The 56,891-nt window shown below is 61.1% G+C and carries 51 protein-coding genes (1 of these 51 running past the window's edge); 23 read left to right on the plus strand and 28 right to left on the minus strand.

Annotation, left to right across the window (positions count from 1 at the left end):
• The first annotated feature begins 173 nt into the window (after positions 1-173).
• From V3W39_RS26500 to V3W39_RS26510, 3 genes are read left to right on the plus strand one after another with little or no spacing between them, the layout of a single operon-like run.
• The gene (locus tag V3W39_RS26500) at positions 174-434 is read left to right on the plus strand and encodes a PAAR domain-containing protein (protein WP_177047689.1); all 261 of its coding nucleotides are present in this window, start codon (positions 174-176) and stop codon (positions 432-434) included.
• Positions 435-437: 3 nt separating this feature from the next.
• The gene (locus tag V3W39_RS26505; RefSeq protein WP_330213671.1) at positions 438-1,598 is read left to right on the plus strand and encodes a hypothetical protein; all 1,161 of its coding nucleotides are present in this window, start codon (positions 438-440) and stop codon (positions 1,596-1,598) included.
• A complete protein-coding gene (locus tag V3W39_RS26510) occupies positions 1,595-4,891 on the plus strand; it encodes an ImcF-related family protein (protein ID WP_330213672.1) in 3,297 nt (1,098 codons plus the stop codon). The genes V3W39_RS26505 and V3W39_RS26510 overlap by 4 nt, the downstream gene beginning before the upstream one ends.
• Here the strand turns inward: V3W39_RS26510 and V3W39_RS26515 are convergent.
• Complete coding sequence (locus V3W39_RS26515; RefSeq protein WP_330213673.1) at positions 4,866-5,852, minus strand: DUF1853 family protein; 987 nt, start codon at positions 5,850-5,852, stop codon at positions 4,866-4,868. The genes V3W39_RS26510 and V3W39_RS26515 overlap by 26 nt on opposite strands.
• A gap of 143 nt (positions 5,853-5,995) precedes the next feature.
• Between V3W39_RS26515 and V3W39_RS26520 the strand changes: the two genes are divergently transcribed.
• The 6 genes from V3W39_RS26520 to pepN are packed head-to-tail and all read left to right on the plus strand — an operon-like array spanning position 5,996 to position 12,503.
• The gene (locus V3W39_RS26520; protein ID WP_010210870.1) at positions 5,996-6,886 is read left to right on the plus strand and encodes an NAD(+) kinase; all 891 of its coding nucleotides are present in this window, start codon (positions 5,996-5,998) and stop codon (positions 6,884-6,886) included.
• A complete protein-coding gene (locus V3W39_RS26525; protein WP_177047834.1) occupies positions 6,883-7,857 on the plus strand; it encodes a metallophosphoesterase in 975 nt (324 codons plus the stop codon). Before V3W39_RS26520 ends, V3W39_RS26525 begins: the two co-directional genes overlap by 4 nt.
• Positions 7,854-8,729 (plus strand): rhomboid family intramembrane serine protease, encoded by an 876-nt coding sequence (locus tag V3W39_RS26530; protein WP_177079583.1) that lies wholly within the window; start codon positions 7,854-7,856, stop codon positions 8,727-8,729. Before V3W39_RS26525 ends, V3W39_RS26530 begins: the two co-directional genes overlap by 4 nt.
• A 15-nt stretch (positions 8,730-8,744) precedes the next feature.
• Complete coding sequence (locus tag V3W39_RS26535) at positions 8,745-9,005, plus strand: YeaC family protein (RefSeq protein ID WP_003217900.1); 261 nt, start codon at positions 8,745-8,747, stop codon at positions 9,003-9,005.
• Positions 9,002-9,832 carry a DUF2797 domain-containing protein gene (locus V3W39_RS26540; RefSeq protein ID WP_330213674.1) on the plus strand — a complete coding sequence of 277 codons (831 nt, stop codon included), beginning with the start codon at positions 9,002-9,004 and terminating at the stop codon, positions 9,830-9,832. The genes V3W39_RS26535 and V3W39_RS26540 overlap by 4 nt, the downstream gene beginning before the upstream one ends.
• A 13-nt stretch (positions 9,833-9,845) precedes the next feature.
• Entirely contained in the window at positions 9,846-12,503 is a 2,658-nt protein-coding gene (pepN, locus tag V3W39_RS26545; protein ID WP_330213675.1) for an aminopeptidase N, read from the plus strand.
• Positions 12,504-12,640: 137 nt separating this feature from the next.
• On the opposite strand, the gene V3W39_RS26550 is transcribed toward pepN, so the two are convergent.
• Positions 12,641-13,696, minus strand: a complete 1,056-nt coding sequence (locus V3W39_RS26550; RefSeq protein ID WP_177047705.1) for an aldo/keto reductase — start codon at positions 13,694-13,696, stop codon at positions 12,641-12,643.
• Between the two features lie 181 nt (positions 13,697-13,877).
• On the opposite strand from V3W39_RS26550, the gene V3W39_RS26555 reads away from it, so the two are divergent.
• The 4 genes from V3W39_RS26555 to V3W39_RS26570 all read left to right on the plus strand — a co-directional run bounded on the left by V3W39_RS26555 (position 13,878) and on the right by V3W39_RS26570 (position 16,727).
• Positions 13,878-14,594 carry a helix-turn-helix transcriptional regulator gene (locus tag V3W39_RS26555; RefSeq protein WP_177047707.1) on the plus strand — a complete coding sequence of 239 codons (717 nt, stop codon included), beginning with the start codon at positions 13,878-13,880 and terminating at the stop codon, positions 14,592-14,594.
• Between the two features lie 52 nt (positions 14,595-14,646).
• On the plus strand, positions 14,647-14,988 hold the full coding sequence (locus tag V3W39_RS26560) for a nuclear transport factor 2 family protein (protein ID WP_177047709.1): 342 nt from the start codon (positions 14,647-14,649) through the stop codon (positions 14,986-14,988).
• A gap of 22 nt (positions 14,989-15,010) precedes the next feature.
• Positions 15,011-16,144 (plus strand): cell division protein ZapE, encoded by a 1,134-nt coding sequence (gene zapE / locus V3W39_RS26565; RefSeq protein ID WP_177079587.1) that lies wholly within the window; start codon positions 15,011-15,013, stop codon positions 16,142-16,144.
• A gap of 91 nt (positions 16,145-16,235) precedes the next feature.
• Positions 16,236-16,727, plus strand: coding sequence for a GNAT family N-acetyltransferase (locus tag V3W39_RS26570; protein ID WP_177047713.1), 492 nt, complete (start codon positions 16,236-16,238; stop codon positions 16,725-16,727).
• A 100-nt stretch (positions 16,728-16,827) separates the two neighbouring features.
• On the opposite strand, the gene V3W39_RS26575 is transcribed toward V3W39_RS26570, so the two are convergent.
• The 4 genes from V3W39_RS26575 to V3W39_RS26590 all read right to left on the minus strand — a co-directional run bounded on the left by V3W39_RS26575 (position 16,828) and on the right by V3W39_RS26590 (position 21,658).
• A complete protein-coding gene (locus V3W39_RS26575) occupies positions 16,828-17,043 on the minus strand; it encodes a hypothetical protein (RefSeq protein WP_177047715.1) in 216 nt (71 codons plus the stop codon).
• Between the two features lie 152 nt (positions 17,044-17,195).
• Positions 17,196-19,433, minus strand: coding sequence for a TonB-dependent siderophore receptor (locus V3W39_RS26580; protein WP_177079590.1), 2,238 nt, complete (start codon positions 19,431-19,433; stop codon positions 17,196-17,198).
• Positions 19,434-19,588: 155 nt separating this feature from the next.
• Positions 19,589-21,328 (minus strand): phosphoethanolamine transferase CptA, encoded by a 1,740-nt coding sequence (locus V3W39_RS26585; protein WP_177047719.1) that lies wholly within the window; start codon positions 21,326-21,328, stop codon positions 19,589-19,591.
• A 153-nt stretch (positions 21,329-21,481) separates the two neighbouring features.
• Positions 21,482-21,658 carry a DUF6026 family protein gene (locus V3W39_RS26590; protein ID WP_256348195.1) on the minus strand — a complete coding sequence of 59 codons (177 nt, stop codon included), beginning with the start codon at positions 21,656-21,658 and terminating at the stop codon, positions 21,482-21,484.
• 244 nt (positions 21,659-21,902) lie between these two features.
• Here V3W39_RS26590 and gnd point away from each other — a divergent pair, with 244 nt between their 5' ends.
• Genes gnd through V3W39_RS26605 form a run of 3 tightly spaced genes read left to right on the plus strand, consistent with a single transcriptional unit; the run spans position 21,903 to position 25,251 of the window.
• Positions 21,903-22,910 (plus strand): phosphogluconate dehydrogenase (NAD(+)-dependent, decarboxylating), encoded by a 1,008-nt coding sequence (gnd, locus tag V3W39_RS26595; RefSeq protein WP_294734059.1) that lies wholly within the window; start codon positions 21,903-21,905, stop codon positions 22,908-22,910.
• Positions 22,907-24,430, plus strand: coding sequence for a glucose-6-phosphate dehydrogenase (zwf, locus tag V3W39_RS26600; RefSeq protein ID WP_177079593.1), 1,524 nt, complete (start codon positions 22,907-22,909; stop codon positions 24,428-24,430). Before gnd ends, zwf begins: the two co-directional genes overlap by 4 nt.
• Entirely contained in the window at positions 24,427-25,251 is an 825-nt protein-coding gene (locus V3W39_RS26605; RefSeq protein ID WP_330213676.1) for an HAD family hydrolase, read from the plus strand. The genes zwf and V3W39_RS26605 overlap by 4 nt, the downstream gene beginning before the upstream one ends.
• 137 nt (positions 25,252-25,388) lie before the next feature.
• Here the strand turns inward: V3W39_RS26605 and V3W39_RS26610 are convergent, their stop codons facing one another.
• Positions 25,389-25,649: a hypothetical protein gene (locus V3W39_RS26610; RefSeq protein WP_177047729.1), complete on the minus strand. Its 261-nt coding sequence runs from the start codon at positions 25,647-25,649 to the stop codon at positions 25,389-25,391.
• A 341-nt stretch (positions 25,650-25,990) separates the two neighbouring features.
• On the opposite strand from V3W39_RS26610, the gene V3W39_RS26615 reads away from it, so the two are divergent.
• Complete coding sequence (locus V3W39_RS26615; RefSeq protein WP_259198334.1) at positions 25,991-27,319, plus strand: sigma-54 dependent transcriptional regulator; 1,329 nt, start codon at positions 25,991-25,993, stop codon at positions 27,317-27,319.
• A 65-nt stretch (positions 27,320-27,384) separates the two neighbouring features.
• Here the strand turns inward: V3W39_RS26615 and V3W39_RS26620 are convergent, their stop codons facing one another.
• The 7 genes from V3W39_RS26620 to V3W39_RS26650 form a co-directional block, all read right to left on the minus strand.
• Positions 27,385-28,698: a hypothetical protein gene (locus tag V3W39_RS26620; protein ID WP_294733985.1), complete on the minus strand. Its 1,314-nt coding sequence runs from the start codon at positions 28,696-28,698 to the stop codon at positions 27,385-27,387.
• 49 nt (positions 28,699-28,747) lie between these two features.
• Entirely contained in the window at positions 28,748-29,494 is a 747-nt protein-coding gene (locus tag V3W39_RS26625) for a hypothetical protein (RefSeq protein WP_177079596.1), read from the minus strand.
• Between the two features lie 37 nt (positions 29,495-29,531).
• On the minus strand, positions 29,532-30,212 hold the full coding sequence (locus tag V3W39_RS26630; RefSeq protein WP_177047744.1) for a C39 family peptidase: 681 nt from the start codon (positions 30,210-30,212) through the stop codon (positions 29,532-29,534).
• A 61-nt stretch (positions 30,213-30,273) separates the two neighbouring features.
• The gene (locus V3W39_RS26635; protein ID WP_177047836.1) at positions 30,274-30,984 is read right to left on the minus strand and encodes a hypothetical protein; all 711 of its coding nucleotides are present in this window, start codon (positions 30,982-30,984) and stop codon (positions 30,274-30,276) included.
• A 79-nt stretch (positions 30,985-31,063) separates the two neighbouring features.
• Positions 31,064-31,621, minus strand: a complete 558-nt coding sequence (locus V3W39_RS26640) for an adhesin (RefSeq protein ID WP_177115903.1) — start codon at positions 31,619-31,621, stop codon at positions 31,064-31,066.
• 1 nt (position 31,622) lies between these two features.
• Positions 31,623-32,069: a hypothetical protein gene (locus tag V3W39_RS26645; protein WP_177047747.1), complete on the minus strand. Its 447-nt coding sequence runs from the start codon at positions 32,067-32,069 to the stop codon at positions 31,623-31,625.
• A gap of 320 nt (positions 32,070-32,389) precedes the next feature.
• Complete coding sequence (locus V3W39_RS26650) at positions 32,390-33,385, minus strand: FecR family protein (protein WP_330213677.1); 996 nt, start codon at positions 33,383-33,385, stop codon at positions 32,390-32,392.
• A 151-nt stretch (positions 33,386-33,536) separates the two neighbouring features.
• On the opposite strand from V3W39_RS26650, the gene V3W39_RS26655 reads away from it, so the two are divergent.
• Positions 33,537-33,806 (plus strand): PepSY domain-containing protein, encoded by a 270-nt coding sequence (locus V3W39_RS26655; RefSeq protein ID WP_010172920.1) that lies wholly within the window; start codon positions 33,537-33,539, stop codon positions 33,804-33,806.
• 58 nt (positions 33,807-33,864) lie between these two features.
• Here the strand turns inward: V3W39_RS26655 and V3W39_RS26660 are convergent, their stop codons facing one another.
• Positions 33,865-38,955, minus strand: coding sequence for a hypothetical protein (locus tag V3W39_RS26660; RefSeq protein ID WP_330213678.1), 5,091 nt, complete (start codon positions 38,953-38,955; stop codon positions 33,865-33,867).
• Positions 38,956-39,127: 172 nt separating this feature from the next.
• On the opposite strand from V3W39_RS26660, the gene V3W39_RS26665 reads away from it, so the two are divergent.
• Positions 39,128-40,165 (plus strand): Ldh family oxidoreductase, encoded by a 1,038-nt coding sequence (locus tag V3W39_RS26665; protein WP_177079601.1) that lies wholly within the window; start codon positions 39,128-39,130, stop codon positions 40,163-40,165.
• A gap of 40 nt (positions 40,166-40,205) precedes the next feature.
• On the opposite strand, the gene V3W39_RS26670 is transcribed toward V3W39_RS26665, so the two are convergent.
• Positions 40,206-40,526, minus strand: coding sequence for a DUF883 family protein (locus V3W39_RS26670; protein WP_010172915.1), 321 nt, complete (start codon positions 40,524-40,526; stop codon positions 40,206-40,208).
• Between the two features lie 164 nt (positions 40,527-40,690).
• Between V3W39_RS26670 and V3W39_RS26675 the strand changes: the two genes are divergently transcribed.
• Entirely contained in the window at positions 40,691-40,942 is a 252-nt protein-coding gene (locus V3W39_RS26675) for a hypothetical protein (protein WP_003217960.1), read from the plus strand.
• On the opposite strand, the gene V3W39_RS26680 is transcribed toward V3W39_RS26675, so the two are convergent.
• The 3 genes from V3W39_RS26680 to V3W39_RS26690 all read right to left on the minus strand — a co-directional run bounded on the left by V3W39_RS26680 (position 40,917) and on the right by V3W39_RS26690 (position 44,626).
• Positions 40,917-41,834, minus strand: coding sequence for a LysR family transcriptional regulator (locus V3W39_RS26680; RefSeq protein ID WP_259198354.1), 918 nt, complete (start codon positions 41,832-41,834; stop codon positions 40,917-40,919). The genes V3W39_RS26675 and V3W39_RS26680 overlap by 26 nt on opposite strands.
• A 46-nt stretch (positions 41,835-41,880) precedes the next feature.
• A complete protein-coding gene (locus V3W39_RS26685; RefSeq protein WP_294734002.1) occupies positions 41,881-43,170 on the minus strand; it encodes an MFS transporter in 1,290 nt (429 codons plus the stop codon).
• 67 nt (positions 43,171-43,237) lie between these two features.
• Complete coding sequence (locus tag V3W39_RS26690; RefSeq protein ID WP_330213679.1) at positions 43,238-44,626, minus strand: M20 family metallopeptidase; 1,389 nt, start codon at positions 44,624-44,626, stop codon at positions 43,238-43,240.
• Between the two features lie 118 nt (positions 44,627-44,744).
• On the opposite strand from V3W39_RS26690, the gene V3W39_RS26695 reads away from it, so the two are divergent.
• Together V3W39_RS26695 and V3W39_RS26700 are read left to right on the plus strand one after the other, a co-directional pair.
• Positions 44,745-45,629 (plus strand): LysR family transcriptional regulator, encoded by an 885-nt coding sequence (locus tag V3W39_RS26695; protein ID WP_177079605.1) that lies wholly within the window; start codon positions 44,745-44,747, stop codon positions 45,627-45,629.
• 109 nt (positions 45,630-45,738) lie between these two features.
• Positions 45,739-46,665 carry a carbon-nitrogen hydrolase family protein gene (locus tag V3W39_RS26700; protein ID WP_330213680.1) on the plus strand — a complete coding sequence of 309 codons (927 nt, stop codon included), beginning with the start codon at positions 45,739-45,741 and terminating at the stop codon, positions 46,663-46,665.
• 240 nt (positions 46,666-46,905) lie between these two features.
• Here V3W39_RS26700 and V3W39_RS26705 read toward each other — a convergent pair whose 3' ends face one another.
• From V3W39_RS26705 to V3W39_RS26715, 3 genes are read right to left on the minus strand one after another with little or no spacing between them, the layout of a single operon-like run.
• Positions 46,906-47,466 carry a GNAT family N-acetyltransferase gene (locus tag V3W39_RS26705; RefSeq protein ID WP_177047765.1) on the minus strand — a complete coding sequence of 187 codons (561 nt, stop codon included), beginning with the start codon at positions 47,464-47,466 and terminating at the stop codon, positions 46,906-46,908.
• Positions 47,467-47,470: 4 nt separating this feature from the next.
• A complete protein-coding gene (locus V3W39_RS26710; RefSeq protein WP_177079608.1) occupies positions 47,471-47,932 on the minus strand; it encodes an LEA type 2 family protein in 462 nt (153 codons plus the stop codon).
• A 13-nt stretch (positions 47,933-47,945) separates the two neighbouring features.
• Complete coding sequence (locus V3W39_RS26715; protein WP_177115896.1) at positions 47,946-49,373, minus strand: nucleobase:cation symporter-2 family protein; 1,428 nt, start codon at positions 49,371-49,373, stop codon at positions 47,946-47,948.
• 235 nt (positions 49,374-49,608) lie between these two features.
• Here V3W39_RS26715 and V3W39_RS26720 point away from each other — a divergent pair, with 235 nt between their 5' ends.
• Positions 49,609-51,234 carry a methyl-accepting chemotaxis protein gene (locus tag V3W39_RS26720; protein WP_177115895.1) on the plus strand — a complete coding sequence of 542 codons (1,626 nt, stop codon included), beginning with the start codon at positions 49,609-49,611 and terminating at the stop codon, positions 51,232-51,234.
• A gap of 109 nt (positions 51,235-51,343) precedes the next feature.
• Here the strand turns inward: V3W39_RS26720 and V3W39_RS26725 are convergent, their stop codons facing one another.
• The 6 genes from V3W39_RS26725 to V3W39_RS26750 form a co-directional block, all read right to left on the minus strand.
• Entirely contained in the window at positions 51,344-52,321 is a 978-nt protein-coding gene (locus V3W39_RS26725; RefSeq protein ID WP_330213681.1) for an NAD(P)-dependent oxidoreductase, read from the minus strand.
• A complete protein-coding gene (locus tag V3W39_RS26730) occupies positions 52,321-53,616 on the minus strand; it encodes an MFS transporter (RefSeq protein WP_010165554.1) in 1,296 nt (431 codons plus the stop codon). Before V3W39_RS26730 ends, V3W39_RS26725 begins: the two co-directional genes overlap by 1 nt.
• A gap of 54 nt (positions 53,617-53,670) precedes the next feature.
• Positions 53,671-54,615 carry a sugar kinase gene (locus V3W39_RS26735; RefSeq protein WP_177047775.1) on the minus strand — a complete coding sequence of 315 codons (945 nt, stop codon included), beginning with the start codon at positions 54,613-54,615 and terminating at the stop codon, positions 53,671-53,673.
• A complete protein-coding gene (locus V3W39_RS26740) occupies positions 54,608-55,390 on the minus strand; it encodes a sugar phosphate isomerase/epimerase family protein (RefSeq protein WP_177047777.1) in 783 nt (260 codons plus the stop codon). Before V3W39_RS26740 ends, V3W39_RS26735 begins: the two co-directional genes overlap by 8 nt.
• Before the next feature lie 89 nt (positions 55,391-55,479).
• A complete protein-coding gene (locus tag V3W39_RS26745) occupies positions 55,480-56,544 on the minus strand; it encodes a LacI family DNA-binding transcriptional regulator (protein WP_310503557.1) in 1,065 nt (354 codons plus the stop codon).
• A 110-nt stretch (positions 56,545-56,654) separates the two neighbouring features.
• Positions 56,655-56,891 carry the 3' end of a LysE family translocator gene (locus tag V3W39_RS26750; RefSeq protein ID WP_177047779.1) on the minus strand. Its footprint extends 363 nt past the window's final position, so 237 of the gene's 600 nt are visible here — the last part of the coding sequence; its start codon lies off the right edge, out of view — the gene reads right to left on this strand; it ends in the stop codon at positions 56,655-56,657.

The following is a 56,891-nucleotide window of genomic DNA, read 5'->3' on the forward strand; positions in this document are numbered from 1 at the left end:
CAGGCGCAAAAATGAACATGGTTCTTCCCTTCGGATTCATCACTCTATTTACCGGGGTCACGTCACCCGTCTGGCTGCGCGGTACAAGGCTGTTCGCCCCCGTCACCGTGCTTCTTCCCTACGACCCTTACAGCCAGTCATTGGCCCAGTCTTAACCATTGGAATTAATTCGTATGTCCCAAGAATTTGTTTTGCTGGGTGATAAAACCACCCACGACGGCGAAGTGATCTCGGCGTCTTCCACTATGTTCGTAAATGGCAGGCTCGTGGCTTTAGTCGGTGACGAAGTCAGTTGCCCCCTGCATGGGCGTAACGCGATTACCGAGGGTACCGATCAATGGTCTGAAAACGGTCGGGCGATGGTGGTCAACGGCTGTCACAGCGAGTGCGGTTGCCAGGTGATTTCCAGTGCTTCCGATTGCAGGGTGGATTGAGCCATGGGCTGGGATCGTCAGGCACCCGATAGGGGGGAAGTTCCGGCACCGATTGTGGTGGGCCGTTGGATATTGGCGGCGGTCGTGGCGGTGCTGGCCAGTGTGCTGCTGTTCTTGCTGTACGCCTCTGAGCGCGTGCCGCCGCTGCACGCCGTGAACATCTGGGCGGTGTCCGGCTCACCCTTGCTGATCTGGCTCCTCGCGTTTGGCGCGCGCGCTTACTTCTACGGTAGTGCGCTGAGTCATCAGCAGTTTCTTGAGGAGGAGGCACTGGTTGCGCAACAGGCCTGGCAGGGCTGGGCGCAACGGTATATGGCGGTGTGCGGCAGTTGCGTGCTGCTGCCGGATCAGGTGTCTGCCAGCGCGCTGGCGCAAGGCGCTGTCAGCTTTCCAAACCGTAGCGGGCAAGCAAGGCGCATTACGGCATTGTTGATCCCGCATGTGCGTGCGCTAACGGGGTTGCAGTTGCTGCTTCAGGCGCTGGACGCGACATTGCTGGCTCTGCCTGCGGGTCGGGCGCTGCACGTCACCTTGTTGAGTGATGTCGAGCCCATGCATCACTTGGCGCTGCGCGATGCCTGGAAGCAGAGCTGGGTGGCCGTGATGGGCACGCCCATACCGGAAAAACTCACCGTGACTGATGAACTGCCCTACCAGTGGATTGACGACATATTGAAGACGGCCAGCCCGGCCCTTCAGTTGATCCTGGTGTTGCAGGTACGCGGCGAGGTGGCGTATTCCGATGGATTGGCGGCTTTGCTTTTGTGTCCGGACAGGCTGGCATCTGAGTGGGAGCTGCCTGTGCAGGGAAGGTTGTTGCGACCGATGCCGTTGGACACCACCCAGTTAAAGAACGAACTGACGCTGTTCATGCAAACCCAGCCCATCGCGCGTCAGGCCTCAAGCGTGTTGGCGGACGACGCAGACTGGCATCCATTGACCGGCGATGTCGCGGCTATCAGCGGCCATTGCGGCGCATCACTGACGGCTGGGCAACTATGGATTCAGGAATACCTCTGGGGACGCTCGGGACCTTTCAGCCACTGGCTGGTGGCAGCCCTTGGGATTGAAGTCGCCCGACATCAGCAACGGCCTTTGCTGTTGCTGACTCGGGACGAAACGCGGCATTGGATCAGCACCGTTACCACTGGAGAGTTGGCATGAAGCAGGGAAGCAATTCGTGGCGCCTGATTGGCACGTCGGTATGGGCCGTTGCATTGACCTCGGTGTTAGGTTGGGTGATCTGGAGGTATGGTCAGGAGGTGGGATTACTGGAGCCAGGGCAAAGGATTTCTGTTTTCTTGCTGATCATTCTTATGGCTGCGGTCGGGCTTTTTGCACCACGTCTGTTGATACAGCTCAAGCGACTCAACCATCGTGATCAGGGCCAGGTGGATAAGGTCTATCCTCAACCGGACGCGCCTTTGACGCCATCGCATAAGCCGGCTTTTAAGCTCGATGAGCTTATCTGTTCGCTTCACGTGAAATACGGCTTCTTCTGGCGCCTTAAGGTGCGTTTTTTTATCGTCTTCGGCGAGCCTGAACAGATTACCGCCATCGCCCCCAGCCTGACCCAGGACCACTGGCTGGAAGGACAAAACACCGTCCTGTTGTGGGGCGGCAGCGTGCATACCAAACTGGATGAGTCATTGCTGGCGCAGTGGCGTGCACTGAGCCGCTGGCGCGCCCTGGACGGTGTCGTCTGGGCGCTCAGCAGCGATCAAAGCGCTGACGATGCTGCGATGGCCGCCGGTGTTCGCTACTTGCGGTACCTGTCCGCTGGGCTGCGCTGGCAACTCCCGCTCCATCTTTGGCAGGTCTGCGACAGCCAATGGCCGCAAGCCAAACGTCAGGTCGACGCTGTCGGCTGCCAGCTGCCGCAAAAACTCACCGCCGCCGCCCTCGAAACCCGTCTCGCCGCCCTCATCGAGCCCCTGCGCAACGCGGGCTGGGCCCAGATGAAAATCAACAACGCCCACGACTTCCTCCTGCGTCTGGCCCGCGATCTGGGGGCCGAAGGCATTTCCCGCTGGTGTCAGGCGCTCGCACCGTTATTCGGTCAGTTCGCCCGTGGTGTGCCCCTGCGTGGCTTGTGGTTCAGTCTGCCGGTGGAGCGCATTTCCAAGGATCATTTCTGGCCCATCGACCCGGCCTGGGAAGGCGTTCTGCGGGACAAACCCTCTATCAGCCGCGTCGGCTGGAGCACCCCGCGTATCGGCTACGCCCTGGCCATGAGCCTGGCGCTGGTGTGGGCCGCCGGCCTGCTGCTGTCCTACGCCAGCAACCGGGCCCTGATCAGCCACGTGCAAACCTCGCTGACTGCGTTGCAGCACTCCAGACAAGGCGACGAACAGTTCCGGGCCTTGCACGAGCTGACCCGCGAACTCGGTCGGCTGGACTACCGCGCCGAACACGGTACGCCCTGGCACCAACGTTTTGGCCTGAACCAGAACCAGGCCCTGCTCGACACCCTGTGGCCGCGCTATGTCGACGCCAACCACCGCCTGATGCGCGATCCGGCTGCGGCTAACCTGCAACGCCAACTCATGGCTTTGATCCAGCTTGCGCCGGACAGTCCCGAGCGCGCCAGCGAGGCCCGGGTCGCCTACGGCCAGCTCAAGGCCTACCTGATGCTGGCGCATCCGGAAAAAACCGACGCCGAATTCCTCGCTAAAACCCTCAATGACGCCGAACCGTTGCGTCCCGGCGTCTCCCCCGGCTTGTGGCAAACCCTGTCGCCCGATCTCTGGCAGTTCTACAGCGAGCAACTGTCCGCGCATCCCGAGTGGCGCATCCCGGCCGACCCGCAGCTGATCGCCCAGGCCCGGCAAGTTCTCCTCGGCCAACTCGGCCAGCGCAATGCCGAAGCCAGCCTGTACCAACAGGTGCTCGACGCCTCCATCAATCACTCACCCGCCCTGGAGCTGCGCCAAATGGTCGGTGCCACCGACGCCCAGGCGTTGTTTTCCAGCGATGCCCGCGTACCCGGGGTGTTCACCCGACAAGCCTGGGAGGGCCAGGTGAGCCGGGCCATCGACGACATTGCCGAAGCCCGTCGCGAACAAATCGACTGGGTTCTAAGCGACCAGCTCAGTGATATCGCCAGCGACCTGACGCCGGCCATGCTGAAAAAACGCCTCACCGAGCGCTACTTCGACGACTACGCCAGCGCCTGGCTGGACTTCCTCAACAGCCTGCGCTGGCATCCCTCAGACAGCCTGCCCGATGTCATCGACCAATTGACCCTGATGAGCGACGCCCGCCAATCGCCGTTGATCGCACTGATGAACACCGTGGCCTACCAGGGCCAGGCCGGCACCCGTGGCCAAGGGCTGAAAGACACGTTGGTGAAATCCGCCCAGCAACTGATTGGCCAGGACAAGGTGGAGATGATCGACCCACCACTGCAGACCGGCCCGTTGGAGGCGACGTTTGGCCCGCTGCTCTCCCTGATGAGCCAAGAGAAGAGCCTCAACCTGCACACCTTCCTCACCCAGGTCACCCGTGCCCGTCTGAAGCTGCAACAAATCAGCCACGCACCTGATCCGCAGGGCATGACCCAAGCCTTGGCGCAAAGCGTGTTCCAGGGCAAGAGCATCGACCTGACTGACACCCAATCCTACGGCAGCCTGATCGCCGCCAGCCTCGGCGCCGAGTGGTCAGGTTTGGGTGAAACGCTGTTCGTGCAGCCCCTGGATCACGCTTGGCAGCGCGTGCTGCAACCCTCAGCCGCGAGCCTCAATCGCCAGTGGCAGCGTGCGATTGTCACGCCTTGGCACAGCGCTTTCGCCAGCCGCTACCCGTTTGCCGCCACCGCCAGCGACGCCTCGTTACCGATGCTCGGCCAAATGATCCGCGCCGACTCGGGGCGCATCGAACAGTTTCTCCAGAGCCAACTGGGCGGCGTGTTGCGTAAGGAGGGCAACCGCTGGGTGGCCGACCGGCACAGCCAGGGCCTGCGCTTCAATCCGCAGTTTCTCGCGGCTATCAACCAACTGAGCGACCTTGCCGATGTGCTCTACACCGACGGTGGCATGGGCCTGAGTTTCGAACTCCAGGGCAAGGCTGCCCGAGACATCGTGCAAACCACCTTCATCCTCAACGGCGAACGGCACCACTACTTCAACCAGCAAGAAAGTTGGCAACGCTTCAACTGGCCCGGGCGCAGCGACTATCCGGGAGCGAGCCTGACCTGGACCAGCGTGCACACCGGAGAACGTTTGTTCGGTGACTACCAGGGCACCTGGGGCTTGATTCGCCTGCTGGAAAAAGCCCGGCTTACCGCACTGGACGATGGCGATAGCCGCTACCGCATGGTGCTCAAGGCGCCGGACGGCCTGGATCTGACCTGGCACCTGCGCACAGAACTGGACGCCGGACCGCTGGCGTTGTTGAAATTGCGGGGTTTTACGTTGCCGGCGCAGATTTTTCTTACGGGGGAGCGGAGTGAAGGATGAACCCCGGGGATGTGATCTTCCCGGGTACGTTTGGCCACAGGTCCGCCACCAGGAATAGCCGTTCAGCTTCTTCCCACTCGCCCTCGCTGTTTTCCACCAGGCGCACCAGCAATTGTGCAGGTGCCATGGGGTCCAGTTCGGTCAGCCAGTGTTGCATCCGGGCCGCATCCCAGGCTTCGTCCGCCGCGTAGTGCGCCGGCGCCAGCCATGCGTGGCGGGGCAGCGGTTGCCAACGACCGGCGGGACTCTGCTCGATAAACCTCGACCAATCGCGCTGATGCAGCCAGCGCCCGTTCAGGTGCTGCGGATGTGCGCCCACCGGCGCGTGCGCCAGGCCAGGCCAGGGGTAGAGCAAATACCCGCCCAGCCATAGATGCGCATCAAAGGCCTGGATATCCAGGGCCGCCAGCACTTCCCGGCTCTCCGGCCGGGCGGAGATCGGCAATTGATGCTGGGCCAGATGGGCCAGCTTGCGGTCCAACCGGTCATGGCAGCCGGGGCCGAGCCATTGCGCCGTGTCCTGGCCGTCGCCGTCCTGGGGCCCCAGGTAAAGTTTGATCGCCAGTTCCAAGTGGTGCACGCCATCGCGGTCACGCAGCAGCATGTCCAGTTCGCCCAGGGTATGCCCGGCCTGGCGGATCGGCAGGTTGGCTGCCAGCAATTCCACGCCCGGCGCGTGTTGCACCGCAAACTGCCACAGCCGTTCGTAATACAGGCCCAATCGTCGGGTGCGCGCCTGGCTCAGCCAGTGCAGCAAGGCGCTGCTGTCCTGGTCCAGTTGCCGCAGCCAGTGCTCCAGCCTATGCGGGGCCTGCACCCAGTCGCTGCCGGTCAGCGGGTGACGCTGCGGCCACGGCGTCTGCGCGAGCATCGGCGGGGCGAGCACCACCCACGCGAGGTCGCGCACCTCGGGGTGACGCAGTTGGCGGGGCAGGTGCTGCAGATCAGGGAACAGGGTCATGGTCCGAGCATAGCCTTTTACGGCCGGGAAGGGGGCTGAGAACCGTTGTCGTCTGGGGTTTGCGGCGACAAAGGATTTTGTGTAACGCCGGCTTTCGCCCATAATCGTTCTTTTTTGCAGAACCCGAACCCCGCAGGAGCCCCATGGAGCAATTTCGCAATATCGGCATTATCGGTCGCCTGGGCAGTACCCAGGTGTTGGACACCGTCCGCCGGCTGAAAAAGTTTCTGCTCGAGCGCCACCTGCATGTGATCCTCGAAGACACCATCGCTGAAATCCTCCCGGGCCATGGCCTGCAAACCTCGTCGCGCAAGATGCTCGGCGAAGTCTGCGACATGGTGATCGTGGTGGGCGGCGACGGCAGCCTGCTGGGCGCCGCCCGTGCGCTGGCGCGGCATAACGTGCCGGTGCTGGGGATCAACCGCGGGAGCCTGGGGTTCCTCACCGATATTCGCCCCGACGACCTGGAAGTCGAAGTGGCCAAGGTGCTGGACGGCCACTACCTGGTGGAAAACCGCTTCCTGCTGCAAGCCGAAGTGCGCCGCCACGGCGAAGCCATCGGCCAGGGCGACGCCCTCAACGACGTGGTGCTGCACCCCGGCAAGTCGACCCGGATGATCGAGTTCGAGTTGTACATCGACGGCCAGTTCGTGTGCAGCCAGAAGGCCGACGGCCTGATCGTCGCTACGCCCACCGGTTCGACGGCCTACGCGCTGTCTGCCGGCGGCCCGATCATGCATCCCAAGCTGGATGCCATTGTGATCGTACCGATGTACCCCCATATGTTGTCCAGCAGACCGATTGTGGTCGACGGCAACAGTGAGCTGAAAATCGTGGTGTCCAAAGACATGCAGATCTACCCGCAAGTCTCCTGCGACGGGCAGAACCATTTTACCTGCGCCCCCGGTGACACCATCACCGTGAGCAAAAAGGCACAGAAGTTGCGGTTGATCCACCCGCTGGACCACAACTACTACGAAGTGTGCCGCACCAAGCTGGGCTGGGGCAGCCGCTTGGGGGGTGGAGGCGACTGATGCTCGATCCCGCGCGTAGCTACGACCTGATTGGTGACGTGCACGGTTGCGCTCATACCCTTGAGCACTTGCTTGAGCAACTGGGTTACCACAAGCAGGGCGGCACCTGGCGCCATCCGTCGCGAATGGCCGTGTTCCTCGGCGATATCATCGACCGTGGCCCGCGCATTCGCGAGGCGCTGCATATCGTCCACGACATGACCGAGGCCGGCCAGGCGCTGTGCATCATGGGCAACCATGAGTTCAATGCGTTGGGCTGGAGCACGCCGGCGACTCCGGGCAGCGGCAAGCAGTTTGTGCGCGAACACACGCCACGCCATGCGCGATTGATCCACGAAACCCTGACCCAGTTCGAACAGCATCCGGCGGACTGGCACGATTTCCTCGGCTGGTTCTACGACATGCCGCTGTTTGTCGATGCCGGGCGATTCCGCGTGGTGCACGCCTGCTGGGACAACGGCTTTATCGAACCCCTGCGCGCGCATTTCCCGGACGGCTGCATCGACCAGCACTTCCTGCAAGCCGCCGCCGTGCCCGGCAGTTTTGCCAGCAATGCCTTCGACCGCCTGTTGCGCGGCACCGATATGCGCCTGCCGGACGGCATGACCCTGACCGGTGGCGACGGCCTGACGCGCTCGTTTTTCCGTACAAAATTCTGGGAAGACGACCCCAAGACCTACGGCGACATCGTGTTCCAGCCCGATGCGCTGCCAGAACCGGTGGCCGCCACGCCACTGTCGTCCACTGAAAAGAATTCCCTGCTGCGCTACGGCGTCGATGAGCCGTTGCTGTTCGTCGGCCACTACTGGCGCAGCGGCAAACCGGCGCCGATCCGCCCGAACCTGGCTTGCCTGGACTACAGCGCGGTGCTGTACGGCAAGCTGGTGGCCTACCGGCTGGATCAGGAAACCCGCCTGGACCCACGTAAATTTGTTTGGGTCGATGTCGAGCGCCCTGAGGTTATTTCATGAGTACCGTGGCTGTTTTACGTTTGCCGCTGGCGGTGGACTTGAGTGGTTTCGTCAAGCTGCTGCAACGCATGCAAGTGCCCCATCGCGTCAGCGAAGAGGCCGGGGAGCAGGTGTTGTGGGTACCCGACTCCATCAGTGATGACGTGAAGGTCTTGTACCAGCGTTTCCCGGCCGGCGACCCGGACCAGCAACTGGATATTCCGGTGCAGGAAACGTCGACCAGGCGTCCGGGTTTTGTCCAGCAGTTGCGCCACAGCCCGGTGACCGGACTTATCCTGCTGCTGAGCATCATCGTCGCCGCCGTCACGCTGCTGGGGGACAACCTGCAAGCCATGAGCTGGCTGACTTTCCTGCCGTTCAGCGTGGTGGGCGAGTACATCCGTTTCACCCCGTTGGCCGACAGCCTGGCCTCGGGGCAGTGGTGGCGGTTGGTCACGCCGATGCTGATCCACTTCGGCATCCTGCACCTGGCCATGAACGGCATGTGGTACTGGGAACTGGGGCGGCGCATTGAGCTGCGCCAGGGCAGCATCAACCTGCTGGGCCTGACGCTGTTGTTCAGCCTGGTGTCGAACTACGCTCAATACTATTTTGGCGGCCCCGGCCTGTTTGGCGGGTTGTCCGGCGTGCTGTACGGCTTGCTCGGGCATTGCTGGATCTATCAACTGTTGTCGCCTAATCCGGCGTATCGCCTGCCTCGCGGGGTGTTGGTGATGATGCTGGTGTGGCTGGTGCTGTGCCTGTCGGGCCTGGTCTCGATGATCGGCTTCGGCGAAATCGCCAATGCGGCCCACGTGGGCGGCCTGGTAATCGGGTGTCTGACCGGTTTGCTGGGTGGCTTGTACAGCCGCCGCAAAATGTCTCCTATTTAGTTAAGGAAGAGTCTTATGTCCTCTTTTGTCGAAATGATCGAAAACATCACCCCGGACATCTACGAGAGCCTCAAGCTCGCCGTGGAAATCGGCAAATGGTCCGATGGCCGCAAGCTCACCGCCGAGCAGCGTGAACTGTCGTTGCAGGCGGTCATCGCCTGGGAACTGCAGAACCTGCCGGAAGACCAGCGCACCGGCTACATGGGCCCGCAGGAATGCGCCTCGAAGTCGGCGCCGGTGCCGAACATCCTGTTCAAGTCGGATGCCATCCATTGATTGAGATTGGCCGTGGTGCAGTCAGCAAAATGTCGGCGCAGTTGGGTGAGCCGACCGTTCAATACGCGTTTCGCCTCGGCGATACCGAGGTGCCGGTCAACCCGTTGATCGGCACCACCGTGCGCCTGGAATACCTCGGTGCGATCCATTGCACCCATTGCGGTCGCAAGACCAAGACCAGTTTCAGCCAGGGTTACTGCTACCCGTGCATGACCAAACTGGCCCAGTGCGACCTGTGCATCATGAGCCCCGAGCGCTGCCATTACGACGCCGGCACCTGCCGCGATCCGGCCTGGGGTGAAAAATTCTGCATGACCGACCACGTGGTGTACCTGGCGAACTCGTCGGGGATCAAGGTCGGCATCACCCGCGCCAGCCAGCTGCCAACCCGCTGGCTGGACCAGGGTGCCAGCCAGGCGCTGCCGATCATGCGCGTTGCCACGCGCCAGCAGTCGGGCTTCGTCGAAGACCTGTTCCGCAGCCAGGTGGCCGACAAGACCAACTGGCGCGCGCTGCTCAAGGGCGACGCCCAGGCGGTGGATCTTGCGCAGGTGCGCGACGAACTGTTCGCCAGCTGTGCCGAAGGCTTGCTCGGTTTGCAGGAACGCTTTGGCCTGCAGGCCATCCAACCGGTGAGCGACATCGAACCGATCGAAATCCGCTACCCGATCGAGCAGTATCCGACCAAGATCGTCAGCTTCAACCTGGACAAGAACCCGATTGCCGAAGGCACGCTGATGGGGATCAAGGGCCAATACCTGATCTTCGATACCGGCGTGATCAACATTCGTAAATACACGGCCTACCAGCTCGCCGTGCATCAGTAGAAGGACGACAGACATGCGCACCGAACAGCCGAAGATGATTTACCTGAAGGACTATCAGGCGCCGGACTACCTGATCGACGAGACGCACCTGACCTTCGAGTTGTTCGAGGACCACAGCCTGGTCCACGCGCAACTGGTGATGCGCCGCAACCCCGAGCGTGGCGCCGGCTTGCCGCCATTGGTGCTGGACGGGCAACAGCTTGAGCTGTTGAGCGTGAACCTGGCCGACCAGGAACTGACCGACGCGGACTACCAGTTGAGCGACAGCCACCTGACCGTGCACCCCACCAGCGCGACCTTCACCCTCGACACCACGGTGAAGATCCACCCGGAAACCAACACCGCCCTGGAAGGCCTGTACAAATCCAGCGGCATGTTCTGCACCCAGTGCGAGGCCGAAGGCTTCCGCAAGATCACCTATTACCTCGACCGCCCGGACGTGATGAGCGTGTTCACCACCACGGTGATCGCCGAACAGCACAGCTACCCGGTGCTGCTGTCCAACGGTAACCCGATTGCTTCCGGCCCCGGCGAAGACGGCCGGCACTGGGCGACCTGGGAAGACCCGTTCAAGAAACCGGCGTACCTGTTCGCACTGGTGGCCGGTGATTTGTGGTGTGTGGAAGACACCTTCACCACCCTGACCGAGCGCACCGTGGCGCTGCGTATCTATGTCGAGCCGGAAAACATCGACAAGTGCCAGCACGCCATGAACAGCCTGAAGAAGTCCATGCGCTGGGACGAAGAAGCCTATGGCCGTGAATACGACCTCGACATTTTCATGATCGTGGCGGTCAACGACTTCAACATGGGCGCCATGGAGAACAAGGGCCTCAATATCTTCAACTCCAGCGCCGTGCTGGCCCGCGCCGAAACTGCTACCGACGCTGCGCACCAGCGTGTGGAGGCGATTGTCGCCCACGAATACTTCCACAACTGGTCGGGCAACCGCGTGACCTGCCGCGACTGGTTCCAGCTGTCGCTGAAGGAAGGCTTCACGGTGTTCCGTGACTCGCAATTCTCTGCCGACATGAACTCTGCGACGGTCAAGCGTATCCAGGACGTGGCCTACCTGCGCACTCACCAGTTCGCCGAAGACGCAGGCCCCATGGCTCACGCCGTGCGTCCAGATGGCTTTATCGAAATCTCCAACTTCTACACCCTGACTGTGTACGAAAAGGGCTCGGAAGTCGTCCGCATGATCCAGACCTTGCTCGGCGCCGAAGGCTTCCGCAAGGGCAGCGACCTGTACTTCGAACGCCACGACGGCCAGGCCGTGACCTGCGATGACTTTATCAAGGCCATGGAAGACGCCAACGGTGCCGACCTGACCCAGTTCAAACGCTGGTACAGCCAGGCCGGCACGCCACGCCTGGCGGTGAGCGAGTCCTACGACGCGGCGGCAAAAACCTACAGCCTGACCTTCCGTCAAAGCTGCCCGCAAACCCCGGATAAGGTGGAAAAGCTGCCGTTCGTGATTCCGGTCGAACTGGGCCTGCTGGACGGGAAGGGCGCGGGCATCGCCTTGCGCCTGGCCGGTGAAGCCGCTGCGGGCGCCACGTCCCGGGTGATCTCGGTGACCGAAGCCGAACAGACGTTCACCTTTGTCGATATCGCCGAACATCCGCTGCCTTCGTTGCTGCGTGGCTTCTCGGCGCCGGTGAAGCTGAGCTTCCCGTACAACCGCGACCAACTGATGTTCCTCATGCAGCACGACAGCGATGGGTTCAATCGCTGGGACGCCGGCCAGCAACTGTCGGTGCAAGTGTTGCAGGAGCTGATCGGCCAACATCAGCAAGGCAAGGCGCTGGTGCTGGATCAACGCCTGATCACTGCACTGCGCAGCGTATTGAGCGATGAAAGCCTGGACCAGGCGATGGTTGCCGAGATGCTGTCGCTGCCGAGTGAAGCCTACCTGACCGAAATCAGCGAAGTGGCGGATGTCGACGCCATCCACGCGGCCCGCGAGTTTGCCCGCAAGCAACTGGCCGAGCACCTGTTCGAAGGCCTGTGGTTGCGCTACCAGGCCAATCGCGACCTGTCGAAGAAAACCCCGTACGTGGCCGAGGCGGAACACTTTGCCCGTCGCGCCTTGCAGAACATCGCACTGTCGTACCTGATGCTCAGTGGCAAGCCTGAAGTGCTGGCGGCGACCCTTGAGCAGTTCGATGCCTGCGACAACATGACCGAGCGCCTGACGGCCCTGGCGGTGTTGGTCAACTCGCCGTTCGAAGAAGAGAAGGCCAAGGCCCTGGCGGTGTTCGCCGAGAACTTCAAGGACAACCCGCTGGTCATGGACCAGTGGTTCAGCGTGCAGGCCGGCAGCGGTTTGCCGGGTGCGCTGGAGCGGGTCAAGACGTTGATGCAGCACCCGGCGTTCAATATCAAGAACCCGAACAAGGTGCGAGCGCTGGTCGGCGCGTTTGCCGGGCAGAACCTGATCAACTTCCACGCAGCAGACGGCTCGGGTTATCGCTTCCTGGCGGACCTGGTGATCCAGTTGAACGGCTTCAACCCGCAGATTGCTTCGCGGCAGTTGGCGCCGTTGACCCGCTGGCGCAAATACGACAGCGCGCGGCAGGCGTTGATGAAAGGTGAGCTGGAGCGGATTCGCGCTTCCGGCGAGCTGTCCAGCGATGTGTTTGAAGTGGTGAGCAAGAGCCTCGCGTAACTGAGACCGCCGCTTTTTTAAGGCTGAGCACTCATATGTGGCGAGGGAGCTTGCTCCCGCTGGGCTGCGTAGCGGCCCCAAAATCTTGGGAGCGCTGCGCACTCCAGCGGGAGCAAGCTCCCTCGCCACAAGTGTTTTTAGATAACCGGCGGCCAGCGCAGGTCCTGGGCCTCGTCAGCGGTATAGCGCGGGAAGCGCTCGGCGATCATCTCGTGGGGCACGCCCAGCGGTATCGCGCTTGCAGCGTCCAGGCGGGCCACTTGCTCGGCCGAAAGTTGCACCGTCAGCGCGCCCAGGGTGCCATCCAGTTGTTCGCGGGTACGCGGCCCCAGGATCGGAATCAGCGCGGTGGTAGAACGACGGGCTTTTTCCCGAAGCCAGGCGATGGCGATATGCGTCGGCGTGGCGTTCAGCTCGCCGGCAACCGCCAGCAGGGTGTCGAGCACTGCCGTTTCCCGTGTACTTTTTTCCGCGTGAACCAAAATCCCCAGCTTGCTGGCGCGGGTATCGCCCTGGCTGTTGCGGTACTTGCCGGTCAGAAAACCACCCCCCAGCGGTGACCACAACGTGGCCGCCAAACCCAGTGCTTCGGCCATGGGCAGCAACTCACGGTCGGCGGTGCGTTCGGCCAGGCTGTATTCGGTCTGGATCGCTACCAGCGGCGCAAAGCCGCGTACTTCGGCGAGCAGGTCGGCGCGGGCAATGCGCCAGGCCGGGAAGTTCGACAAGCCGGCGTAGTGGATCTTGCCGGCACGCACCAGGTCATCAAAACCCCGCAGGATCTCTTCCATCGGCGTGACGTTGTCGCTGATATGCGCCCAGAACAGGTCGATGTGGTCGGTGTTCAAGCGCTTCAGGCTTTCCTCGACAGCGCGCACCATGTTCTTGCGATTGTTGCCCAGCTTGATCGTGCCTTCGTCTTGCGGCTGGGTGCGCAGGGTGTATTTGGTGGCGATCACCAGGCGATCGCGCTCCGAGGCGATGAACTCGCCGAGCAGCACTTCCGATTGGCCGAACTGGTAGCCGTTGGCGGTATCAAGGAAATTACCGCCGGCTTCCAGGTAACCGTCGTAAATCCGCTTGGACTCTTCGCGCTCGGCGCCGTGGCCCCAACCTGTGCCGAAATTGGCGGTGCCCAGAGCCAGCTCCGACACCCGCAGGCCGCTACGACGGCCAAAGACTTTATTGCGCATAAGAGAACTCCTGACGCTGTGATTGGTTTAAATGTTTTGTGACATCTATTTAATATGATGTTAGTCATATTTTTCGTCAAGGGGCTTTTTTGTCTTCTGAAGGGAAGGGCGCTGCTCCTGACACTTTCTGACGGAGGCCTCTGCTAAGCTGCGCCACCTTCCTCTTTCGAGCGTGATCACCGTGTCGCGTACCAGTCGTCTGCTGACCTTGTTGCAAGTCCTGCGGGGCAAAAAACGCCCGGTAACGGCCGCCGTACTGGCGGCGGAGCTGGAGATTTCCGAACGCACGCTGTACCGCGACATCGCCGAGCTGACGGCCCTGGGCGCGCCGATTTTCGGCGAGGCGGGTGTGGGTTACGTGCTGCGTGCCGGCCTGTTTCTGCCGCCGCTGATGCTCAATGCCGACGAAACCGAGGCCATTGTGCTGGGCTTGCGGTATGTCGATCAGCGTGGCGATGACGTGCTGAGCCAGGCGGCGGCCAATGCCCTGGCAAAGATCGCCGACGTGCTCGACCCGGCCGCACAGGAAGCATTGCGCAATCCCACGTTGCTGCCGGGCCCCCCAGGCTTCGGCTACCCGGAAAACCGCGTGCCGTTGAATGTGTTCCGCGAGGCCATTCGCGGCCAGGCCAAGCTGCATATCGACTACGCCGACGCCAGCCAGACCCCCAGCCAACGCTTGATCTGGCCCCTGGCCCTGGGCTTTCTGAACGAAGTGCGGGTGATCGTCGCGTGGTGCGAGTTGCGCGGTGCCTATCGCACCTTTCGCACCGACCGGGTGGCCGCCGCGCGCCTGCAAGGTGAGCGTTATCCGGGGCGGCGCAGTGACTGGTTGCGGGGCTGGCGCAAGCTGATGGAACAGAACGAATCCGGGCCGTTTACTCCTGACAAGAACTGACACAGTGCTGCTTTAGCATGGCTCCATAAATCACCAACAAGGAGCTGTCACCATGTCCCAACCCACCCCTGAACTGGCCCCGGCGATCGCCACTTACATTGCCGCTGCGAATACCGGTGACACTTCGCTGGTAGTCAACTGTTTTGCCGAGGATGCCAACGTGTTCGACGAAGGCGAGCACCAGGTCGGTACCGCCGCCATTGCCCGGTGGATGGAAGACACCGGGCGCCGCTATCAGCCCAAAGTGCAGGTGCTCAATGTGCAGCATCGCACGGGCAAGGTGCTGGTCAGCAACCTGGTCACCGGCAGCTTTCCCGGCAGCCCGCTGGAGCTGCGCTATACCTTCCGCCTCAATGAGCAAGGCAAGATTTCCCGATTGGATATTTCCCTGTAGCCGTCATGGCATACTGCCGGGCATGACTTTTGACTCGCCACTCGCCGCCTACCAGCACGCCATCACCGAACAGGGTTTTGTCCCCGACGACGCCCAGCGTCAGGCGGTGCAAGCCCTGCAAGACTGCCATCAGGCCCTGCATCATGGCCATGGCCCCGTCACCGGCGTGTACCTGTGGGGTCCGGTCGGGCGGGGCAAGACCTGGCTGATGGACCAGTTCTACCAGAGCCTGCGGGTGCCTGCGCGGCGCCAGCATTTCCACCACTTCATGGGCTGGGTGCATCAGCGCTCGTTCCAGCTCACCGGCACCCACGACCCCTTGCAGGCCCTGGCCCGTGAGCTGAGTCGGGAGGTGCGGGTGCTGTGTTTTGATGAGTTGTTCGTCAATGACATCGGTGACGCAATCATTCTCGGCCGGCTGTTTCAGGTGATGTTCGAGGAAGGTGTGGTGATGGTCTGTACCTCCAATCAACCTCCGGATCAGCTGTATGCCGATGGTTTCAACCGTGACCGCTTTCTGCCGGGGATCGAGGCCATCAAGCAGCATATGCGGGTAGTGGCGGTTGACGGTGGCGAAGATCATCGCCTGCATCCCGGGACTGCGCTGCAGCGTTACTGGGTTGACCAGCCCGAGGCGTTGGCCGAGGTGTTTCGCCAGTTGAGCGAGGGGCAAGCCGTCAGCCGCGCGCCGGTTGCTGTGGGCTACCGCTCCATCGTGGCGGTGCAGTCCAGCGATACGGTGCTGTGGTGCCGCTATGCCGACCTGTGCGAACAGCCCCTGGCCGCCATGGATTTCATGCTGCTGTGTGATCGTTTCAAGGCCATCCTGCTGGGAGAGGTGCCCAACCTCAGCGCGCAAAAACGTCCAGGGCGCATCGCCCGAGGCACGGAAGACGCCGCCCAGCGCGTGGATGCCGGTGACCGGGAACTGCCGGAGCTGTCGGTGCATGACGACAGTGTCCGGCGCTTCATCGCGCTGGTGGACGAGTGCTACGACCGCAAGGTGCCGTTGTACATCGAGGCCAAGGTGCCATTAGAAAGCCTCTACACCGAGGGTTACCTGGAGTTTCCATTCCGGCGCACCCTGAGCCGCTTGCAGGAGATGCAGCTGGCGCGCTTTGGTGAGCCTGACGCGCTTTCACGCGGGGAAATGTAGTTAATCTCCTTCAGCTAATGCCCGCTCCCCGCTTACAATCGATCCCTTTTATGGGGACCGAGTCCCTGTTGCACCGTTAATGAGGAAGGAAATGGACACCGCAGACATCCTGGTGCTGCAAGCCAGCTACACCAATCCGGTTCATGCCGAGGCCATTGGCCTGGTGCTCAACCATTACGCCGAAGACCCGATGGGCGGCGGCCACAGCCTGCCGGCCGATCGCCTGGAGCAACTGCCGGCCGAGTTGGCCAAGCGTGCCCATGCGTTCAGTGTGCTGGCGTTTGTTGGCGGGACGCCCGCCGGCCTGGTGAACTGCTTCGAAGGGTTTTCCACCTTTGCCTGCCGCCCGCTGGTGAACGTGCACGACGTGGTGGTGATGGATAAATTCCGTGGCTTGGGCCTGAGCCAGAAGATGCTGCAAAAGGTCGAGGAAATCGCTCGTCAGCGTGGCTGCTGCAAAATCACCCTTGAGGTGCTCGAAGGCAATGCGGTGGCACAGTCGGCCTATCGCAAGTTTGGTTTTGACGACGCGGTATTTGATCCGGAGCATGGCCGGATGTTGTTTTGGAGTAAGCCGCTTTAATTAATGTTTAGTTAATCAAAGGCAAAAAAAAGGCGCCAGCAAGTGGCGCCAAGTTGACCTTAGCTATCAGAGCGGAATAGCACAGGGTATTACGGGTAAATCAGCTGTTGGGTGTACTGGTAGTTTGATCGGCTGCTGCGGGCTTGGCAGTCTTGCCGTCAGCCAGCGCGGTTTGCTGCGCCGCGCCGTGGGTTTGTTCCTGAACGAACGTGAAGTTGTTGTAGAACTCCTTCGAGCGCTCTGAACCGCCTTCTGCGAAGGCAGCTACGGAGGTCATGGTCATCAGGCCGGCAAGGATAACAGTCGAAATTTTCATGGCAGTGTCTCATTTAAGTGTGTTGGGTTCCGCGCGTTGTGGTCAGCGGCGGGATGGGGAGACTGTGAGCCAATAGTATTAAGTAAGGGTTAACCTCGGGCTGACCGGAAGTTAACGATTTCGTTAACTTCCAATCTGTTTCGACAATGAACTCAGAGCTTCCAATCCAGTGCAAGGCTGATGGAACGTGGGTCTCCCCAATACACGCCATTATAAAACCCGACGCGTTCGTAATATTTTTTATCAAATAGGTTGTTGATATTAAGTGACGCCGACAAGTGGTCGTCGAACTGGTAGCGGGACATCAGGTTGACCACCGTGTAGGCCTGCTGAGTGATCCGTGTACGTTCCCTGATCAGCGTTCCACTGGTGTCCCGGCCCACCGGGCGATAGGCAAAGTCGTAGAAGTCACTCTGCCAGTTCACTGCGCCGCCCACGGTCAGCGCATGCCACTCGCCGGGCAGGCGGTAGGCCGTGGACACGCGGAGCAGGTTCAGCGGCAGGTTGGTGTTATTGCGCTGCTTGTCGCCGTTCAGGGAGTGGGTGTAGGTGTAGCCGGCGGTCAGGTTCCAGTCAGGTCGCACCTCCCCGGAAACTTCCACCTCGAAGCCCTGCACTTTGTTGCCTTTGCCGCCGGATTTGTAAAACTGCTCACCCGTCTCCTCGTCCGGTTGGGCCGAGCTGTCCAGTTCCGCGACGTTGTCCTGCTTGCTCCAGAAGTACGCGGCTGCCACGTTCACACGTTCCTCCAGCAGGCTGCCCTTGAGGCCCACTTCATAGTTGCTGCCCACCACCGGCTCCAGGTACTTCTTGCTGGCGTCGCGCTCGCTCTGCGGGTTGAAGATATCCGTGTAGCTGGCGTAGACGGTGTACTCCGGCGTCAAGTCGTAGAGCAGGCCCGCGTAGGGTGTCCACATGTCGTTGTGGGTCTGGCTGGATTTTGACGCGCCGAGGTACTGGTCGGTGTCCTTGTCGTAGTTGTACGTGGTGCTTTCAATCTCCCAACTGCCGTAACGGCTGCCCAGTACGGCATGCAGGCGATCGGTCAGGCTCAGGCGGGTGGCCAGGTAGCCGGCCTTCTGGCGGGTGCTGCCTTGTTCGCCCTTGAGGCCGGTATTGGAGTCGGGGAATTTGCCGATTGCGCCCATGTGTTTCCAGTCGTCGATGCTGGTGTAGTCCTTGGGCACCGGGCCGTCGCGCAGGTGTGGCGAAGAATCGCGCTGCTCGGATTCGCCGTAGCCCACCATCAATTCGTGCTCACGACCCAGCAGCGAGTAGGAGCCGGCCAGGTTCAAGTCCACCACGTCCATTTTCGAGGTGCCGAGCATGTGGCTGGTCCAGGCGGTCATGCCGCTGCGGTCGGCATTGGGAAAGCCCGAGCCACCGTAGTAGACCTTGCCGTCGGTGTCGCTTTCGCGGTGGGTGTACGCGGCCTTCAGGTGCCAGTCACCGGCCAGACGGTGGTCGAGGGTGGCGAAGGTGGTTTCGTCTTTCAGTGGCCATGAACTCCAGGTGGCCGCGATGTTGGCGGAGCGGGGCAGCTTGGCTTTGCTGCCGTCGCTGTTCCAGTAGGGCAAGGTGCCCCAGGCCGTGCCCTGCACATGCTTGTTCTGGTAATCGAAGCCCACCGCCAGCACGGTGTCGTCGGTGAGGTCGCCCTCGAGGATGCCGTAGCCGACTTCCCGTTGCAGCGCGTAGTTGTCGCGATAGGACTGGCTGTCCCGGTAGGCGAGCACCGTGCGGCCCCGCAGGCGCCCATCGAAGGCCAGGGGGCCGCCAACGTCCAGGTAGCTGTAGTAATTGTCGTGGGAGGCGCCACTGACGCCCGTCTTGGCCTGCCACTGTGCGGTCGGGCGTTTGCGCACCATGTTGACCGTGGCCGAGGGGTCGCCGGCACCGGTGGTCAGGCCGGTGGCGCCGCGTACCACCTCGACCCGGTCGTAGATGATGGTGTCGGCATCGGACTTCATGCGGCCGAAGGTGTTGAGCATGCCGTCAATCTGGAAATTGGTGATGCCGTAGCCGCGGGAGGAGTAGCCGACACGGTCGGAGTCCAGGTGCTGCACCACCACGCCGGTGGTCTGGCGCATCACTTCGGTGAGGGTGTTGAGGTTGAAGTCGTCCATCTGTTGGCGGGTGATCACCGAGACCGACTGCGGTGTTTCCTTGATGGACAGGTTCAACTTGGTGGCGGTGCTCATTGAGCCTGTGGTGTAGGCACCGGTATGTTCGGTGTTGGCGCCAAGGCCTTCGGCGGTGATGCTGGTGCTGCCCAGCTCCAGCGCTTTGGATTCCTGGTCGGGGTCGTTTTCGGCCAGCAGGTCCGGGCTCAGCACCACGCTGAAGAGGCCCAGGGTCAAGGTCATGGAACGGGTAATAGGCGCGAACATCGCGGCGAACTCCTTGTCGTCTATGAAAAATGCCATTGGCTCAAAGACGAAAGGAGGCGGGGAACTTTAGCGCTAAACGAGAATAATTATTATCTTTCTGCCGCAGCCAGGTCGGGTTTCACCGCATTGCGCGGATGAAACCCGGGCTGTTAAAGCTACTTGAGGACCACGTTGGCGGCGTCGGTCTTTGGCTTGATCAGGCTGAAATCAATCAGCGGCTTTTGCTGGCGTGCATACGGATCGCCAATCAGCAACGGTCGTGGCTTGAAGCTGTCACTGACCAGGCTCTTGCTGTGATCCAGTTCATCGAAGCTCAAGCCCGCCATGTCGGCCCAGGTATGGATCAGCTGCGAGCTGCTGTAGGGCCGTTGCAAGTCACCGGCAAAGCTCCAGTCATGGCTTTCGCGCCACTTGGGCGAGGCATAGGCCATGAATGGAATGGTGTACATCGGCGCCGTCGGCTTGCCTTCGTTGCGGCCCAGGGTGCTGTGGCCGGCCGAGTCGAACACGTCTTCACCGTGGTCCGAGAGGTACAGCAGGAAGCCGTTCGGGTCGGTCTTGGCGTAATCCTTGATCAGGCTCGACACCACGAAATCGTTGTACAGCACGGCGTTGTCGTAGCTGTTGTAGGTCGGCAATTGTGCGTCGCTGATCCCGGCAGGCACGCCCTGGCGATCGGTGAACTTGTCGAAGGTCGGCGGGTACCGGTACTGGTAGCTCATGTGGGTACCCAGCAAGTGCACCACGATGAATTTGCGCTCGGCGGTGTCGGACATCGCCTTGGCAAACGGCTCCAGCACGTCGCCGTCGTACTGGCGCGCGTTCTGGTTGCGGTTGTTGTTCAGGTACACCTGCTCGTCGGCCTGTTCAGAAAAGGTCGTGAGCATGGTGTTGCGCTTGGTCATGGTCTGCTGGTTGGTGATCCAGAAGGTCTTGTAGCCGGCCTGCTTCATCACGCTGACGATGGACGGGGTTTTCAGGTACAGGTCCGGGTTTTCTTCGTCGGCGAAGGTCAGCACCTGTTGCAGCGCTTCGATGGTGTAGGGGCGCGGGGTGATGACGTTGTCGAACACCGCCAGTTGGTCGCGCAGCTTGTCCAGTTCCGGCGTGGTGTTGCGCGGGTAGCCGTACAGGCTCATGCGCTGGCGGTTGGTGGACTCGCCGATCACCAGCACCAGTGTCGAGGGCTGGCCGGCCATGCTGTCCTTGAGGTTGGTCAGGGGCGGGATCTTGCTGGCGCTGGTCAGCATGCCTTGCATGTTGTCCAGTTGTTCGGTGTAGCGCCGGTAGGCGACGATCATCTGCCATGGCACGGCCGGTTCGATGCGGGTTTCGAAGCGGTCGATGGCCAGTTCCATGGTTTCGCTCTTGGCGATCTGCTTGACCAGCGGGTAACCGACGATGGCAATCACGATCGCCGTGGCCGCCAGTATTGCCTGGCCACGGGGCAGGTACACCGGACGCACGCGGGTCCACAGGAAAATGGCCATGGCAGTGTGGGCAATGAACGCCAACACGATCCACCAGGCAAAGTATTGGGTGGCGTACTCGCCCGCTTCAGAAATGTTCGACTCGAACATGATGAAGATGACGCTTTGGGAGAATTCCTGCTGGTAGATGAAGAAATAACCCAGGGCGGCCATGGAGCAGGCCCACAGCACCACGCCAATCAATCCCGCCAGCAGGCGCGCGCGACGCGGGAACAACAGCATCGGTGCCAGCCACAGGGCGCTCATGAAGAATGCCTGGCGGAAACCGCTGAAGCCGGAGGTGCCGGTCAGCTGGATCAGCAGTTGGGTAATGCCCGAGAAATACCAGAAGAACAGGAACATCCAGCCGAGGCCGGCCCAATCAAAACCTTTCGCAGACGTGGTGCTGCGTTTGAACATCGACATCCAGCGCTCCAACCCAATGATTTTTCAGTCGCCGCGCAAGGAAGCACGCAGCAGAAGGCCTGCGCACGTGGCGCGGCCTTAATGGGCGGGAGTATCGGGAGGGGGATGTGAAAACTTCGTGAGTTATTCCTGAACGGTTCGTTCAGCTCACGTTCAGCAAAGAGCGGGCTGGTTGCCGGACGGCTGGTTGAGCTGGCCCTGCAAGTGTGAACGCAGACGCATGACTTCCTGCTGCAGTTGATCGCGTTCGTCTTTCAACTGGCGCAATTCATCACGGCGAATGGTGACGTAGAGGGTCTGTGGCGGACGGGTCATGTGTGCAGTGCTCATTGCTTACCTCGCAAATAGCCGGTGTATCGCGGTGCCAGAGCGCTCGATTCAAGGCTCTCGGCAGCAGTCGGGGCAATTCTGAATTCTTTTTTTAACGAAGGGAACTTTTTTATTTTTGATGGTCGTTGTGACTTTTATCCCACTGAAGGCTAAAGGATGGCCACTTTTTGTCATGAAACTATGCCAATCCGCTCTGGACTAACCCTCATTAGCCTCATTGCGCTATAAACTGTGACACACATTTATTCGTAGTAAGGAGCATCAGCACATGCAACTGGGGATTATTGGACTAGGCCGCATGGGTGGCAACATTGCGCGGCGCCTGATGCTCAATGGGCATACCACCGTGGTTTACGACCGCAATGAAGCATTCGTGAAAGGTTTGGCAGGCGAGGGCGCCACGGGCGTTGCCGATCTGGCTGGCCTGGTGGCCGGGCTGCAAAAGCCCCGGGCAATCTGGGTGATGCTGCCGGCAGGCGACCCGACCGAGAACACCATTGAAGAACTGAGCCAACTGCTGGAAGACGGTGACGTGATCATCGACGGCGGCAACACCTTCTATAAGGATGACATCCGCCGGGCCAAGGCCCTGTCGGAAAAAGGCCTGCACTATGTCGACGTCGGCACCTCGGGCGGCGTCTGGGGCCTGGAACGCGGCTACTGCATGATGATCGGCGGCGACGTCGAGACCGTTAAGCTCCTGGATCCGATCTTCGAAAGCCTGGCCCCGGGCCTGGGGAACATCCCGCGCACCAAGGACCGTTCTGCCACAGCGGACAGCCGTGCCGAGCGTGGTTATATCCACGCGGGCCCAGCCGGTTCCGGGCACTTCGTGAAGATGATCCACAACGGTATCGAGTACGGAATGATGCAGGCCTTCGCTGAAGGTTTCGACATCCTCAAAACCAAGAACTCGGAAAACCTGCCGGAAGATCAGCGTTTCGACCTGAATGTTGCCGACATCGCCGAGGTGTGGCGCCGTGGCAGCGTGGTCTCGTCCTGGCTGCTGGACCTGACCGCCGATGCACTGGCCACCGATCCGAAGCTCGACGGTTATTCCGGTTCTGTCGCCGACAGTGGCGAAGGCCGCTGGACCATCGAAGCCGCCATGGAGCAATCGGTGCCGGTACCGGTGCTGTCGAACTCGTTGTTCGCGCGCTTCCGCTCGCGTCAGCAGAGCACCTACGGTGACAAAATGCTTTCTGCCATGCGCTTCGGCTTTGGCGGCCATGTGGAGACACCCAAAAAATGACCGCCAACGGCAAGAAACCCAAGGCCGAACCCGCTCCGCCCACCACACTGTTTCTGTTTGGTGCCCATGGTGATTTGGTCAAGCGCCTGCTGATGCCGGCGCTGTACAACCTCAGTCGCGACGGGCTGCTGGGCGATGGCTTGCGCATCGTGGGGGTTGATCACAACGCCATCAGCGACGCCGACTTCGCCAAGAAGCTCGAGGACTTCATTCGCACTGAGGCCGCCAGCAAGGTCAAGGGCAATGCCGAGAACGCCCTGGATCCTGTGCTGTGGGACCAGTTGGCCAAAGGCATCAGCTACGTCGAGGGAGACTTCCTCGACGACGGCACCTACGCCGATATCGGCAAGAAGATTTCCGACAGCGGCACCGGCAACGCGGTGTTCTACCTCGCGACCGCGCCGCGCTTCTTCGCCGAAGTGGTGCAGCGCCTCGGCGCTGCCGGCTTGCTGGAAGAAACCCCGGAGGCGTTCCGCCGGGTGGTGATCGAGAAGCCGTTCGGCTCCGACCTCGCCACCGCCGAAGCGCTGAACGCCTGCCTGCTCAAGGTGATGAGCGAGAAGCAGATCTATCGCATCGACCATTACCTGGGCAAGGAAACCGTCCAGAACATCCTCATCAGCCGTTTTTCCAACGTGCTGTTCGAGGCGTTCTGGAACAACCACTACATCGACCACGTGCAGATCACCGCTGCCGAAACCGTTGGCGTGGAAACCCGTGGCAGTTTCTTCGAGCACACCGGCACTTTGCGGGACATGGTTCCCAATCACCTGTTCCAGTTGCTGGCGATGATCGCCATGGAACCGCCGGCCGCCTTTGGCGCCGATGCGGTGCGGGGCGAAAAGGCCAAGGTGATCGGGGCCATACGGCCCTGGTCGCTGGAAGACGCACGGGCCAACTCGGTTCGCGGCCAGTACACCGCCGGTGAAGTCAACGGCAAGCAATTGCCGGGCTACCGCGAAGAGGCCAACGTTGCGCCCGACAGCAGCACCGAAACCTTCGTCGCCCTCAAGGTGCTGATCGACAACTGGCGCTGGGTGGGCGTGCCGTTCTACCTGCGCACCGGCAAGCGCATGAGCATCCGCGACACCGAGATCATCATCTGCTTCAAGCCGGCGCCTTACGCGCAGTTCCGCGATACCGAGGTCGATGAGCTCAAGCCCACGTACCTGAAGATCCAGATCCAGCCCAATGAAGGCATGTGGTTCGACCTGCTGGCGAAAAAGCCCGGGCCGACCCTGGACATGGCCAATGTGGAGCTGGGGTTTGCCTACAAGGACTTCTTCGAGATGCAGCCGTCGACGGGTTACGAAACCCTGATCTACGACTGCATGACCGGCGACCAGACCTTGTTCCAGCGCGCCGACAACATCGAAAACGGCTGGCGTGCGGTGCAGCCGTTCCTCGATGCGTGGAAGCAGGACGACGGTATCCAGGCGTACAAGGCGGGTGAAGACGGCCCGGCGGCGGCTGACGCGCTGCTGGCCCGGGATGGCCGAACGTGGCACAGCCTCGGATGAGTGACTTGCCGAGTCAACCCATCCGGTTTGTCCTGAGTGATATGGATGGCACGTTGCTGCATCCGGATCACAGCCTCAGTCAACGCACCATCGAGACGGTTCGCGCCTTGCGCGCGGCCGGGGTGTTTTTCAGCCTGGCCAGCGGGCGCCCGCCCAAGGCCATGCGTCAGCAGGTCGAAGCACTGGGCATTGATGTGCCCATTGCCGGCTTTAATGGCGGCACGCTGGTCAATCCCGACGGCAGTATCCTGGTGGCGCATCACTTGCCGGCGGAAGCCGCGCTGGTGGCATTGGCCTTGTTTACGCCGCAGCCCGAGGTGGAAGTCTGGTTGTTTGCCGACGGCGATTGGCTGCGTCGCGATCCTGGCGGGCCGATGGCGGTTCGCGAGGAGCACGGCCTGGGCTATGGGGCCATCGTGGTGGAGAGCTTCGAGCCGTATCTGGATCGGGTCGACAAGATTGTTGCCGCCAGTACCAATACCCAACTGCTGATCGAGCTTGAGGCGCAGTTGCAGCCCAGGGTCGAGGGATTAGCCCAGGTGTCGCGTTCACAGCCGGTGTTCCTGGATGTGACCGCCATGAAGGCCAACAAGGGCGAAGCCTTGAGAACCCTTGCGGCGCACCTCGGTGTGCCACTGGAACAGACGGCAGCTATCGGTGATGGCGGCAACGATCCGGCGATGTTTCACGTGGCCGGGTTGTCGATTGCCATGGGGCAGGCTGAAGAGGTGGTCAAGCGTCAGGCCAGCGTCGTTACCGGCAGTAATGTCGATGATGGCGCGGCGGAAGCCATTGAGCGGTTTATTCTCTCGGCCTATTAATTGGCAAGCAGCGTAATAAGTAGCCAGCTATGCAAAGTTGCAACTTGCATGGCTGGCTACTCACTCGTGTTAATAGCAGTCAATATACTGTGCGGTCTGGCGGCGTACTTTCCAGAGCCGCCGAGCGCCAGTTTCAGTTACTTGGGCATCGCCCAGGATTGCAACTGATAGCCATCTTTGTCGAGTTCGGCGCGGGCTTGCAACAGCAAGTTCTCTAGCTGTGCCGGGTCCGAATAAGTGCTCGAAGACAGCTGTTTGCGTCCGATACGAGTATTGGTGCGGTCGATGACGCTCAGGCTCAGGGCGCCGTTGCCGTCGTGCCAGGCCACACATTGAAAGGGCTGGAAGGCACGGTCTGCGATCAAAAGAGCTTCGTTGATGCGGAGCGGGGCGTTCATGGGGTCTTCTCTCTAAATGCCCATTCAAGTGAAGTCGTTGGTTGGGCGTGCCTGACGACTGGTTACTTGTACTGATGCACGATCACCGGGTACGGGTCACATGTTAGAAGAAGATTTTTTAACTTTCCCTGATTAAAGTCATGTAAGGGGCTATTTTGAAAGCTTCTTGAAAGTTACGCCGCGGCAATTGACCGCAGGGTCGTGACCGAAAAGCGCGGTTTACCTGTGACTTATAGCGAATCGGTACAAAGGCTGCGTCAAGATCTTGCTAGGGTTACCAGCAGACTTTCCAAATAGCTGTTTTTAAATAACTTTAACGATTTTGACGCCAAGGAATAGTCATGATTGTTACACCTGCCCAGCGTCGCCTGCTTGTGGTTGATCCTTGTGATGACTGCCACCGGCTATTGCCGGGTTTGCGCACGGCGGGGTGGGACGTAGACAGCTGTGCCCTGGAGGCGGTGGGTGAGCGCTCCTGTGACGTGGGATTGTTGCGCCTGCAGCCGTTTCACCTGGAGCGACCCGAAGCGGTCAAGGAACTGATCAGCCGCAGCGGCACCGAGTGGATCGCCGTGCTTAACCACGAAGTGCTGCGCCTGCAGAACGTCGGCGATTTTGTCTGCGAATGGTTCTTCGATTTCCATACCTTGCCGTTTGATGTGTCGCGGGTGCAGGTCACCCTGGGCCGCGCCTTTGGTATGGCGCGCCTGCGGGGCAAAGGCAACAACGCGCCTGCCGGCCAGCCCGAACACGAACTGTTGGGCGACAGCCGCCCCATCCGGGAACTGCGCAAACTGCTGGCCAAACTGGCGCCCACCGAGTCCCCGGTGTTGATTCGTGGCGACAGCGGCACCGGCAAGGAGCTGGTCGCCCGCACCTTGCACCGCCAGTCCCAACGCCACGCCAAGCCCTTTGTGGCGATCAATTGCGGGGCGATCCCTGAGCATCTGATCCAGTCGGAACTGTTTGGCCATGAGAAGGGCGCCTTTACCGGTGCCCACCAGCGCAAGATCGGACGGATCGAGGCGGCCCATGGCGGCACCTTGTTTCTCGATGAGATCGGTGACTTGCCCATGGAGCTGCAAGCCAACCTGTTACGCTTTCTCCAGGAAAAACAGATTGAGCGGGTCGGGGGCAGCCAACCGATTCCGGTGGATGTGCGGGTACTGGCGGCCACCCACGTCGACCTGGAAGCCGCGGTTGAAAAGGGCACTTTTCGGGAAGACCTGTATTACCGGCTCAACGTCCTGCAAGTGGTGACTGCGCCGTTGCGCGAGCGCCATGGTGATGTGGCGATGCTGGCCAACCATTTTTCGCACTTCTACAGCCAGGAAACCGGGCGCCGCCCCCGCAGCTTCAGCGAAGATGCGTTGGTGGCCATGGGCGAGCACGGCTGGCCGGGCAACGTACGTGAATTGGCCAACCGCGTGCGCCGGGGCCTGGTGCTGGCGGAAGGGCGGCAGATCGAAGCCGTTGATCTGGGTTTGCAAAGCCAACAGGCAATCGCGCTGCCGATGGCTACACTGGAAGATTACAAACACCGCGCCGAACGTCAGGCGCTGTGCGATGTGCTCAACCGGCACAGCGACAACCTGAGTGTCGCGGCCCGTGTGCTGGGGGTTTCCCGGCCGACGTTCTACCGGTTGCTGCACAAACACCAGATCCGCTAGGGCGGGTAAACCGAAAAGCCCCGCAACGACCCTTATCGTTGCGGGGCTTTTCCCGTTGTCATGCCTTAAAAATAATACGGGAACTTCAGGCTGAAGCTGAACGAAGGCGCATCCGGCGTGATCCCGATGGCCAGGTTCGGCACGATGGTCAGGTTGTCGGTCGCCGCAATCGTCATGCCCACGTTGAAGTAACCCGCGTTGGCGTCGCTGGAAACCACCGACTGCCAGTCGCCGCCATCCGGCTTGAGCTTGCTCTTGCGTTGCACCAGGTCGGACACCGAGAACGACATACTCATCTTCTCGTTCAACGCAAATGCCACGCCGGCGCCGATCTGGAAGCTGTCGCCCAACCGCACTTTGCCCGGGATTTTCTGGTCGACCTGGGAGCTGATATCGCTGAACGAATCTTCGAAGTTATGGGTGTATGACAGCGAGCCAAACAGCACCGCAGGGTCAAACGTCTTGACCAGCGAGATGCCCGGTGTAATCGACCACACGCCATTGCCGGTGGGCAGGTTTTCCGGCACGTAGAGGTTGGTGTTGTTCGGCGACTGGATCAGCTTGATGCCAAACGGGTCTTCGCCGGTGGGCGCCTTGACCCGCACCGACACGACCGCATCCGGCAGGTTGACGCTCTCGTCGAGGAACTTGTAGGCAATCCCGAAGTTGATGTCCCCGATGGTCGGGTCGCGGGTGACCGATTGTTCCGAGGTCGCCGTGCCGCTGCCGCCGTTGGCGCCGCCGGATTGATAGGTCGACTCGCGGTACACCACGGGCACGTTCACGTCGAACTGCCAGCGGTTATCGAGGTTGTAGCGGCCAGTGAGGTCGAGGGTCCAGCTGTCCGACTTGATCCGGTCCAGGTTGATATTGCCGAGGAAGATCGAGTCCAAGGCCAAAAAGCCGTTGAGGGTCAACTGGCGGGCATCGTAACGGGAATAGGTGACGCCGGTTTCGAAGCTGAACTTGCCATTGCCAAAGAAGCCACTGGCCTCGTTGTACAGGTTGCTCACGCTTTGTGCCGGGGCCGAGTCGTCCTTGAGGGATTGCCCGTACGACGCACCACCGGCAGCGCCGCCGGAGGCTGCAGCTGCGCCCACTCCAGGCGTGTTGCCAGCCACGGTGGTGCCGCCTTTCTGGAAGTCTGCCGGGGATTTGGCCAGGCGTTTCGGTGGCGGGGCGGCCGGCTGTTCTTCCACCTGACGCACCCGTTGTTCCAGCACCGCCAGTGCTTTTTGCTGCACTTCGTAGCGTTGCTTGAGTTCCAGCAATTCCTTTTTCAATGTGTCGATGTCGGTGTCCGGCGCGGCATACAACATGGATGCGGGCAGGAGCGTGCTTAAACAAATTACAGCCCGTAGCGATAGCGATCGATGCATGAAATAAGCCGTCCCTTTCTATTGCACAAGTGTCGAGGCACAGCGTAGTTCAATAACCGTTAGTGCGTAGGGCCCTGAGCTGATTCAAGTTGAGGTTCTGCCCCAAATTGTTCAAACCGTTGTTGCCCAGCACTACATTGAGTTGGGTCATGTTGCTGACAAAGTTGCTGTTACCCTGCAAAACCGTGCCTTGCAGTACGTTGCCGCCGCCAATTTGCTGGACCACGTTGCCTTGATTGTTGGCCGCCAGGATCGCCATTTGCAGCCCGCCATTCTTCGCCGAAACGCTGACCTGGCCAGCACCGCTGTTGCCGGTAATGGTTTGGCCGGCGACCAGCGCCTGCCCGGATTGCACGATATTGGCGGGAGACAGGCCGTTCTGGCTGACATTGATGTCGACGTTGTTGTTCGCGGTATTGCCATCGCCCGCTGCGCGTACGCTTTGGGTGACGCCCTGGCCGGTGCCCAGCCCTGAGCCGCCGACGACCGTGCCGGTGCCGGTGTTGGGCGTTGAACCGTTGCCGGTGGTGCTGGTGGTGGTCACATAAAACTGCGGGGTGACGGTCGACGAATTGATGTGCATGCTGGCCGAGCCGGTGATGCTGTCGCCCACGGCGTTGGTCCAGGTGCTGCTCATCACAATCCCGAAACTGATGATCCGGCCCGGCATCACGTAGCGACCACGCAGGTCGGCCAGTTCCGAGTCCTTTATTTCAATCGGTTTGAACACCGATGACGCGTAAGCGGGCATTGAGGCTGCCAGGCACATGACCGTCAGCCAACGGTAAGTGTTCATCGTTTGCTCCTGGAGCTTCCTGCCCCTTATTGCGCTTCTAGAAGAAGTCGCTCTGGATAAAACCGAAGTCCATCAATTCACTGTCCCGGACCGGACTGAACTCATTGAGCCGGTCTTTCGCGGTCAACGGAGTGGGCGGGTCGAGCAGGGTGTTGGTCTTGTCGTAGCCCTCGCCCAATACGGCGAAGACGATGCCATTCCAGCCTTTGACGAAGTCGTCCTTGGCATAGCGCTTGTGGCCCAGTACCGGGTCGCCAATGTAGACCCAGTCCTTGTCGGCGCGCTGCATCACCACGAAGTGCTTGTAGCCGCGGATCTCCAGCAGTACCACCACCGGGATTTTCACCGTGAGCAGCGTGTCTGCATTGATCCGGTAGCCCCGTGCGCGCATGCCGATGCTTTCCAGGTACCGCTTCATGTCCAGCATGGAAAAGCCCTGGGTACGCACCAGGTCTTGATCGGCGTTGACCAGCATGCCCTTGATGACGTGGTCTTCATCCACATCCATCCAGTAGGCCTGGCGCAGGATGGTGGCCAGGGAGGCTGCACCGCAGCTGAAATCGGTTTTCTGTTCCACCAGGTTGGCGAACTTGCGTTCACGGATGCTCTCGACCTTTTTGTAGATCACGCCACCGCCGGGCATGGCAGCAATCGCCATTTGCCCCGCCCAGGTCGGGCCGGTGAGCAATAACAGGAAGGTGAGGGCGATGATCCGCATGATCGAATGGCCTGGAGGACACTGGAATAAAAAGGGGCCTTGTTGCCAAGGCCCCGTTGGATCAGAAGCGCACGCCAGAGGAGATCACAGTGGTGTTGCCTTGCTGATTGCCCACGCCAGCCGAAATGTTTGCGCCCAGGTTGCCGGACGAACCATTAAGGGAGTTATTTGCGCTGGCGTTGTTCACGACAGGCAGATAAGTGGTGCTGTGGTGACCGGATTGCACCGCCACGGTGTTCAGGTAGGCATTGTCTACGCTGGTTTGGGTGGTGTTGCTGGAAGCCGCTGCAGCAGCGCCGCTGGCACTGGCGATCGCCAGTTGGTTTTTCTGTTGGTTGAAGTTGCCGGCGGTAGCGTTCACACCCAGGTTACCGGAGCTGCCGTTACCCGAGTTGTTGAGCGACGCGTTGTTGTGGGTAGCCACTTGTACGGAGATGTTGTTGCGGTTGTCCTGGGTAATGGTGCCCAGGGCGAACACAGCGTCCGCATCGCCGGCGGCAATGGCGGTCTGGTTGTCTTGTTGGTTGCCGTCACCCGAGGCGATGTTGGCCTGGGCGTTGCCGCTGCTGCCATTCAACGAGTTGTTGGCCGAAGCGTTGTTTTGAGTGCCGAGGTTGAGCACGCCGTTGCCGTGGCTCGACTGAGCATCAGACACCGCTGCAACTGTCGCTTCAGGGGCAGGTTGAGGATGACCGCCACCGCCATGGCCGCCAGCGTTTGCAGCAACAGCCATGAGAGCAGTCAGAGCGAAAACCAGTGGTTTAAGAGCCATTGTAGGTTTCATGGTGTATCTCCTTGCTTCTAATTAGTTGGTTAAGTGTTGGTACGGTCCAGCTTCAAGCTCCAATGAGTCATTGGATGTTCACATTCAGGGCGTTAGCCATGCGGTTCCCCACCCCGGCACTCTGATTCACCTGTACCACTCCACGGCTGCCGGTGAAGGCCTGGTCGCTTGTGACGACCTGGCGGCTGCCAGTGGTAGAGGTGAACCCTGAGTTTGGTGACAGCGCCACGTTCTGTTGCGACATGACGCCGTCGTCGATGCTCTGCGGGCCAGCATTCACGCTGATCCGCACGGCATTGATCATCTGGTTATTGGCCCCGGCCGACTGGTTGATGCCCAGTACACCGCTGCCATTGCTGAAAGAGTTGCCCTGGATCGTCACCTTGGCGTTCTGCGAGCGGTCGGCAGGTGCGCCGCCGATGGTCTGAGTGATCGAGATCCCGGACTGGGCATTGCCGCCCGTTGAAATCACCCGGTTGTTGGTTTGCTGTTGTTGATCCCCGGCCGCTTGGTTGATCGAGACGATGCCGTTGTATTGTTTGCCGGAGTTGTCGATCACTGCGCTGTTGTCGGCCATGGCCGATGTACTGCTCAGGATCGCGAGGAATAACCAGGAATATTTCATCTCATTGGCCTCCCATCAGGCTGCCGATGTTGTTCAGGGGTGCCATGCCGCGGGAGATTGAGCCGTTGATCTGGCCGGAGAGGCTGGAGCCGCCACCATGGCCGGCCGCTGGGCCGCCACCGAGGCCCACGCCACCGCCGTTGTTGGTCAAGCCGGGAAGGTTGCCGCCAGGCAGGATGGCGCGAGTGATGCTGGAACCGCTGCTGATGTTGGCGTAGTCGTTATCGCTCAGCTCGCTGGTGGCCCGCAGAATCTGTGGCGCCGCGTTGGCATTGACGGTGACGGGGTTGGGGTCGACGCCGGCGGAGCGGCCGGCCATATGGCCCTGAACAGTGCGTTGGATCACGATCACGCCGTCGCCTGCCGCGAGCACTGGAAGGCTCACGCTGGTACTCAGTACACAGCTGATCAGCAGGAGGCTCAATGAGCCTGGATTAAGTGTCTTCACGACGGCATTCCTTATTCTTTGGCGCTGACCCTAAACAGCGTTGTCAGGAAGAGAGCAGGAGCTGTGCCGCTTTTGATTTTGTGAAGAGATTCAAAGCGTTATGAGTGCGAGATAAGAAATGCCGGCGGGATGTGTTCCAGAAGTGAGACACCAGGCCCGCGCCCAGCCAGCTCGGCAGGTGTCTCAGGGATGAAACACTGCGCGCCACAAACCCGGCAGTCCGCAGCCGGCTGTCAACTCAGCCGGGGCAAGTGTTTCAAAAGTGGACGGTTCCAGGCAGCGGGCACCCTTGAAAAAGGGCGCAGGCCTTCCCTGCGGGCTTAGCCTTTCGGGGTTTTACGCGGAATGGAGTTGAGTACGGGGTTGCCGTCCTGGTTCTGGGTCAGGTAGACCGGCAGGACCTTGGGCAGGGAGGGCACGAGGTTGGTCACTTCATTGATGTTGTAAATGCCACCGATGCGAATCGCACCAGTGCCGGCGTCGGCGAGCATCACCGGTTTGCTCAGGTAGCGATTGATCAGCGGCAGCGCATCGGCCAGGGCCAGGTTGTCGAGGATCAACTTGCCGTCACGCCAGGCCAGGGCCGTGTCGCCGGGGGCAATGGGTTGCAGTTGAGGACTGGCGTCGCCATGGGTATAGCTGGCCTGCATGCCGGGAGACATGCGCAGCCCGCTGTGGATATCGTCACTGGTGACCATTACCGAGCCTTCCAGCAGCATCACCCGCACATGGTCTTCATATTTCCAGACGTTGAACTGGGTACCGGTCACCCGAACCTGCCCGTCGCCGGCGCGCACTACAAACGGGTGTTGCGCGTCATGGCTGACCTTGAAAAACGCTTCGCCCTTTTTCAAGGTGACCCGGCGCTGGTCCTTGTAATTGCTGTAGACCAGCTCGGTGCCCAGATTCAGTTCCACCTGGCTGCCATCGTCGAGGGTGACCTGGCGCAGGGTATTTTCGGCTTCGTAATGCTTGTACGAACTGGGCAGCCAACCGGCTTCCCAGCCGGTGAAGGCTGCCAGTGGCAACGCCACCAGGCAGACCGCCGCCGCCACTGCGTAGTGGTTTAAACGGCGACGAGATTTCAATGGCGCCACGACAGGCGCCGGAGCGCTGCGTGGCAGGTGATCGGCCACGTCCCAGATTTCCAGCATGGCGGCGTATTCGAAGGCATGCAGTGGATGCGCATCGTGCCACTGCTCGAAAGCCTGGCGCTCGGCCGTCGTGCAGTCACCCGCATGCATGCGCATGCACCAGTGCGCAGCGGCATCGGTGATGGCGTCGTATTCGGCTTCTGAAAGGGACTTATCTGTCATTAACTCATCCTGATTTCCCACATTCTAACCTCCACAGCAGGAGTGGGAGAACAGCCATCATGGCTAATGAACATCAATTGGAACTAATTCTCGTCTGCAAGGCCCTAAAAATCAGGACAGGTCACATTCTTTCCCTCAATGGAGTACGAAAATGCTTAAGAAAACCTTAGCCGCCCTCGTTGCAACGTCAGCCTTGCTCAGCGCCGGGGCCGCCTTGGCCGACAAGCCGGGCGCGGGATGGATCACTATCGAAAAAGCCATCGAGACGGCCAAGACCAAGGCCGGTTATATCGAGATCTACAAGATCGAAGCCGACAACGATGGCTACTGGGAAGGGGAAGGGCGCAAGTCCGATGGCATCGTCTATGAGTTCCGCATCGACGGCGCTTCAGGCAACGTGTTGCGCGACCAGAAAGACTGATAGGCGCTGATTTGATTGAACCTGCGCAGACCCGGCCGGGCCTGCGCAGGCATGCTCTTCACGGCGTTTGATGCCCTATGGCCGGTATTGGGTCCAGTTGACGTCCCAGGGTGGTAATCAGCAGGGTCAATGAGTCGGCGTTATCCACCTGGGTATCGAATCGCCGGGTCAGGTTGGTTTTGAAAATCCCTCTCGCATCACTCAAGTCCACGCCACCGGTGGTCTGCAGAATCTGCTCCTTGATGTAATCGTTGTCGGGATCGGTTCCCAAGTCATCCCCAAACACACCCGTAGCATCCATTGATTTGAACAACTGCCTGAAGGGCGTACTCACCGAGTAGGCATTTTCCTGTATGTCTTTTATCCAGTCGCGAAGTTCGCGCCCATCCTGGGTCAGGACTTCGATCAGGTCGGAAAAAGGCAAGACCGTATTGAGGTACGCCGCGTCGACGGTGTTGCAGACAATGTGGGTCAACTCGTGGATCAGCGTGGTGGCGCGGGCGTGCATTTCCCTGTCGAAGTAGCCGGTCAACTGGCCCTCGAAGAGTGACATGGGCGTAGTGAAGAAATTCTCGGAGAGGTAGATGCAGCGATCCGGGTCATCGTCGATGGTAAAGGCCCAGTGCCGTTCGGGTTCTGCGATATGCGCGCCGGCAATGAACCGTTTGGAATTGAGTGAGTAGAGCGACGGGTCCAGCACCTCTTCGAGGATGGCATCGACGGTGGCCTGGAGCTTTTTAACCAGCGCTTGAGGGAATTCCCCCGGCCCGGTGTCGGGATCTGCCGGGATGCCAAAGAAGCGGTTGACGAAGCGATGGATGCGGGTGACCCGCGGGTATTGGGGGGCCAGCAACTGGAGATTCTGCTGGCAGTTGTGCAGGTAAAACGTCGCAAGGTCCAACGCGTCGACAATCGCCTGGGCCCTGCGCGGCGAAACGCGGCGAATAGCGTCCATGCCCCGCGCTTCGATGTTCATGACATCACGCGCCACGAGCCTGACGGCCCGTCGTTCGAGCGTTCGGCTGAATCCGGGGCCGTGCCGGCGTATCAGCGGGCGCGTATCCAGGTGCCATTTGCGCTCGGTGTCTCGGCGCATGTGAGGCCCTTTGGACTGCGCATTGAACAGCCGCCAGTCGCTGCCGCTCTTTTCGGCGTGATAGACCTTGCCCTCATAGGGAAGGTAATGACGGTTGGTTTTTGTGGTGAAAACTCCGGTGGTGGCACTCGGTGATTCCAGGCTTGGCTCGTGGGCCTCGTAGGCTTGCAGCCGGGTGCGTGCCTGGGCAGTCAGGTCGATATCCTGCCATGTGCGGCTTTTTTTCGTCATCTCTGAGGGTGGTTCAGCGTTGTTTGTAACCGCCGGCGTGTGCATCAGATCGCGCAACGTGGCCATTTGTCCGACGCCATCGATAAACGTCTGCAGTGCCAGGCGCCATTGGTGTTGCTGCAAGGCTTCGGCGGAAGCCTTGAACAGGCGGTAGCTTTGCCAGACCACTATCGGCAGCATCAGTTTGCCGGGCAACAACTCGAGTGCCTGCTGCAGGCCGCCGGTAAACAGCGCCTTGATGGTGTCCCAGCCGGACTGGCCGTCAGGCTGGTTCTGCTGTTCAAGCATGTGCGACATCAGGGCGATGTTGTCCCGGTACAGGTGTTTGAGCGCATGGCCCTGGATCGGCGTGGTAGCCAGGGAGAATTCGGACACACTGCCTGCTGTACTGGCCCAGAGGTTTTTGTAGGTGGCCTGTTCGGGGGTGGGCAGCAGGCCGATGACCCAGTCCTGCAACTGACCGGGGAGGTTGAGGCGATGCAGCAGGCTGGCCGGGTTTTCAAACTCCTGGAACGTCAACTGCGGGCAATACGGCGTGTACAGCACCAGTGGCTGTTTTTCGGTTGCGCTGATCACGTAGGCCCCAAGGGCCTTGATAGCGCGGGCGCCCACCGTAGCGATCAACTCCAGCGGGCGGATGATCGCGGTGGCGCCTTCGACGGCGGCGCGGGCGATGGCGTCGGGCATGTCGACGATCTGCTGAATCAGGCTCAAACCTGCGGGTGACAGGCGCTCTTGCAGCATCAACGCGTGGGCGTGCTGCAGCAGTTGCCAGGGCAACTGCCGGATAAACCGTTGCTCGCGAGCCGCGGCACCGGGTTTGCCCGGGGTGAGTTTCTCGGCCAGATAGGCCTGTTTGTCCTGCTTGAGTGTCAGGCGTGCCAATAGCTGGCGTATGACTGTGGGCGTCAGGCCGGTGACGGTGGAGTCGACGTCGAAGGTAGCGGCTTGCTGCGTGATGTGATTGAGGGCGTAATCCACCAGGTTCTGCGGTTGTCCGGCGAGGACTAGCCGGGGCTTGATGTAGACGTTTGTCGGGGACACGGCGTAGTCCATCAACAAGGTGCTGAGCTTGTCGTGTACATACTGGGACAGTGATGAAAAGTCGTGCAGGTAGTCGGTGTCATCCTTGAGGTTATGGCGGTATTGCTCAAGGATTTCCATATGGCGTTGCTGCTCCATGACCGGCGCCATGCCCAGCCAGGCGGGCAAGGACTGTTGCGCCATCAGGGTTTGAGCGATCTGTGCGGTGTGTCGCAGGCCGGTGACGGGCAAGGCCTGTTCCAGCACTGCGAAACGGTTCAACAGTGCGCTACCGGATAAGTTGAGCTTCAGGCAGTGGGCGCGTCGCGCGATGTAGTGGTCTATCCAGGACTGCTGGCGATGTTGCGCCACATCGCCGTTGATCAGCATGAAGCTGCCCAGGGCGTAGTGCAGGTGCGGCTTGCGTTGGCGCGGGTCGAGGTTGTCCAGGAGCGAGCCGCGCCGCTCGGGATCGGCGAGCCGGCGTTCAAGCTCTGCGCGCAATTGGGCGATGTTGGCGAAACTTTCCAGGCTTCGTGCCGGTGTCCACATCAGCGCCCTGCCGGAATGGGACGGGTCCAGGCCACCGCGTTCGGTGAGTATCAGGCAATGGGCCAGTGGCACCCGTTGCGCCTGGCCCGACGGCTCGACGGTCAGGGCATAGGCGTCCGGAACGAAACCATCCAGCCCCTGGCGCCGGCGCCGATCCGGGTATTGATGATCAAACACCGTGTTGACCAGTGCCTGGTCACGGGCGTCCAGGCTGTTGTTGAGACGCCGCAACCGGGCTTCTCCCTGGATGGCCACTGACATGGCATGGGCCATGGAAGCCTTGAGGTTTTCCAGATACACACGGGGCAGGCTGGCAATGTCGTGGCTGCGCAATTGAACCAGCGCCGCGTCCAGCATGGTGTTGGCCCGCGTAATGTCCAGGCGGGTGGTTTTTTTCGCCAGGCTCTTTTTCGCTGGGTGATACAAACCGTAGTCGGAGGTTTGGGGGATTGGTCCGAGGCCTCGGGTCAAGCGCCCGACGAGGTAACTGGACAGGCTTTGACTTTCCAGGGGCGGTGCCGCTTGTGTTGCACCTGCGGTACCGGCGTATCGGTTGACGTAGATCGCATCGGCGTCCAGGTCGCTCAGCAGGTGAAGGTTGAACTGCGCTGCCAGTACCTGACGGATGCTGCCCGCCAGGGTCGGTTGGGCGCGGACCTGCACGGCCAGTGACTCCTCGATGCTGTCCATCTGCTTTTGCAGCAGCGTGGCGCGCTCTGCGGTGAGCGATACCGGACGTGTGGGGTCGGCGAGCACCGAGTGCGCGGTCCAACGGCCCGCGGTATCCAGGCCCGGCAGTTGGCTGTCAATCATGTAGCGCACGTCCAGCGCATAATCCACCAGGGCCGAGGGCTCTATGGCGGCTCGCGTGCGCCGGTACAGGTCCAGGGCATAGCCGAGGTTCTGCTGTTGCTTGACGACGATCTCTTCGAACAACTGCTCAAACAGGTTGCCTTGCAGGCGCACGCCGGAAAACTGCGGCGCCTGGAAGCCGGCAAACAGCGCCCGCTCTTGCAGGGACATCAGGTTGTAGAGGCCTTCGTCATAACCCGGCGCCTTGGCCATCGACTGGAGGGCGTTCATCAAGTCATCGTAGTTTCCAAGTACTTGCAGGCCCAGGCCCGGGGTGTAGAAAAATGTCTGGGTGTTACCGATCATCAAGGTGCTGGCCAGTGAGACGGTGTTGGACGGGTGCTCCCAGATCTGCACCTTTTCGAAGCGCAGCGTATCGGCGACGTTTTCGGTTTGGTACAGCGCGGCCAGCGCCTGGTTTTGCGCGGCACTGATGATCGAGTTTTGGCGTTTGAGCAGCAGGTCCAGCCGTGCATTTGCCGCCATCGCGCGGGCGAAAAAGGCCCGACGGGAAAGACCCGGTGATAGCTCGCTGTTCCAGAACGCCTCCAGGGCGCTTTGCAGGAACGGTGTCAGTTGCCCGGCGGCCTGGCGGATCGCGGTTTCCCAGCGTTGCGCATCCTTGGGATCGGGTGTGCGCCTGGGATGGAGAAACTCCCGGGTTTGCCCGGGCGGCCACGCTTGCTCGCGGTAAAACAACAGTACGGCATCCGTGATCTGCAGGGAGTCAAGCCAGTGAGGTGTGCGGTTCTGCAGTGGTTGGCGGGCGAAAAAGCTGACACGCGCGGCGCTGGGGTCAAGTTCGGGGAACAGCGGGCGACAGACCATGGCCAGCAGTTGCGACAGCAAGCTATTCAGCACCGGTAGCTGTTTCAACTCAGTCAGCATCGCCTGGCGATTTTTGTCCTGATAACCGCTGAGGGTCACTTCCTGCTCTTCAAAAACCCCCTCAAGTATGGCTTCGGCGGTCAGTACTCGCGTGCTGTCTGGTACCTGCGCGTCCTGTGTTTGCAGGGGCAGGAAACACAGCAGCTGCGCCGCTTGATCCGGGACTTTCATACGCTCGCTCAATGCGGCCAATATTTGCGTGCGGTTATCGAACTTTTCCAGGCCACCGTAGGGCGTGTAGAGGAACGCGTGGGGGTAAGCAGTGGTCGAGCTCAAGATAAAGCTGCCCGCCAGCTCGACCGCGTCGGGGCGGTGTTTATCGAGCCAGATGCGCTGGGCAATCATTGGCGGCGATTGCTGGCGGCGCGCAGTGTCGGTGGCGAAAAACACCTTGCCGAGAAATTCATGGTCCTTGCGGTCGAGGCCCAGCTGCCGTTCACGATCCGAAACGTTCCAGCCATCACGCAGCGCTTCAGGGAAAAAATAGGGTAGGGGAGTCTGGCTCATGCTCCGGGTCCTTGGGCAAATTGAGGTGTTGACCCTACCCACCCGCAATCGCCCCAGGGCGCTAGATATGTCTGGCGTTCCCTGTCGACAGCCATGGGGCAAACCCTGTCTAATCGTCGGACCGATTCTTTGTACGCTGTTGCCCTTTCCAATAATTAAACGGGAGCTTCAGATGTCTGCATCGCCTTTGGATGTCGAGTCTTCATCAGAGCGACTCAGTTATGCCCAATTGACCGACCTGCTGCGCCAGGTCTTCGTGCGTCACGGCACATCGGCCGACGTGGCCCAGGTACTCGCCGAGAACTGCGCCAGTGCCGAGCGCGATGGTGCCCACAGCCACGGCGTGTTTCGCATTCCCGGTTATGTGTCGACCCTGGCCAGTGGCTGGGTCAATGGCAAGGCCGTACCGGTGGTCGAGGATGTGGCCAGCGGTTTCATTCGTGTCGATGCCGCCAATGGCTTCGCCCAGCCTGCACTGCAAGCCGCCCGCCCGTTGTTGGTGGAGAAGGCCCGCAGCGCCGGGATTGCCTTGCTGGCGATTCACAATTCCCATCACTTTGCGGCGCTCTGGCCGGATGTCGAGCCCTTCGCCGAAGAAGGCCTGGTGGCCTTGAGCGTGGTCAACAGCATGACCTGCGTGGTGCCCCACGGCGCCGACCGGCCACTGTTCGGCACCAACCCGATTGCCTTTGCCGCGCCTCGCGCCGATGGTTTGCCGATCGTATTTGACCTGGCTACCAGCGCCATCGCCCACGGTGACGTACAGATTGCCGCGCGCAAGGGCGAACGCCTGCCGCCGGGCATGGGCGTGGACGGCCTCGGCCAGCCCACCCAGGACCCCAAGGCGATCCTCGAAGGCGGTGCACTGCTGCCGTTTGGCGGGCACAAGGGCTCGGCCTTGTCGATGATGGTGGAGTTGCTGGCAGCGGCCCTCACAGGCGGCAATTTCTCCTTTGAGTTCAACTGGTCCGATCACCCGGGTGCCCGCACCCCGTGGACCGGCCAATTGCTGATCGTGATCGACCCGAGCAAAACCGCCGGGCAGAGCTTCGCCGAGCGCAGCCAGGAACTGGTGCGACAGATGCATGCGGCAGGTTTACGGCGTTTGCCGGGGGATCGACGCCATCGCACACGGGCGAAGGCCTTGGTCGACGGGATCGAGCTTGATAGCCAGGAATTGAAGCGGTTGCGGGTGCTGGCACAGCTATGAAGTGCGCTGCGCCCGGGGAGGGCGCAGGCATTTTGTCAGGTCAGTTGCGGCGGCCCAGCAACAGGCCGACCACCAGGCCAAACCCGGCGGAAATCGCCACGGTCTGCCACGGATGGCCACCGATGTAAGTCTCAGTGGCGTCCACCACCGGCTTGCTGCGCTCGCGCACGTTGGACACCGAGTCCAGCGCCTGCTTCAGCTTGATGGCGACCTGTTCACGCAGGGTTTCACCTTCTTCTCCCACCAGTGACGCGCTGCTTTTGAGCAGCTTGTCCGATTCTTCGATCAGTGCGGTCAGTTCACTGAAGGCTTGATCCTTGATTTGCTCTTCGACGGCTTGGGCGGCAGATTTGCGGGCCATTGGGTTAACTCCTTGCAGGTGGATGTGGCAATGAACAATGGAGTGTTTGACGCGGGCAAAAGTTGCAGCTTTTTTCCCCTGACGTCAGTTTGGGTTAAATCCAGACCCGGAAATTTCGACCTACAGTGTAAGATGTCACCTATTTGTGCAGCAGGTAATTCAACATGAGCTTCAATCTGGCCAACAAGCCCCTCGCCGAGCGCGCCGCGCTGGAAGATGAAAAGTCCCGTCTCTACGACCTGTGGCAAAGCAACCTGGGCAAGGCCAAGGGCGAGGCCGCCCGCCTGTTTGGCGAACGTGCCAAGCGCAAGGGCAAATGGGCCGAATGGGTACGCGCGGAACTCGACGGCATGTCGCCGCCGGAGTTTTCCAACATGGTGCGCAGTGAAGTCAATCGCCTGATGGCGGCGAAGTAAAACAAGCCTCTATCGCCTCACGCACCTTGAGTAGCAACGGATCGAGTTGCGCCTGGGTGCGCCAGCCCAGTTCTACCGGGTAACGCGGCAACGCCAGCGGGCAGGGCAGCACGTTCAGCCCGGTCATCCGGGCGATGGCCTGGGCAGCGTGACCGGGAATGGTCGCCACCGCCTCGCTGCCCTTGAGCAGAAACGGCAATGCCGCAAAATGCGTGGTTGAAGCCCCTATGTGCCGGCTCAGGCCCTGGGCGGCCAGGCCCTCGTCGGTAATCCCGATAAACCCGCCTGACGACACCAATACATGCTCACGCCTCACGAACTCGTCGAGGTCGATGGCCTGCTGCCCCGGCGCCAGGCTGGCGGGGTCCACCAGGCACGCATAATGCCCTTCCCCGAGTACCTGGCGGCTCAGCCGGCGCTCGGCAAAACCGCCGGCAGTGATCGCCAGGTCCAGGCTGCGGTCGAGCAGGGCACCAGCGACGATCTGGCTGTGGGTCTGGCGGAAAATCAGCCGCAGCTTCGGCGCGCGTCGGGCGATCTCATCGATCAGCTGGCGGCCGTAGGCAATCTCGAAATCATCCGACAACCCCAGCACCACCGAACGGCCCTGATAGTGGCTGCCCTGGGGGTCGACCATCGCCAGGCTTTGGCGGCAGCGATCCAGCGCCTCGCTGATCACCGGCTTCAACTGGTTGGCCCGCAAGGTCGGCGCCAGTCCCCGACCGGTGCGCACGAACAATTGATCGCCATACACATCGCGCAAGCGGCGCAGTGCGGCACTGATGGCCGACTGCGTGACCCCAAGGCGCAGGGCGGCGCGGCTGGCGCTGGACTCGTCGTGCAAGGCTTCGAAGGTTTTCAGCAGGTTCAGATCGACGTTAGCGATATTCATCAGGTTCATAGTGCGTGGCCGAATATGCCCCGAATGTATAACGCCCCTACACCAGCTGCAATTTTCTCTTGGCCACCCACAGCGCACTGATACTCAGCGCGGCTGCCGCAATCAGGTAAAAGCTCGGCGCCAGTTGCGAGCCGGTCAGCGCGATCAGCCCGGTTGCGATCACGGGGGCAAAGCCACCGAAAATGGTCACGGCCAGGTTGTAGCTCAGCGACATGCCGGTCACCCGGGTGCGCACAGGAAACACATCGGCCATGAGCGATGCCAGCGGTGCGAAATAGACCGCCTTGATCAACGCCATCATCGACACCACCAGCAACAACGAGGTTGCGCTGGCGACTTTGTTGAGCCAGACGAATGCCGGAAAAATCGCGACGATATAGATGGCCGAGGCCCAGAGCATGATTTTGATCCGGCTGACGTAACCGGTGATGAACCCCACCACCGGCGTGACCACGGTCAGGATGAGCCCACCTGACAGCGTGGCCAAAAAGCCTGTGGACTGGGGAATGTTCAAGGTGGTGGCGGCATAGGACGGCATGTACTTGATCATGAAGTTGGACGCCGTCGATACGATCAGCACGCCCATGGCCACCAGCAGCAAGGTCTTCTGCGAGAACAGCACTTCCCGCAACGGCCGCGAGCCGGGTTCGCTTTCCTTGAAGTCGGGCGACTCATCCACCGTGCGGCGGATGTACAGGCCCACCGGGGCGAGGATCAAGCCAAAGAAAAACGGCACGCGCCAACCCCAGTCGAACATCTGTTGATCATTCAGGTTGGTGGTCAAGAAATAGCCGAACAACGAGGCGATGACCACGCCAAAACCCTGGCTTGCAAACTGCAGGCTCGCGACAAAATTGCGGGTCTTTTGCGGTGCATGTTCCATCATGAAGGCGGTTGAACTGCCGAACTCACCGCCGGCCGAGAAGCCCTGGAGCAGACGGGCCAGCAGAATGCCAATCGGCGCGATAATCCCGATGGCGGCATAGCTGGGCATGACCGCGATCATCGCCGTGCCGATCAGCATCAGCATGATCGACAGCGTCAACGCTTTCTTGCGGCCCTCCCGGTCGGCATAGGAACCCAGCACGGCGGCGCCCAGCGGCCGGATCAGAAACGACAGCCCGAAGGTGGCGAAGGCGAGAAACAGCGAGACCGCCGGGTCTGCGGCCGGGAAAAATACCTTGCTGATGGTCAGCGCAAAATAGGCGTACACCGACAGGTCAAACCATTCAAGCGTGTTACCGATCAAGGCGGCGCCCACGGGTTTCCAAAGGGGCGTGGCCTTTGCGAGCGCGGGTGAAACGGTGGGGGACGATAACGCTGTCATGCTTGACGCTCCTGATTTTATAAGGGGGTGAGCGGCAGATAAAAAGGGTCGACCTGACCCCGACTTTTTATTGTTGTTGGGTTGGCGCGAGGTGACCCAGGTCCCAGAAAAGCGAGGTCATGATTTGCAGCCCCTCGAGGGCTACCGAGCCCAGCAGATGTTCATCCGGAGCATGTTGTGAACAGCCGGGGTAGGAGTGGGGTATCCACAGTGTGGGCAGGCCCAGCAGGTCCGCGAAAATGTCGTTGGGCAGGGTGCCCGCCAGGTTCGGTAACACGGCGACAGGCCGGTGGGTGGCGTCGGCAATCGACTGCTTGGCAAATCGCACCCATGGGTTGTCAGGGTCCAGCCGGCTGGCAGGTGTGCAACGGTCTATCACGATATTGACCTGTTCAAAGCCCTCGGCATCCAGGTGCTGGCGCAGCAGGCTTTCCAGGTGTTGCCAGTCGGTACCCACCACGAAGCGCAACTGGCAATGAGCGATGGCGCGGGGCGGAATGGCGTTGACGGGTTTGGACGGGTTACCGGCGGTAAACGCCAGGATCTCGAGGGTGTTCCAACCGAAAAGTCGCTCACCCAAGGTCAAGCCGGGCTCGCCCCACTGCATATCCAAAGGTCGGCCCAGGGAATGCTGATCGATACCCAGGTCGCGGATGGCTTCGCGCACCGACTCGGGTATGGCGCCCGGCACCAGCGTTCGGCAGCGAATACGCCCGTGCTTGTCCACCAGGCTGGCCAGTGCGTTGCTCAGTACCACGGCGGGGTTGGACATCACGCCGCCCCAGTTGCCGGAGTGCAGGCCCTTGTCCCGCGCCTTGACTTCAAGGGAAAACAACGCAGAACCCCTGGAGCCCAGGAATATCGTCGGGCGGCTGTCGTTCAGGCGCGGCCCGTCCGAGGCGATAAATACATCCGCTTGCAGCAGCTCCTTATGCATTGTGCAAACCTCGCGCAGCCCGGGAGAACCACATTCTTCGCCGGTTTCGAACAGCACTTTGACGTTAAAGCCCAAGCGCCCCTCGCGCTGCTGGATGACGTGTTCGAGGGCGGTCAGGTTGATGCTGTGCTGGCCCTTATTGTCGGCGGTGCCGCGTCCGTACCAGCGGTCGCCTTCCACGGTCAGCGCCCAGGGGCTGAGCCCCTCGCGCCATTGCTCGTCATAACCGAGTACCACATCGCCGTGGCCATACATCAATATCGTCGGCAGGTCGGCCCCTTCGTGGCGCGATGCGAACAGCAAAGGCCCGGCGTCGGAGGGGTTGTCGAGCATTTGGCACTCAAAGCCCATGCCTGCCAGCGCAGGCTGTATTTCCTGTTGCAGGTACCGCGTCAGTTCGTGGGCCTGGCCGGGGTTCTGGCTTTCACTTCGAATCGCGACCCGGCGGCGTAAGTCGGCTTCAAAATGGCCGTCGGCCAGGTACTGGCGAACATTCGCGAGCGCTTGTTGCTTGGACATGACAGTTCCGGTGCGGGCTGAGATTCAGTCCAATATAGAAGTCGCGTAGCGCACTGTATATTGCTGTTTTTTGACGTTTGACTTCTAATAAATAGATGCCTTGGTAAGGAATCAAACCGTGGACTATCGCTATTTCCTGGCCGTGATCGATTCAGGGTCCCTGGCCGCTGCCGGTGAGCGTTTGCATATCGCCCCCAGTGCCGTGAGTCGCCAGATTGCCCTGTTGGAAGAAAGTATTGGCGTGCCGTTGTTCGAACGACGGCCACGCGGCATGCAGCCCACGGCTGCCGGCAGCGCCTTGGCCGATCACGCACGACGTGCCTCGTTGGAGGAGCAAAGCCTGCTGTCGGAGCTGCGTGCGGGGGATTACCCGGGGGCGAAAGTGGTGCGGCTGGTATCCACCGAGGGGCTTTCCCGTTACTTCCTGCCTCAGGTCCTGATCCGGCATTACCAGCAAAATCCGGCCTTCCAGTATGTGCTGGAGGTGATGTCGCCTCACGAATGTGCCGAAAAAGTGCGGCGCGGCGATGCCGATGTGGGGGTGGTGTTCAGCACCGAGCCTGTCGAAGGTGTGGAGGTCCTGCATTCAAGCCGCTCGCCGATCCGGGCCGTGATGCGTGTGGGGCATCCACTGGCCACGCTCAAGCAGGTGCCGCTCCGGTCGCTGTCACCTTATCCGTTGGCGCTGACCCCAAAGGGTTCCACCCAGAGGCAGCTATTCGACCTCGTTTGCCAGATGGAAGGGCTGTCTTTCAATCATGTGATGACGTGCAACTATTCGGGCGCTATCCATGAATTCGTTCGCAACACAGACACCATTGCGTTTGGCGGCGCGATCAGCCATCGGGCGAACGGCAGCGACGACCTGATCTCCGTTGCGCTGTCGAACCCTCAATTTTCGGACCGCGCAATCCAGGTGCTGACGATGCCCAAACGCGCGTTACCGGCGGCGCTTGAGCTTTTTATCGAAACCCTGCTCGGCTCCCTGAAAGACGTTAACTGAGGGGATTTGATATTTATCTGGCTCATATCATTTAGCAGTGAAGTGGGCTTTATTCATGATTGCTGTCGGCCGGAGAATGGGTAACCCCCATTGATTCGGAGTGATCGTGATGCCTGTTTCTACCGTGGCTGCGCTGCAAATCGGTTCCTTGCCCGGTGGCAAGGCCGAGACCCTGGAACAGATCCTGTCTTACGAGGACGAAATCCTGCGCAGCGGTGCGCAATTGGTGGTGATGCCTGAAGCCTTGCTCGGCGGTTACCCAAAGGGTGAAGGGTTTGGCACCCAGTTGGGTTATCGCCTGCCTGAAGGCCGTGAGGCCTTTGCCCGTTATTTTGCCAACGCGATTGACGTGCCGGGTGCCGAGACCGAGGCGCTGGCCGGATTGTCGGCGCGTACCGGGGCGAGCCTGGTGCTGGGTGTGATCGAGCGCAGTGGCAGCACTCTGTATTGCACTGTGCTGTATTTCGCGCCGGTGGGCGGGTTGGTGGCCAAGCATCGCAAGTTGATGCCCACCGGCACGGAGCGGCTGATCTGGGGCAAGGGCGATGGCTCGACGTTGCCGGTGATTGATTCGGCGGTGGGGCGCATTGGCGGCGCTGTGTGCTGGGAGAACATGATGCCGTTGCTGCGCACGGCGATGTACGCCAAGGGCGTGGAAGTGTGGTGCGCGCCGACGGTGGATGAGCGCGAAATGTGGCAGGTGAGCATGCGGCATATCGCCCATGAGGGCCGGTGTTTTGTGGTCAGTGCGTGCCAGGTGCAGGCGTCGCCCGCGGCGTTGGGGGTGGAGATTGCCAACTGGCCGGCGGAACGGCCGTTGATTGCCGGTGGCAGTGTGATCGTCGGGCCCATGGGCGACGTTATCGCCGGGCCCTTGCTCGGTGGCGCGGGGTTGCTGGTGGCGCGGATTGATACTGATGATCTGGTTCGGGCGCGGTATGACTATGATGTGGTTGGGCATTATGCCCGGCCTGACATTTTTGAGTTGAGCGTGGATGAACGGGCTAAGCCGGGGGTGCGGTTTATTGCTGATTGAGTGCATATCCGTTGCTGCGGTGACGGCGGCTTAGGGTTGCGCTCTTACAGCGTGTCACTTTTGGCAAACGCCCGGAATGCCGGCCCAGCCAATCTGAAGCTGAATCAGAGCTGCTTTTCTGTGGGAGCTGGCTTGCCTGCGATGCAGACACCTCGGTGTATCAGGTACTCCCAGTTGATGCCATCGCAGGCAAGCCAGCTCCCACAGTTGACCGTGCCCGCTTTGGCTTTTGATTTTGCTCTACAACACTGACGCCCCCCGAATCCTCAGCCATTCCTCGCGGGTAATTTCCCAGATCTCCCGTGGGAAATTACCTTCGACAAATTGCCCCTCGTCGGTCCCGACCAACCGCATCCCCGTACGCTCGGAAATCCTGCGCGAGGCCAGGTTCGGCGCTGCCTTGGGCACGCGCATCAAAGGCCGCCCCAGCACCTCAAACCAATACTCGGTCACCGCCGCACTGGCCTCGGCCATCAACCCCTGGCCCTGCCATTGCGGCGCGAGCCAAAAGCCGCGGTTGTTGTCCACCTCATCCATCAGGCTGACATTACCGATCAACCCCCCGGGCGCGCTTTTCAGGCGGATCGACCAATGCCACTCCTCACCCCGCGCCATGGCCGGCAACGCGACATTCTCCAGATAGCTGCGTGCGCCATCCGCCGGGTACGGCCAGGGCACCAGGGCATTCAGATATCGCACCACTTCCCAGTGAGGAAATTGCTGCTGCACGCCCTCGGCATCTTCGAGGGTCAGCGGCCGCAGGATCAGGCGTTCGGTATACAGCGTAGGCAGGGCGTCCATGTCGTTACCAGGTGGCAGTGTTGGGGAAGTCCAGTGTCCCGCGATCCACAAAACGCATGGTGCCAAACAGGCCACCCGCCAGTTTCCCGCGCAACACGTAGGGCAGGTTATTCAAACTCTGGGTCTGGCTCAAGCCGAGGGTCTGGCGCAGCACGGAAAACGCCGAAACACTCACCGGCACCGTCAGCAACGTTTCGGAAAAACGAGGGATCGAACCACGCTGGTCACTCACCCCGGAAGCCAGGGGCCGGCCATTGACCTCCAGGTCCAGGGCCACGCCGTTGTAGTCGATCGCGGTTTCATTCGGGTTTTGCACCCGTATTTTCACCGCGAAACGTACCTCGAGGTCCTGGCTTTGCAGCGGCTCGATGCCCACCACGTTGATGTTCAGCGGGTCGCGGTTGGGGAACAGCGCGCAGGCGCTCAGGCTGAGTAGCAGCAGTGACAGGACCATGAGCTTGCGCATAAAACGGGTTCTCCTAGTGCGTGACGTCCGGGTCCTGCATCACCTTGAGGGTGGAGGCTTCCGGATCGAATTCATCTTCTTCCAACTCTATGAACTCCTCAGGCAGGAAGATGTTCAGCAAGATAGCGCAGAACGCCCCCACGGTGATCGGCGACTCGAAGATGTTGTGCAGCGCCTTGGGCAGCTCCCGCAGCACTTCCGGCACGGCGGCCACACCCAGGCCCATGCCCAGGGAGATCGCCACGATCAGCACATTGCGCCGGTGCAGGCCGGCCTCGGCGAGGATCTTGATCCCGGCCACCGCCACGGTGCCGAACATGATCAGCGTGGCGCCGCCCAGCACCGGCTTGGGCATCAGTTGCAACACCGCGCCGATCATCGGGAACAGGCCCAGCAGCACCAGCAGCCCGGCAATGAAGTACGCCACGTAACGGCTGGCCACGCCGGTCAACTGGATCACCCCGTTGTTCTGGGCGAAGGTCACCATGGGCAGGCTGTTGAAGGTGGCCGCCATCACCGAGTTGAGGCCGTCGGCCAGCAAGCCGGACTTGATGCGCTTGATATACAGCGGGCCCTTGACCGGCTGTTGGGAGATCATCGAGTTGGCGGTCAGGTCACCGGCCGCCTCCAGGGGCGAAATCAGGAAGATCACCGCCACCGGGATAAACGCCACCCAGTCGAACGAGAAACCGTACTTGAACGGCACCGGCACGCTGATCAACGGCAGTTGGGGCAGGGCGGCCAGGTCGACGCGGCCCATCCACCAGGCCACGACGAAGCCCAGGGTCAGGCCGATCACGATCGAACCCAGGCGCAGGAACGGGTTGTTGAAGCGGTTGAGCACCACGATAGTGAGCAGTACCAAAGCCGCCAGGCCCATGTTGCCGGCGGCGCCGAGGTCGCTGGCACCATATCCGCCAGCCATGTCGGTGACGGCCACCTTGATCAGCGACAACCCCATCAGGGTAATGATGGTGCCGGTGACCACCGGGGTGATCAGCTTGCGCAGCTTGCCGATGAACTGGCTGAGTACCACTTCGATAAACGCCGCGAAGAAGCAGATGCCGAAGATCGTCGACAGAATCTCATCGGTGCCGCCGCCCCGGGCCTTGACCATGAAGCCGGCGCTGAGGATCACGCTGATAAACGAAAAGCTGGTGCCTTGCAGACACAGCAACCCGGAACCCACCGGGCCGAACTTGCGAGCCTGCACAAAGGTGCCGAGCCCCGACACGAACAACGCCATGCTCACCAGATAGGGCACTTCGCTTTCCAGGCCCAGCACGCCACCGACGATCAGCGTCGGGGTGATGATGCCGACAAAGCTGGCCAGCACATGCTGCAGGGCGGCAAAGATCGCGGCGCTGAAGTGCGGACGGTCGTCGAGGCCGTAGATCAGGTCGGATTTATAACGGGGGCGAGGGGTTTGAGCGTCAGACAAAATACGGGCCCGGTTAGGAAAAAGGAGGCGCAGGATGCCAGAAAGTGCCAGTTGTCAGAAGTGTGAAAATATATTTCTAAAGACCCTCGATTAAATCCCCATGCCTGCCGATATCTCCTATAGGCCCACATACCTATTACAACAGTGGTGCCAATCGGTCAGAACCGCGCGTTGACGCACACTGGCCGTGTCGCGGCAGGGATGCTCGCAGCCACTACTTCTGAGAGCGCCCCCTATGTCCCTCCGCCAGTTGAATATCGCCCCTCGGGCTTTCCTTGGTTTTGCCTTCATTGCGTTACTCGTCATTGTGCTTGGGGTGTTTGCGGCCAATCGCATGACCCTGATCCGTCAGGCGTCGGTGGACATGGGCGCGAACCAACTGCCCAGCGTCGGCTATCTGGCCACCATGACCGAGAACGTCCTGCGCCTGCGGATATTGTCGTTTCGCGTCCTGGTGAACCGTGAGCCGGCAGCGCTGGAGGAGGCACAGACCCGAATGGGGGTGCTGGAAGGCAAGGTCAAGACTGCCCAGGCTGCCTATGCCGCCATGCCCGCCGGGGATGAAGAGGCTGCGCTGTACAAGACGTTCGCCCTCACGCTCGATAATTACCTCAAGGCTCAGGCTGAGATGGTGAGTTTTTCGCAGCAGAACAAAGTTGAAGAGATGCGCGCGCTGATCAACAGCCGCATCAAGGACGGTACCGACCAAATGGGCGAGCAGCTGAATAAGTTGATCGCCATCAACGCTGCCGATGCCAAGCAGGCCGGTGACGAGGCCGGGAAAAGTTATCAGGACGCCATCACCGGGATCATCGTCGTCTCGGTCGTTGCGGCGTTGATGACCGTGTTGCTGGCATGGCTGCTGACCCGCAGCATCGTGACCCCTTTGCGCAAAGCCCTGGAAGTCGCCGAAACCATCGCTGGCGGCAACCTGAGCAAAGTGATCGAGGACGACGGCAAAGACGAGCCGGCCCGCCTGATCGGCGCCTTGGCCGCTATGCAAAACAACCTGCGCCAGACCATCCAGCACATCGCTGGCTCGGCCACGCAGTTGGCCTCGGCCGCCGAAGAACTCAGCGCCGTTACCGAAGAAGCCTCCAAAGGCTTGCAACAACAGAACAACGAAATCGACCAGGCCGCCACCGCGGTGAACGAGATGACCGCCGCCGTGGAAGAAGTGGCGCGCAATGCGGTGTCCACCTCCGAGGCGTCCAGCCAGTCCAACCAGGCTGCGCGGGAAGGGCGCGACCGTGTGGTGGAAACCGTGGGCGCGATCCAGACCATGACCCAGGACGTGCAAAACACCTCGGTGCTGATCGAAGGCCTGGCCACTCAGGGTCGTGACATTGGCAAGGTGCTGGACGTGATTCGCGCGATTGCCGAGCAGACCAACCTGCTGGCCCTCAACGCGGCCATCGAAGCGGCGCGTGCGGGTGAAGCCGGTCGCGGTTTTGCGGTGGTGGCCGATGAGGTGCGGGCCTTGGCCCATCGCACCGCGCAGTCGACCCAGGAAATCGAAAAAATGGTCGCCGGCATCCAGAGCGGCACCGGTGAAGCCGTGCAGTCCATGCAGCAGAGCAACCAGCGCACCCAAAGCACCCTGGAAATCGCCCGGGCCGCCGGTGTGGCGCTGGAGCAGATCACCCAGTCCATCAGCCTGATCAACGAGCGCAACCTGGTGATCGCCAGCGCCTCTGAGGAGCAGGCCCAGGTGTCCCGCGAGGTGGATCGCAACCTGGTGAACATCCGCGACCTGGCCACCCAGTCGGCAGCGGGTGCCAACCAGACCTCAGCCGCCAGTCACGAACTGTCGCGCCTGGCGGTGGATTTGAACGCGATGGTGGCTAGGTTCGTCATCTGACAGGCACTACACCCCAAATGTGGGAGCTGGCTTGCCTGCGATGCAGACACCTCGGTGTATCAGGTACACCCGGTTGATGCCATCGCAGGCAAGCCAGCTCCCACAGTAGTCAGTGTTTCCAGGCGGTCGGGTTCACCAGGTTCTTCGGTCGCTCACCCGCCAGTGCCGCCAACAGATTGTCCACCGCACACTGGGCCATCGCCTCCCGCGTCTCATGGGTGGCCGATCCGATATGCGGCGTCGCCACCACATTGTTCAAGCGCAGCAACGGCGAATCATGTTGCAGCGGCTCACGCACGAACACATCCAGCCCCGCCGCGCGAATCGTGCGCTGTTGCAGCGCCTCGATCAGCGCTTCTTCGTCCACCACCTTGCCCCGGGAGATGTTGATAAAGATCGTCTCCGGGCCCATCTGCGCGAACTCTTCAGCGCCAATCAAACCTTCGGTTTCTGCAGTCAATGGCAAGGTCAGGCACACAAAGTCGGCTTCCCGAAGCAGGTCCGGCAGGCTGCGGTATTCGGCGCCGAACCGCTGTTCCACCGCAGGTTTTGGCGAATGGCTGTGGTAGATCACCGGCATGCCGAAACCGAAGTGCCCACGCTGGGCCAATGCTTCGCCAATCCGGCCCATGCCGATAATGCCCAGGGTCTTGCCATGCACGTCGCTGCCAAAATGCAGTGGGCCGATGTTCTGGTTCCAGTTGCCGGCGCGCACCATATTGGCCAGTTCCACCACTCGCCGGGCGGTCGCCAGGATCAGCGCGAAGCCAGTGTCGGCGGTGGTTTCGGTCAGCACGTCGGGGGTGTTGCTGAGCAGGATGCCGCGCTGGGTCAGGTAGTCGATGTCGTAGTTGTCGACACCCACCGAGACGCTGGCGACGGCCTCAAGCTTCGGCGCCAGGTCGAGCAGCTTGGCGTCCAAGCGCAGGCTGGCACCGAGCAAGCCTTGGGCGGCCGGCAAGGCCTGGCGCAGCTTGGCCAGGCCGCTGTCATCCAGCGCCTCGATCAGCGTGACCTCGGCCTGCTCATGCAGGCGCGCCATCAGCGGTGCGGAGAGTTTCTTGTAGAGCACGACAGACTTTTTCATCAGGTCTTTACCTTCAATTCAAGGGAATGCAGCGGGGCGCGTTCGCGGTCACTGGCGCCCGGCTTGAGAAAGATCGTCAGCACCACCGACACCAGCAGCGCGCCGCTCATCAGCAGGTACGAGGCGCCGGGCGAGCCGGTGCTGCTGTTGAGGTAACCCACCAGGTACGAGCCGCCGAACGAGCCGAGGGCGCCCATGCTGTTGATCAGCGCCATGGCGCCGCCGGCGACGTTGGCCGGGAGGATTTCCGGGACGATCGCGAAAAACGGTCCGTAAGGCGCATACATGCATGCCCCGGCGATCACCAGCAGGGTGTACGACCACCAGAAATGTTCGGCGCCCAATACGTAGGAGGCATAAAACGCGATGGAGGCGATCAGCAGCGGCGGCCACACGAAGCGTTTGCGTTTTTGCAGCTTGTCCGAGCCCCACGACACCACCAGCATGCCGATCACCGCCGCCAGGTACGGCAGCGCCGAGAGCCAGCCGGCCTCGACCATGTCCATTTTCAGGCCGGCCTTGAGAATCGACGGCAGCCACAGCACGAAGCCATACACGCCAATGCTCCAGCAGAAAAACTGCAGCGCCAGGATGATCACCTTGGGCGAGCGGAAGGCTTCGGCGTAGTTCTTCACGGCCTTGATGCCCACCTGTTCTTCGGCCAGCGCGGTTTCCAGGTCTTTTTTGTGCTGGGCGCTCAGCCACTTGGCATCGGCGGGTTTTTCATCCGCCAGCTTCCACCAGATAAACGCCCACAGCACCGCCGGCAGGCCTTCGATGATGAACATCCAGCGCCAGCTGAAATGCTGCACCAGATAGCCTGACACCACCGACATCCACATCATGGTCACCGGGTTGCCGAGGATCAGGAAGGTGTTGGCCCGGGAGCGTTCCGCGCGGGTGAACCAGTGGCACAGGTACACCAGCATCGCCGGCATCACCGCGGCTTCGACCACCCCGAGCATGAAGCGGATCACGATCAGCATGTAGGCGTTGGACACCATGCCGGTCAGGGTGGCCAGGCCGCCCCAGAGGATCAGGCTGACGAAAATAAGTTTTTTAACGCTGCGCTTTTGCGCGTAGATCGCGCCGGGCACCTGGAAGAAAAAGTAGCCGAGGAAGAACAGCGCCCCCAGCAATGACGACATGCCCGGGGTGATCATCAGGTCTTCGGCCATCCCGGAGGCGGCGGCGAAGCCGTAGTTGGCGCGATCCAGGTACGCCAGGCTGTAGGTGATGAACACGATGGGCATGATGTACCACCAACGGCGGGTGGCGAGTTTCAACGGTTCCATAGGGTTGCTCCTGAGCTTGTTGTAGTTGTGGCAACAGGTAACGGGTAAATCTGATCAACCGGCTTTTTGCGCATGCGGCAAATCGGTCCTGAACGGCAAGCCTTCCATGTCGCCACGGCTCTGCACCGCCCGGCTGCCGATCCAGTTGCCGCGCTGCACCGCCTCGACAAAACTGAGGTTTTCCAACAGCGCGCTGATCATGCCCACGGCAAAACCATCGCCGGCGCCGACCGTGTCGACCACCTTGGCCACCGGTACGGCGGCGACGAAACCCTGGTCCAGCTGCGTGCGGTAGTACGCGCCGTGAGGGCCGAGCTTGATGGCCACGGCTTCCACGCCCTGGTCCAGGTAGAACGCAGCGATGTCGGCCGGGTCTTCAAAACCGCTGAGCAAACGGCCTTCGCTCAGGCCCGGCAACACCCAATCCGCCAGGCAGGCGAGGGCGTTGATTTCGCTGATCATGCGTTGCTCATTGGCCCACAGGGACGGGCGCAGGTTCGGGTCGAAGGACACGCTGCGGCCAGCCTCGCGCATTTGCGTCATCAACTGGCGCGACAGGTCGCGGGTGGCGTCCGACAGCGCCGGCGGAATCCCTGTGGCATGCAGGTGCCGGGCTTGCAGCAGCTCGGGCTTGATCGCCTCCACCGACAAGTGGCTGGCGGCCGAGCCACGGCGGAAGTATTCCACCTGAGGGTCAGCGCCGGCTTCTTCCCGGGACTTGAGTTGAAAACCGGTGGGATGCAGCGGGTCGACCGCCACATGCCGGCAGTCCAGGCCCTCGTTCTGGAGGGTGTCCACCACAAAGCGCCCGAGGGAGTCGGCGCCCACGCGGCTCAGCCATGCCACGTTGAACCCCAGGCGCGACAGGCCGATGGCGACATTGCTGTCGGCCCCGGCAATGCGCTTGTGAAACTGCGCAACCTGGGCCAGGTCGCCGGTCTGTTCGGCGACAAACATCGCCATGGTTTCACCAAACGACAGGATATCGATCTCAGACATGGGCATTCTCCACGCGGGGCTGGCCAAGGACGGCGAGGGCGGCGACCTGCTGTGCGGTGACCTGCACCAGGTCATCGCCTTGCAGCGGAAATTCCACGGCCCGGGTAATACCTTGAGTCATGTGCCTCAGCAGTTGTTCCCACAGATGCAGGTCGGCGGCGCCCGGCGGCAGGGCTACCAGTTTGCCGTCGGCGCGTCGGGCGACGGCCTTGCAGTGCAGGTAATCCACGTGCCGGCCCAACAGGCGCGCGGCGGTCAGGGCCGATTGGTCCTGCCATTGCCAGTTGCCGATATCGAAGGTCATTTTCACCGGCACCGCCAGGCGTTCGACTTCGTTGAAAAAACGCTGCATCGGTTCGATGCGTCCGCCGTGCAGGGTCTGGTCGTTTTCCACCAGCAGCTTCACCGGATGGCGGTTGAGCAGGGCGCTCAAGCTGTCCAGGTCGTTGGTGTCGGTGAAGTAACCCAGGGAGACTTTCAGCCAGCGGGCGCCGAACGCCTGGGCGCGGTCGAGGGTGGCGGCCAGTTCGGCGTTGGGCTGCGAGCGGCCGGCCACCCAGAGTTCGAGGGGCGATGAGAATACGCATTCCAGGCCTTGATCCGCTGCGGCCTGGGCCAGTTCAGCGGGCTGTTCGGTGGTCAGCAGTTCTTCGCGCCACTCGATGCGTTGCGCGCTGGCCCGGGCCAACACATCAACAAAATTCAGTTGGCCGCGATCGCGGACCAGGTCGGCGCCGTAGCTGGAGAGGCTGATGGAAACGGGGTATTTATGCATTGTTGTGTACCTCTGAAACCGGTTTCATTTTTATACGCAAAGCAAAACTGTAGGAGCCGGCTTGCCGGCGATGGCGGTGTGTCAGTCGACTACTGTGTCGCCTGAGAAACCGCCATCGCAGGCAAGCCAGCTCCTACAAGGGATTGGGTGGAGCCCCGGATGATGAGTTGCGGCAGGAAATCCAGGGTGCGTGTGGGAGCTGTATCCCCGCGCAACCGCTTGAGCAAACAGTCAAACGCACTGGCGCCAATCGCCTCGGTAGGCTGGGCGAGGGCGGTGATGCCGCTGCCCACCAGCGGGTACCAATCCAGGTCATCCAGGGCGATCAGGCCGATATCTTCAAACAGCTTGCAGCCCAGTTCTTTCAGCGCCCGGGTGCAGGCCAGGGCGGCGATGCCGTTGGCGCAAAACAAGGCTTTGGGGCCGGCGTGATCACGGGAGAGAAAGGCGTGCAGGTGGCTGTTCAAATCATCATCGATCTCCAGCACCGAGCCGGTAAGCAGCGGGCGCTCGCCGATTTCGGCCTTGAAACTGTCCAGGCGTTCCAGGCGTGAGCTGGTGCCATCGGTGGGTTCGCTGACCAGCAGCAGGTCGCGATAGCCTTGCTGTTCGAGATGCTCCACCGCCATGCGCACCGCTACCGCGTTATCCAGCCCCACCAGGTCGCTGTGCAATGGCTCAACCTTGCGGTCCACCAGCACCAGGGGCATTTCCCGTTGCAGTTCCAGCAACTGGTCGAGGTGATGGCCGAGGGTGTTCACGATCAGGCCTTCGATGTTGTAGGCGCGCAGGGCGGCCAGGTGCTGGCGCTCTTGCTCGTCGTCGCGGTCGGTGTTGCACACCACCAGGCTGTAGCCGTGCTGGCGGCAGGCGGTTTCCACGCCGTGCATCACGGCAATCGAATAGGGGTTGCGGATATCGGCCACCAGCATGCCGATCAGGCGGGTGCGCCCGCGCTTCAGGCCGCGGGCCATCTGGTTCGGGCGGTAGCCGAGTTCGTCGATGGCCTGTTCGATGCGCAGGGCGATGGCGTCGGAGAGCAGGGCGCGGTCTTCACCGATAAAGCGTGAAACGCTGGCTTTGGAAACGCCGGCACGCTCGGCCACGTCAAGCATGGTCACGCGGCTGCGCTGGGCGGCGGAAAAAGTGTTCACGGTCATAGACCTTCTTTTCTTATTGGAATGACTGAAACCGGTTTCAGGAAACCACTAAAGTAGGAAAGTCGTCAAGAATTTGTAGGACAAGGCCCGATAGTCGGTGCGATTCAGAGCAGCACGCTCAACCAGGTCGACCCCAACAGCAGCCCCGCCATGCAACGGTTAAAGCGCTGCATGGCCTTGGCCGAGCGGAACACCCGGGCCGAGCCGATACCCAGCAATGCCCAGGTGGCCAGGCAGGGAAGGGAGATCAGGAAAAACGCGAGGGACAGGTACACCACGTGGCTTTGGCGTTCCTCGCCGTTGCCGGCGAACACGCTGACCACCGCCAGGGCCATCATCCA

The sequence above is a fragment of the Pseudomonas sp. Z18(2022) genome (assembly GCF_036346535.1).
GTDB classification, from domain to species: domain Bacteria; phylum Pseudomonadota; class Gammaproteobacteria; order Pseudomonadales; family Pseudomonadaceae; genus Aquipseudomonas; species Aquipseudomonas yamanorum_A.

What these genes read in the sequence shown, in the direction of transcription:
- V3W39_RS26500 (WP_177047689.1), top strand. Translation starts at nt 174, where the DNA reads ATGTCCCAAGAATTTGTTTTGCTGGGTGATAAAACCACCCACGACGGC.
- V3W39_RS26505 (WP_330213671.1), top strand. Translation starts at nt 438, where the DNA reads ATGGGCTGGGATCGTCAGGCACCCGATAGGGGGGAAGTTCCGGCACCG.
- V3W39_RS26510 (WP_330213672.1), top strand. Translation starts at nt 1,595, where the DNA reads ATGAAGCAGGGAAGCAATTCGTGGCGCCTGATTGGCACGTCGGTATGG.
- V3W39_RS26515 (WP_330213673.1), bottom strand. Translation starts at nt 5,852, where the DNA reads ATGACCCTGTTCCCTGATCTGCAGCACCTGCCCCGCCAACTGCGTCAC.
- V3W39_RS26520 (WP_010210870.1), top strand. Translation starts at nt 5,996, where the DNA reads ATGGAGCAATTTCGCAATATCGGCATTATCGGTCGCCTGGGCAGTACC.
- V3W39_RS26530 (WP_177079583.1), top strand. Translation starts at nt 7,854, where the DNA reads ATGAGTACCGTGGCTGTTTTACGTTTGCCGCTGGCGGTGGACTTGAGT.
- V3W39_RS26535 (WP_003217900.1), top strand. Translation starts at nt 8,745, where the DNA reads ATGTCCTCTTTTGTCGAAATGATCGAAAACATCACCCCGGACATCTAC.
- pepN (WP_330213675.1), top strand. Translation starts at nt 9,846, where the DNA reads ATGCGCACCGAACAGCCGAAGATGATTTACCTGAAGGACTATCAGGCG.
- V3W39_RS26550 (WP_177047705.1), bottom strand. Translation starts at nt 13,696, where the DNA reads ATGCGCAATAAAGTCTTTGGCCGTCGTAGCGGCCTGCGGGTGTCGGAG.
- V3W39_RS26560 (WP_177047709.1), top strand. Translation starts at nt 14,647, where the DNA reads ATGTCCCAACCCACCCCTGAACTGGCCCCGGCGATCGCCACTTACATT.
- zapE (WP_177079587.1), top strand. Translation starts at nt 15,011, where the DNA reads ATGACTTTTGACTCGCCACTCGCCGCCTACCAGCACGCCATCACCGAA.
- V3W39_RS26570 (WP_177047713.1), top strand. Translation starts at nt 16,236, where the DNA reads ATGGACACCGCAGACATCCTGGTGCTGCAAGCCAGCTACACCAATCCG.
- V3W39_RS26575 (WP_177047715.1), bottom strand. Translation starts at nt 17,043, where the DNA reads ATGAAAATTTCGACTGTTATCCTTGCCGGCCTGATGACCATGACCTCC.
- V3W39_RS26580 (WP_177079590.1), bottom strand. Translation starts at nt 19,433, where the DNA reads ATGTTCGCGCCTATTACCCGTTCCATGACCTTGACCCTGGGCCTCTTC.
- V3W39_RS26585 (WP_177047719.1), bottom strand. Translation starts at nt 21,328, where the DNA reads ATGTCGATGTTCAAACGCAGCACCACGTCTGCGAAAGGTTTTGATTGG.
- V3W39_RS26590 (WP_256348195.1), bottom strand. Translation starts at nt 21,658, where the DNA reads ATGAGCACTGCACACATGACCCGTCCGCCACAGACCCTCTACGTCACC.
- zwf (WP_177079593.1), top strand. Translation starts at nt 22,907, where the DNA reads ATGACCGCCAACGGCAAGAAACCCAAGGCCGAACCCGCTCCGCCCACC.
- V3W39_RS26605 (WP_330213676.1), top strand. Translation starts at nt 24,427, where the DNA reads ATGAGTGACTTGCCGAGTCAACCCATCCGGTTTGTCCTGAGTGATATG.
- V3W39_RS26610 (WP_177047729.1), bottom strand. Translation starts at nt 25,649, where the DNA reads ATGAACGCCCCGCTCCGCATCAACGAAGCTCTTTTGATCGCAGACCGT.
- V3W39_RS26615 (WP_259198334.1), top strand. Translation starts at nt 25,991, where the DNA reads ATGATTGTTACACCTGCCCAGCGTCGCCTGCTTGTGGTTGATCCTTGT.
- V3W39_RS26620 (WP_294733985.1), bottom strand. Translation starts at nt 28,698, where the DNA reads ATGCATCGATCGCTATCGCTACGGGCTGTAATTTGTTTAAGCACGCTC.
- V3W39_RS26625 (WP_177079596.1), bottom strand. Translation starts at nt 29,494, where the DNA reads ATGAACACTTACCGTTGGCTGACGGTCATGTGCCTGGCAGCCTCAATG.
- V3W39_RS26630 (WP_177047744.1), bottom strand. Translation starts at nt 30,212, where the DNA reads ATGCGGATCATCGCCCTCACCTTCCTGTTATTGCTCACCGGCCCGACC.
- V3W39_RS26635 (WP_177047836.1), bottom strand. Translation starts at nt 30,984, where the DNA reads ATGGCTCTTAAACCACTGGTTTTCGCTCTGACTGCTCTCATGGCTGTT.
- V3W39_RS26640 (WP_177115903.1), bottom strand. Translation starts at nt 31,621, where the DNA reads ATGAAATATTCCTGGTTATTCCTCGCGATCCTGAGCAGTACATCGGCC.
- V3W39_RS26650 (WP_330213677.1), bottom strand. Translation starts at nt 33,385, where the DNA reads ATGACAGATAAGTCCCTTTCAGAAGCCGAATACGACGCCATCACCGAT.
- V3W39_RS26655 (WP_010172920.1), top strand. Translation starts at nt 33,537, where the DNA reads ATGCTTAAGAAAACCTTAGCCGCCCTCGTTGCAACGTCAGCCTTGCTC.
- V3W39_RS26660 (WP_330213678.1), bottom strand. Translation starts at nt 38,955, where the DNA reads ATGAGCCAGACTCCCCTACCCTATTTTTTCCCTGAAGCGCTGCGTGAT.
- V3W39_RS26665 (WP_177079601.1), top strand. Translation starts at nt 39,128, where the DNA reads ATGTCTGCATCGCCTTTGGATGTCGAGTCTTCATCAGAGCGACTCAGT.
- V3W39_RS26670 (WP_010172915.1), bottom strand. Translation starts at nt 40,526, where the DNA reads ATGGCCCGCAAATCTGCCGCCCAAGCCGTCGAAGAGCAAATCAAGGAT.
- V3W39_RS26675 (WP_003217960.1), top strand. Translation starts at nt 40,691, where the DNA reads ATGAGCTTCAATCTGGCCAACAAGCCCCTCGCCGAGCGCGCCGCGCTG.
- V3W39_RS26680 (WP_259198354.1), bottom strand. Translation starts at nt 41,834, where the DNA reads ATGAATATCGCTAACGTCGATCTGAACCTGCTGAAAACCTTCGAAGCC.
- V3W39_RS26685 (WP_294734002.1), bottom strand. Translation starts at nt 43,170, where the DNA reads ATGACAGCGTTATCGTCCCCCACCGTTTCACCCGCGCTCGCAAAGGCC.
- V3W39_RS26690 (WP_330213679.1), bottom strand. Translation starts at nt 44,626, where the DNA reads ATGTCCAAGCAACAAGCGCTCGCGAATGTTCGCCAGTACCTGGCCGAC.
- V3W39_RS26700 (WP_330213680.1), top strand. Translation starts at nt 45,739, where the DNA reads ATGCCTGTTTCTACCGTGGCTGCGCTGCAAATCGGTTCCTTGCCCGGT.
- V3W39_RS26705 (WP_177047765.1), bottom strand. Translation starts at nt 47,466, where the DNA reads ATGGACGCCCTGCCTACGCTGTATACCGAACGCCTGATCCTGCGGCCG.
- V3W39_RS26710 (WP_177079608.1), bottom strand. Translation starts at nt 47,932, where the DNA reads ATGCGCAAGCTCATGGTCCTGTCACTGCTGCTACTCAGCCTGAGCGCC.
- V3W39_RS26720 (WP_177115895.1), top strand. Translation starts at nt 49,609, where the DNA reads ATGTCCCTCCGCCAGTTGAATATCGCCCCTCGGGCTTTCCTTGGTTTT.
- V3W39_RS26725 (WP_330213681.1), bottom strand. Translation starts at nt 52,321, where the DNA reads ATGAAAAAGTCTGTCGTGCTCTACAAGAAACTCTCCGCACCGCTGATG.
- V3W39_RS26730 (WP_010165554.1), bottom strand. Translation starts at nt 53,616, where the DNA reads ATGGAACCGTTGAAACTCGCCACCCGCCGTTGGTGGTACATCATGCCC.
- V3W39_RS26735 (WP_177047775.1), bottom strand. Translation starts at nt 54,615, where the DNA reads ATGTCTGAGATCGATATCCTGTCGTTTGGTGAAACCATGGCGATGTTT.
- V3W39_RS26740 (WP_177047777.1), bottom strand. Translation starts at nt 55,390, where the DNA reads ATGCATAAATACCCCGTTTCCATCAGCCTCTCCAGCTACGGCGCCGAC.